This is a genomic window from Salmonella sp. NW38 (assembly GCF_051807745.1).
Classification (GTDB): domain Bacteria; phylum Pseudomonadota; class Gammaproteobacteria; order Enterobacterales; family Enterobacteriaceae; genus Salmonella; species Salmonella enterica.
On record NZ_JAMMTO010000003.1, the window covers coordinates 115,343 to 172,606 of the forward strand.

The window sequence follows — 57,264 nt, forward strand, 5'->3', positions numbered from 1 at the left end:
CTATTTAACGTAGTAAATGAGGTTTCTCAGCGCTACTTTTTATTTTTATTTTTTCGCTGTTCGCTTTTGTCGGCAGCAATTTATACGTCAAAGAGGATTAACTTATGCGTACGTTTAGTGGCAAACGTAGTACGCTGGCTCTGGCTATCGCCGGTATCACAGCAATGTCGGGGTGGATCGTTGTTCCGCAGGCGCAAGCCTCCGGCTTTTTCGACGACTCCACGTTAACGGGCGGCATCTATTATTGGCAGCGTGAACGCGATCGCAAAGATGTGACCGACGGCGACAAATATAAAACTAACCTTTCTCATGCGACCTGGAACGCTAACCTGGATTTTCAGTCTGGTTACGCTGCGGATATGTTCGGTCTGGATATCGCGGCGTTTACCGCGATTGAAATGGCAGAAAACGGCGACAGCGGTCATCCAAACGAAATTGCCTTCTCGAAAAAGAATAAAGGCTACGACGAAGACTATTCCGGCGATAAGAGCGGTATCAGTCTTTATAAAGCCGCCGCGAAATTTAAATATGGCCCGGTCTGGGCGCGTGCCGGTTATATTCAGCCTACCGGTCAGACGCTGTTAGCGCCGCACTGGAGTTTTATGCCGGGTACCTATCAGGGTGCGGAAGCCGGCGCCAGTTTTGACTATGGCGATGCGGGCGCGTTAAGTTTTTCCTACATGTGGACTAACGAATATAAAGCGCCGTGGCATACCGAAATGGATAAGTTTTATCAGGCGGATAAAAAAACCAATGTGGATTATCTCCACTCCATCGGCGCGAAGTACGACTTCAAAAATGATCTGGTGCTGGAAGCGGCGTTTGGTCAGTCCGAAGGCTATGTCGATCAATATTTCGCGAAGGCCAGCTATAAATTTGATTTAGGCGGCAATCCGTTCACCACCAGTTACCAGTTCTACGGCGCGCGCGACAAAGTAGACGATCGCAGCGTGAATGATATTTACGACGGTACGGCCTGGCTGCAGGCGTTGACCTTCGGCTACAAAGTTGCGGAAGTGGTTGACCTGCGTCTGGAAGGCACCTGGGTGAAAGCGGACGGTCAGCAGGGCTATTTTCTGCAACGTATGACGCCAACCTACGCCTCTTCAAACGGTCGTCTGGATATTTGGTGGGATAACCGCTCCGACTTTAACGCTAACGGTGAAAAGGCGGTTTTCTTCGGCGCGATGTATGACCTGAAAAACTGGAATCTGCCGGGCTGGGCTGTGGGCGCGTCTTACGTTTACGCCTGGGATGCCAAACCGGCAACCTGGCAAAGTAACCCGGATGCTTACTACGACAAAAACCGCACTATCGAAGAGTCCTCATACAGTCTGGATGCGGTTTATACCCTGCAGGAGGGGCGTGCCAAAGGCACCATGTTCAAGCTGCACTTCACCGAATATGACAACCACTCCAATATTCCAAGCTGGGGCGGTGGTTACGGCAACATCTTCCAGGATGAGCGTGACGTGAAATTTATTGTTATTGCGCCATTCACTATTTTCTGATGTCAGATGCGGCAGGCTGCCGGTCTGCCGCGCTGTTGAGGAACGACCTATGAAAAAAATTTTACTCATCGCCAGCATGACCGCCGGTTTGACGGCCTGTGCGTCATCACCCGCGCCGGAAGAAGATAGTCGGCTGAAAGAGGCGTACAGCGCCTGTATCAATACCGCACAGGGCTCGCCTGAGAAGATAGAGGCCTGCCAAAGCGTACTGAATGTCCTTAAAAAAGAGCGCAAACATCAGCAATTTGCTAACGAAGAAAGCGTGCGGGTACTGGACTATCAGCAGTGCATTCAGGCGACGCGCACGGGTAACGATCAGGCGGTCAAGGCTGACTGCGATAAAGTCTGGCAGGAAATTCGCAGTCATAATAACGTGCAATAAAACCCTGCCTTGCCACCCACGGGCGAATGTTTTCCGCCCGTGGTTTTTTCAGGCTTTATTTTCTGCCGCGATATAGCCGCGACTCAGACGTACAAACAGCATCGCCGTCGCGGCAAGTCCACATAACGCCGCGCACATCAGCCACCAGCCGGGCGAGCTTTTATCGCCGGTTAACTTTACCAGCGCGGTAGAGATGGCCGGCGTCAGGCCGCCAAAAATCGCCGTCGCCAGGCTAAAGGCCAGCGAGAAACCAACGGTACGCACATAGACTGGCATCACTTCGGTTAACGCCGCGACCATTGCGCCGTTATACATGCCAAAAAAGAAAGAGAACCACAGCAGTACCAGCGTCATGCGGGTAAAGTCGGGCGCGGCGGTCAGCCACTGCATGACGGGCCAGGTGGTGATCAGCGCCAGCAACGTAATGCCCATTAACACGGCGCGACGGCCAATCCGGTCGGAAATCGCGCCGCCAATGGGTAACCAGATAAAATTGGACACCCCCACTAACATGGTGACGATCAAACTGTCCCGCGCGCTGAGATTAAGCACGGTTCTGCCATAGGTCGGCGTATAAACGGTGATAAAATAAAACGTTGTGGTGGTCATCGCCACCAGCAGCGTTCCGGCTGTAATAATGCGCCAGTTTTTGGCGATAGTTGCAAAAATTTCCCTGGTGTCGGGGCGATGCTTGCGTTGTAAAAACGCTTCTGTTTCTTGTAATGAACGACGTAAAACAAAAATCAGCGGAATGATCATACAGCCGATAAAGAACGGAATTCGCCAGCCCCACTCCGATATCGCGTCGTGTCCCAGCGTGATATTCAGGCTATAACCAATCAACGCGGCGACAACGATCGCGACCTGCTGACTGGCAGATTGCCAGCTGGTATAAAACCCTTTATTGCCTGGCGTTGCGATTTCGGACAGATAGACCGAGACGCCGCCTAACTCAACGCCCGCAGAAAATCCTTGTAATAACCGGCCCAACAGCACCAACGCAGGCGCTGCCAGGCCGATCGTTTGGTAGCCGGGGACGAGGGCGATGAGCAACGTACCGCAGCCCATAATCGCCAGTGTCACCATCAGCCCTTTACGGCGTCCGATTCTGTCAATATAGGCGCCAAGCACAATCGCGCCGACGGGGCGCATTAAAAAACCGGAGCCAAAGACGGCAAAGGTCAACATTAATGAGGCAAACTCGCTTTCCGCCGGAAAAAACGTTCTGGCGATATAGGTGGCGTAAAATCCGAACAAGAAAAAATCAAACTGTTCAAGAAAATTGCCGCTTGTCACGCGCAGTATTGCGCCGAACGTGCCGGCGCGCGATGTTGCAGGTGTGTGTTGTGCCATAGGGTTTGCTCTCCACTGTCTTTATTGTTTTATGGGTAAGATGTTGCGGGTCAGTTGCCTGTATCCCCCGCATGTTTTCCGCGTCGCTTCTCAACTGCCCATTTGAGTAAGGCCGCGCAGCGGAAAAATCCGTGGGCGAATTTTCCGTAGGGAAGGGTGAGAAAGAGCGCCATCACCACGCCTAAATGGAGCGCCAGCAGTATGCCCATTCCGCTGGTGTCTCTGCCTGCCAGCAGCGCCAGCCCGGTAAGACTGGTTAAGAACAGCAGCAGAATAAAGCTGCGATCCATGGGTTTCTGGCGCGCATCGCCATGTAACGGCGACCGCCGCAGATTGAGCCACAGTAGCCCGGCCGGGCCGATAAGCAGACCGATACCGCCCAGCGTGCCGAGCATGACCGGCAGGCTAAAGAACGGGTAGGGCGCTTCCCAACCGGCGACGTAGTGATAGCCTGTCGCCACTACCGTGGCGGCAAAACAGAGCATAAAACCGTAGAAGGTAAAGTGATGAAAGCGACGGCGCAGCAGCGTGAACGCATCGTCCGCTTCGTTACAGCCTTTGCCGTGACCGCCGTCGAGATATTTCAGCGTTAACGCATTGTGCGACGCTTCCGCAATCTCCGCCGAACGCGGTACGCCCGGCGAGATCTCACGCCAGAAGCGGATTACGCCCGCCATAAGCAAACCGATTGCCAGCACAAAAACTGAGCCAAACATCCATGCCAGCAGGCTATGCGGAAAAATTTGATAGAAGTCACCGGCCAGCGGTGGATGAATCAGCGACCCTTTCAGCGCCATCGCCAGTAATAAAAAGAGCGTCAGACCGACTATCAGCGCCAGCGCGACGGTGATCCCCGCCCGGCGGTATAACGCGCCAAAAGCGGCGGGCTGGGCATACTGTTGATACGTCTCCAGGCGGGCTTGCGCCATCGCTTTCGGCACGTTAATGGCAAATTCATGGGGTGGCGCGTACTGGCACGCGTGCAGGCAGGCACCGCAGTTATGACATAAATTCGCCAGATAATGAATATCGGCTTTACCGAATTCGAGCCGCTGGGTCATCGCCGGAAATACCGCGCAAAAACCTTCGCAGTAGCGACATGCGTTACACACTTGCATGACGCGTTCGACCTCGGCTTCCGGTTCGGTAAGCACGGTGGCCTCAATGATTAATTTTTCAAGCTGTTTCATGCTGCGCCTCCTTGTGCGCCGCGCGGGCGGCTTCTATTCCCGCAATGCGGCCAAAGGTTGTGCCGATAGACATGCCTACGCCTGCGGTATACCCCTTGCCCAGAACATTTCCTGCCATCATCTCGCCGGCAACAAACAGGTTGCGGCTTGGATGACCGGCAAAATGCACCGCGGCACGTTCGTTAACTTTCAGGCCCAGGTAGGTAAACGTGATGCCGGGTCGCAGCGCATAACCGTAGTAGGGCGGCGCATCAAGCGGGCGCGCCCAGTGGGTTTTCGCCGGCGTCAGGTTTTTGGTGGCGCAGTCATCAAGCAAGGTATGATCAAAATGACCGGGTTGGCAGGCCTGGTTATACTGCGTGACGGTATGGGTAAATTTTTCCGCGTCCAGCCCCAACTGGCAGGCCAGTTCTGCCAGCGTATTGGCCTGCGCGCCAGGAAAAACCGGCGGCATAAAGTGGCCGATGGCTTTGCTGTCAATAATCGAATAGCCAATTTGTCCTGGCTGTTGAGCCACCAGCCGCCCCCAAATGGCGTAACGCTTCGGCCAGAAATCTTCGCCTTCATCATAAAAACGTTCGGCGTCGCGATTCACGACAATACCCAGCGATACGCAATCCACGCGAGTACAAATACCGCCGTCGTACAGCGGCGCCCTGGCATCAATCGCTACGCAGTGCGACTGGGACGGATCGCCAATGATATCCGCGCCGGCATCCATCATAAATTTGAGTAATACGCCCTGGTTAAAACGCGTGCCGCGAATCAGGAAATTATCTGCGGGCCATTCGCCGCGGGCGTTTTCTCCCCAGGCTTCCCGCAGCCATTCACGATTTGATTCGAAACCGCCAGCCGCTAATACGCAGGCTTTGGCGGTAATACGTTCGCTACCCGCCAGCGCTGCCACGAATTCGCCGTCATGAAGTTCAAGCGCGTGAACCGGCGTGTTATAGCGAATCTGTACGCCCAGCCGTTCGGCGCTACGGTAATAGGCATTGACGAGCGCTTTCCCGCCGCCCATAAAAAACGCATTGGTGCGCGCAACGTGGAGCGCCCCAGATAGCGGCGGTTGAAAGTTAACGCCATGTTTGCGCATCCAGTCGCGGCATTGCGAAGAGGTGCGAATGACCAGCCGCGCCAGCGCCTCGTTGGTGTTGCCGTCGGTGACTCGCCACAGATCCTGCCAGAATTCCTCTTCAGGATAGCTTTCTACCAGCACATCCTGCGGCGCATCATGCATACAGCGCAGGTTTCGTGTGTGCTGAGAATTTCCGCCGCGCCATTCCCGCGGGGCAGCCTCCAGCAGCAGAACCGATGCGCCCGCTTCCCGTGCGGTCAGGGCGGCGCATAATGCGGCATTGCCTCCGCCTATCACCAGTACATCAACCATCTTATACTCCCGTACCATTTAACTATTTGTTAAATTTGTAATTGAAATGTATACGGATAAATAAGCGGCGCGCTATCAGGTAGCGCTAAACAGGGGTTTAGTAAGCGTAAAGGGTTGCGCCTGGCCATTCACCGGCGTCGACTAACTGACGCATAACTTTGGTAAGGACTACTCTGGCTGCAAGGCCGGCGGGCGTCAGTTCATCATCCGACAGGCTGACTAAAAAATTGGGGCGGCTGAGTACCGGATTATGGACGCCGATCACGCGTAGCGCGTCGTTATCCAGATGAGAAATCGCCGCGCCGGGCTGCAACGTGGCGCCAAGACCGTCGCGCACGGCGCGCATCAACAACGCCAGGCCGTCAATTTCCGCGACGATTTCAACGTTAAGCGCATGTTCCTGGCAGACAGCGTCCAGCCTGCCGCGCAGCCCGTGTCCCTGGCTTGGCATAATGAGCGGAATGCCTGTCAGTTGTTCAGGTGTGATCGGGTTATCAGGAAGCGCCGCCAGCAGGGCATGGGAGCCAATCAGAAAAAGCTGTTCTTCAAGGATCGGTCTGGCGCTCCAGCGCAGGATTTTATCTTTTTGAAAGACAACGGCTAAATCAATCTGGCGGGTATTGATCATTCTTTCCAGATTACCGGACAAGCTTTCCACCACATGCAGTCGGACATCGGCATAGTTTTCCTGCATGGCATGGATAAACGGTATACCCAGTATGGAGGCGGTACTGGGGGCCATTCCTACGCTCACATGACCGGAAAGGCGCGCTTCTCTGGCGGCGAGAATCGCATCGTCGGCATGACGCAGGGCGAGTTGCGCCTGCGAATAAAAGGCCAGCCCGGCGTTGGTTGGCGTTACGCCGCGCGAGGTGCGCTGCAGCAGACGGATAGCAAGCTCGTTTTCCAGACGGGACATCTGTTGACTTAATGCTGAAACGCCAATATCAAGATCCTGTGCGGCGCTACCCATACTGCCGGTTTCAATAATACGCACGAAATAGCGTAACTGGCGAAGCTCCATTCCTGCTCTCCTGAGATGCGATAGCGTTTTTTACATTAAATCAACATCAAGCGGCAGGAAAGAGGAGGATATAAAAAAGCCAACCGGGCGGTTGGCTCTTCGAAAGATTTACACTTATTTAGTCGCGTCATCGTGCGCGTGCTCGTCTTCGCGGCAGTCGCCTTCAGCGCAGTGGCCGTAAAGATAGAGGCTGTGATTAGTTAAACGAATACCGTGTTTCGCCGCAATTTCACGCTGGCGCGCTTCAATAGAGTCATCACTAAATTCAATCACTTTTCCGCAGTCAAGGCAGATAAGATGGTCGTGATGATGCTGTTGCGTCAGTTCAAAAACGGATTTACCGCCTTCAAAATTATGGCGGGTCACGATACCGGCATCGTCAAACTGGTTCAGCACACGGTATACGGTTGCCAGACCGATTTCTTCACCCATGTCGATCAGGCGTTTGTATAAATCTTCCGCACTGACGTGATGGTTATCTGGTTCCTGAAGAACTTCCAGAATTTTTAAACGAGGAAGCGTTACTTTCAGGCCAGCCTTCTTTAATGCGGTATTGTTGTCAGTCATGCGGAATCTGTCCTGTTGCTAAACGATTCACTTCATTAGAGAAGTGACAGAAATTGCACTCAAGATAATGCGTATCATTATAGGACTGCCATGCCGAAATGAAAACCGCAAGTCTCTCGCAGATGTTAATAAAACTGTGGTTTTGCCTGCAAATTCTGGCGCCACCTGATTACACCCGGACATTGTACAGGGATGGGTGCGAAAGTTACAAATTTGTAGCAATTATTTTGATTGGTCTTGTCTATTGATGCGGCGCAGATATAACGCTGCGCCGCATAAGATTAGGCGTTGAGGATGTCGTCGAGGTGCAATTCAGCTGAAACTTGCTTAACCCATTTTTCAACACGCTCGGCGGTCAGTTCAGGCTGACGGTCTTCGTCAATCGCCAGGCCGACAAAATGATCGTCGTCAGCCAGACCTTTAGAGGCTTCAAAATGATAGCCTGCAGTTGGCCAGTGACCCACAATCGTGGCGCCGCGCGGCTCAATAATGTCGCGAATCGTGCCCAGCGCATCACAGAAGTATTCCGCGTAGTCTTCCTGATCGCCACAGCCAAACAGCGCCACCAGCTTACCGTTAAAGTCAATCTCTTCGAGAGTCGGGAAGAAGTCATCCCAGTCACATTGCGCTTCGCCATAGTACCAGGTTGGGATGCCCAGCAGCAGAATGTCGTACCCTTCCAGGTCTTCTTTACTGCTTTTTGCAATGTCATGCACATCGGCAACGTCTTTACCAAGCTGTTTTTGAATCATTTTTGCGATATTTTCGGTATTACCGGTGTCGCTGCCGAAAAAGATGCCAGTGATTGCCATGAGTAAAATAACCTCTTGAAACTTATTGAAATGGTGGTGGCGAATTGCCCACGGATAAGGGCAATCATAGCAGAACAGGCAGATATGCGGAAACAGCAATCACGCGGGACTGCACGCTCTGCTACACGAAATATGAAACAAAACTTATTTTCAGACTAAACCCTGGCCGCGCAGCGCCATAAGCTGCTTCATTAATATTTCTTCAATGAGCTCGCTGCGGCTAATGTTGCGCGCTTCGGCCAGCTCATTCAGCGCGTCAACCGCTTGTGCGTTGAGTTTTAATTCGACACGCTTGAGGCCACGAACTTTGTCGCGTTTTAACTGGTTGCGCTTGTTGATGCGTAACTGTTCATCGCGCGAAAGCGGATTCGTTTTAGGTCGTCCCGGGCGACGCTCGTGCGCGAACAGATCTAATGTCGTACGGTCCGTTTGTTCTTTGGCCATGATTTTGGTGACTTCGGGGGAAACAATCAGCCAGGCTTATGCCCGGATGGATAGCGCGCCATCATACATCAGCGAGGAAGCGACGCCAACGCCCGCGCGCGTAATCGCGCACAGGCGATGAGTTTTTAATCAGTTAGCGTTTATCGTGCAGATAACGGCGGATGGCGCGCAGAACCGCCTCTGGTTTTTCGGCATGTACCCAGTGGCCCGCGCCGGCGATCACATGTGCGCGCGCCAAAGGGAATTGCGCCAGCAGCGCGTCGCGGTACGCTTCGGTCACGTAGGGCGAGTTACCGCCTGGAATAAACAGCGCCGGATGTTCCCAGGGCGGAATGGTTTCCCAGCCGACGATATGCGGATACTGCTCCCATAATACCGGAACATTAAAACGCCATTCGCCTTCAGCCCAGGATTTTAACAGAAACTGGATCACGCCTTCTTCGTTGAGGTGCTGGCGCATAATCCCTGCCGCCTGTTGGCGGGATGTCGCATCGGATTCGCTGACGGCGTTAATGGCCGCGAAAATGCGATCGTGGCGGCGAACGTGATAATCCACGGGGGCGATATCAATCGCGACCAGACGATCGATGCGATCGGGCGCCAGCGCCGTCAGCGCCATTACCGCTTTTCCGCCCATGGAATGACCAATAAACGTCGCTTTTTCAATCTGCTGCGCGTCAAGCGTATCCAGAAGATCCTGGGCCATTGCCGGATAATCCATGACCGGATCGCGCGGCGATAAACCATGATTGCGCATATCGACCTGAATAATGTCGTGATCGGTCACCAGATCGCGCGCCAGTACGCCGAGGTTGTCCAGGCTGCCAAACAGACCATGAACGAGAACGATGGGGGAATTATTGTGCAGGTTTTGTGCAGATTGCGCTCGGATGTTTAATTTCATGGCAAAGTTCTTTTTTTCGCTCTGTCGGGTTAGGGTATTATGTTGACCATTCTGCCACTGGGCTGCAACCTCTAAGGTTTACTCCGAGTTTTTTTGTCAGCCGGGCTTAACGCTATCCGCTGTTGGGATTTGTTCCTATAATCCCAATGACTTGTATTCAGCAAAGACATCGCACTGGATTAAGATGAAAACGATTGAAGTTGATGATGAACTCTATAGCTATATTGCCAGCCACACCAAGCATATCGGCGAGAGCGCATCCGACATTTTACGGCGTATGTTGAAGTTTTCCGCCACGACACAGCCAACGGCTTCAGCGGTGAAGGGGACGCCTGCGGCGCAACCCGTTGCCGAAGCGAAACCGGTCAACCCGGTAAAAGACAAAGTTCGCGCGATGCGTGAGCTGCTGTTGTCTGACGAATATGCCGAGCAGAAAAAAGCGGTCAACCGCTTTATGCTGATTCTGACTACACTCTATTCACTGGATCACCACGCGTTTGCGGAGGCGACGGAGTCGTTGCATGGCCGCACGCGCGTCTATTTTGCGGCGGATGAACAAACGCTGCTGAAAAATGGGAATCAAACTAAACCTAAGCACGTTCCCGGCACGCCGTACTGGGTGATCACCAACACCAACACCGGCCGTAAATGCAGCATGATCGAACACATCATGCAGTCAATGCAATTCCCGGCGGAATTGATTGAAAAGGTTTGCGGAACAATTTAATCCTTGCATTAGAAGGACCAGGCAATGGCAATCCACAACCGCGCAGGACAACCCGCGCAACAGAGTGATTTGATTAACGTCGCCCAACTGACGGCGCAGTATTATGTACTGAAACCGGAGGCAGGGAATGCAGAACATGCCGTGAAATTTGGCACTTCCGGCCATCGCGGTAGCGCAGGTCGTCACAGTTTCAACGAACCGCATATTCTGGCGATCGCCCAGGCGATTGCTGAAGAGCGGGCGAAGAATGGCATTACCGGCCCCTGCTATGTGGGGAAAGACACCCATGCGCTCTCGGAACCGGCCTTCATTTCCGTGCTGGAAGTGCTGGCGGCAAACGGCGTAGACGTTATCGTGCAGGAAAATAATGGCTTCACGCCAACGCCTGCCGTGTCAAATGCTATCCTGGTCCATAACAAAAAAGGCGGCCCGCTGGCTGATGGTATTGTCATTACGCCGTCGCACAACCCGCCGGAAGATGGCGGTATTAAATATAATCCGCCCAATGGCGGCCCGGCGGACACCAACGTCACTAAAGTGGTAGAAGATCGCGCCAATGCGCTGCTGGCGGATGGCCTGCAAGGCGTTAAGCGCATCTCTCTGGATGCGGCAATGGCCTCGGGCCACGTTAAAGCGGTAGATCTGGTACAGCCGTTTGTCGAAGGGCTGGCGGATATCGTTGATATGGCGGCGATTCAGAAAGCCGGTCTGACGCTGGGCGTTGATCCGCTGGGCGGCTCCGGTATTGAATACTGGAAACGTATCGCAGAGCATTACAAGCTTAACCTGACGTTAGTCAACGATCAGGTTGATCAAACCTTCCGCTTTATGCATCTGGATAAAGACGGCGCGATCCGCATGGATTGCTCCTCCGAATGCGCGATGGCGGGTTTGCTGGCGCTGCGTGACAAGTTTGACCTGGCCTTCGCCAACGACCCGGACTACGACCGTCATGGCATTGTGACGCCTGCAGGGCTGATGAACCCGAACCATTATCTGGCGGTCGCCATTAACTATCTGTTCCAGCATCGTCCGCTGTGGGGCAAAGACGTGGCTGTCGGTAAAACGCTGGTCTCTTCCGCGATGATTGACCGCGTGGTGAATGATTTGGGACGCAAGCTGGTAGAAGTGCCGGTTGGCTTCAAATGGTTTGTTGACGGTTTGTTCGACGGCAGCTTTGGTTTCGGCGGGGAAGAGAGCGCGGGCGCTTCGTTCCTGCGTTTCGACGGTACGCCGTGGTCTACTGATAAAGACGGTATCATCATGTGCCTGCTGGCGGCAGAAATCACCGCCGTTACCGGGAAAAACCCGCAAGAGCATTACAATGAACTGGCAGCGCGTTTTGGCGCGCCGAGCTATAACCGTCTGCAGGCGGCAGCGACCTCGGCCCAGAAAGCGGCATTGTCTAAACTGTCTCCGGAAATGGTGAGCGCCAGCACGCTGGCAGGCGACCCGATCACCGCGCGTCTTACCGCAGCGCCGGGTAATGGCGCATCGATTGGCGGCCTGAAGGTAATGACCGATAACGGCTGGTTCGCCGCGCGTCCATCCGGTACGGAAGACGCTTACAAGATCTATTGCGAAAGCTTCCTGGGGGAAGAACATCGCAAGCAGATTGAGAAAGAAGCCGTTGAAATCGTTAGCGAAGTATTGAAAAACGCCTGATGGGCGATATGGAAGAAAAAGGAGCCTTACGGCTCCTTTTTTATATTAACGGCGCTGTGCTTATCAGGCCTGTAAACCGCCTCCAGGCCGGATAAGGCGCTTGTGATATCTGACTTATTCGCTCTGAGTCGCCAGATGTCGGCGGCAGGTGAGGGCGTCGCATTCGATACGCACCACGCAAACCGCTTTCATCATATCTTCCCGATAACTGAAGGTTTTTCCCGGATCGGTCTGGCGCATAATGACGTCCAGGCCGTAGCGCATCTCCTCGCGTGTTTGCAATATCGATGCCAGTCCGGTGGCGAAAACGCTGGTGTAGGCGTAGCTATAATCACAGGGATCATCGGCACGTAGTAATGCATGGTCGCCGTCCATTTCAATGCATACTGCCGGGTTCTTACGTAACAGACGCATCTTTTTCCCGGTGCGTGCGCCGTGAAAATAAAATATCCAGCGTCCGTTCTGATACTCGTAGCCAAAATTTACGGGGACAACATACGGGCAGAGATTGTCGTTAAACCCTATCCGACACACTTCGTGTTTACTGAGAATAGCCAGTATTTCTGCTATATCAGTGACTTCCCGTTCTGGATTACTCATTTCTATTATCTTATTCAAAGAGTGAAAATGCCCGGACTACCGTTACCGCAGCCCGGGCGCGCCATCAGCCGTGTTTATTTTTCAATTCAAAACGCGGTGAGACCAGGCCGTATAACGTCCAGCCGAGGAAGGTCACAATTGAGCCGTACAGCATGGCTTCTTCACCGGAGGAATATAGCGCGTAGAAGCTATACATGGCACCAACGAAGGCCACGAAGTTAGCGACTTTCGCTTTTGATGACGGCACATTCGCCATTTTCTGAATGATAACCAACGCGGCCATCGACAGAATATACGGAATAATGTTCGTCACCACCGCCAGGTTAACCAGGACGTTAAACTGACTATTCAGCGACGGGCTAATGGTCATCAGCGACAGGCCAGTCTGAATAATCACAATAATCAGCATCCCCTGTACCGGTGCGTCGACTTTCGTTACACGAGAGAAGACTTTCGGGAAATAGCCTTCGTCAGCGGAGGATTTAAAGACCTGGGCGATAGTGAACTGCCAGCCCAGCAGTGAGCCGCAGCAGGACATTACCATCAGCGCCATGATCACTTTACCTACCGCAGGCGTGAACATCTGTGCAAACGCCAGACCAAACGGCGCCGTGGAGTTCGCCAGATCCATGTTCGGCACAATCCCGGCAATCACGTTAGTCGAAACGATATAGATGACCGCCGCGCCCAGCGTACCGCCCAGTACCGCAATGGGGACGTTCTTTTCCGGATTCTCGACCACGTCTGCGTTGGCGCAGGCGGATTCCAGTCCAAGAAATGCCCACAACGTCATGGCGATGGAAGAACCGACCGCGCTAAAGAACGGAACATGGTGCGGGTTCCATGACGCTACGTACATGCTGGGGCTAAACCAGAACCAGCCAATAATGCACAGGCCGACAACCGGAATGATGACGCCCCAAACGGTAACGCTACTGATCTGTCCGGTAATACGCGCGCCGCCAAAGTTTGCGATGGTACAAACCCACAATACGGCGATAGTCGCCAGACCGATCTGGAGCGGCGTCAGCGCGGCGCCGAACAGCTCGGTGCCATAGCCGACAGCGGAAATGGCGATAGCCACGTTGGCGATCAGCAGCGAGACGCCGTAGGTATAGTTCGCCATAAAGTTGCCGGATTTACCGAAGGCATATTCGGCGTAACCGCCCATGCCGCCGGATTTACGGCTAAACATACCGCATTTCGCAAACGCCCAGGCCAGCGCCATCGAGCCGACGGCGGTGACCAGCCAGGAGATAATGGATATCGTGCCGACTTCAGACAGTTTGGTCGGTAGCATGATGATCCCGGAGCCCATCATGTTGACCATAGTCAGAATTGTGAGCTGCACGACACCCATTTTATTGGATTTAGGTTTACTCATAATTTTTCCTCCTTCAGCAGGGAGCGCTGCGCGTCACGAGGTTTAATGACGTAGCACCAGACCTGCTTACGGCCGTCGTGTTCTTCGATATAAACGCCCTGCAGTTCAGGCGCAAAGCCCGGCAGCAGGTTGATCCCTTCTTCCAGGGCGCTGAAGTAACGCAGGACAGAACCGCCCCAGATTTCACCCGGAACTACACACAGCACTCCCGGCGGGTAAGGCAGAGCGCCTTCAGCCGCGATACGACCTTCCGCTTCCGGCAGGCGAACCAGTTCGACCTCGCCGCGCAGATAGGCATAGTTGGCCTCTTGCGGATTCATACTGACTTTCGGGAAATGCGATTTACGGAACATCTCTTTTTGCAGCTGTTTCACGTTGTGCCGCGCATAGAGATCGTGCATCTCCTGGCAAAGCTGACGCAGGGTATAGCCGGCATAACGCGCTTCATGCTGTTTGTAGATGGACGGTAATACTTCCGCTAACGGCGCATCAGCTTCCAGCAGTTTTTCGAAACGAGCCAGCAGGGCGACAAGCTGTTGTAACTTCGCCATGTCTTCTGCCGGCGTCAGCAGGAACAGAATGGAGTTGAGGTCGCATTTTTCCGGCACAACGCCGTTCTCGCGCAGGAAGTTGGCGAGGATCGTGGCAGGAACGCCAAAGTCTTCATATTCGCCGCTCGCTGCATTAATGCCCGGTGTGGTGAGCAGCAGTTTGCAAGGGTCGACAAAGTACTGATGTTCGGCATAGCCTTCAAACGCATGCCAGTGTTCTCCCGGAACGAAGTGGAAGAAGCGCAGATCGCTGGCGATCTCTGACGTCGGGTATGACTGCCACGGCTTACCATCAATCAGTTCCGGTACGAACGGACGGATGTGATGACAATTTTCGAGGATCAATTTACGGGCATCGATGCCGTTAACCACGCAATCCATCCACATATTACGACCGCTGACGCCTTCGTGCATTTTGGCGTTAACGTCCAGCGCGGCGAACAGCGGATAGAACGGGCTGGTGGAGGCGTGCATCATAAAGGCGTTGTTCATGCGCTTATGCGGAACGTAGCGCGATTGCCCTTTGATATGGCTATCTTTTTTATGGATCTGCGAGGTCTGGGAGAAACCGGCTTGTTGTTTGTGAACGGACTGCGTCACCAGAATACCCGGATCGTTTTCGTTCAGTTCCAGCAGCAGCGGCGAACAATCGGCCATCATCGGAATAAATTGTTCATAGCCGACCCAGGCGGAGTCAAACAGGATGTAGTCGCACAGATGACCAATTTTATCGACGACCTGACGGGCGTTATAAATGGTACCGTCGTAGGTGCCTAACTGGATGACGGCCAGACGGAATGGACGTGCTTCGCGGGCACGCTGCGGCGCGACTTCGCTAATCAGCTCGCGCAGGTAATCTTCTTCGAAGCAGTGAGCGTCGATCCCGCCGATAAAACCATACGGGTTACGCGCGGTTTCCAGATAAACTGGCGTTGCGCCCGCCTGCAATAATGCGCCGTGGTGGTTAGATTTGTGGTTGTTACGGTCAAACAGTACCAGATCGCCCGGCGTTAACAGCGCGTTGAGTACGACTTTGTTAGAGGAGGAGGTCCCGTTCAGCACAAAGTAGGTCTTATCGGCGTTAAAGACTTTCGCCGCATGTTGCTGCGCAATGCAAGGCGCGCCTTCGTGAATCAGCAGATCGCCCATCGCCACGTCCGCGTTGCATAGGTCGGAGCGGAAGAGCGTTTCGCCAAAGTATTCCACGAACTGATTACCGGCAGGATGACGGCGGAAGAATTCGCCGCCCTGATGCCCCGGGCAGTCAAATGCGCTGTTGCCCTGGTTGACATAATCCACCAGCGCGCGGAAAAACGGCGGACGTAACTGCGTTTCGTAGTGGCTTGCTGCGGTTTCCAACTGGCGACCATAGAAGGCAGTACGGGATTCATTATATTCGAATACACCAGAGATACGCGGCAAATACTCAGGCGGTACGCGCCCTTCGTCATGAGTCGCGACAAACACGGGAATACCGTAACCCGTTGCGTCGATTTCATCGAGTTTTCCGTGTTCAATGTCGTCGATGGATAACACGATGGCAGCCACGTCGATGAAACGACTCTCATCAACATTTACAATATTACGGTGTGTAGAAAAACAATCCGGGCAATGACGGCTAACGGCAATTTTTAATTCTGACATTTTTTCATCTCTTTATTTCAGGTAATAGCAGGCCCTCAATTTCTCGCATGAGAAACTGATTCTTCCGGAAAAAATCAAAGCTATCCCGCTGATAAAAAAATCAGTAAATTAGCTTTATTTTAGATGTAATAAATCCCAACCCGTCCGGTTGCAGGAAATTCAGGATTTAAGGAGTTGAGTACTACGATATACAGGCAGAAACCGTGATAACTAAAATTGCGCTGAGTCGGAATTTCTTCTATCAAACCAGATGGTTAGCTGGCTTGGTGTAAAGGAATTACCGTGCTGTCGCTTTTAACAATTCGAGTTATTTAGGCAATAGACCTGAATGACATAAGGGTCGGAAAGACCTGTATGCTGAAGTACCCGTAGCAGAAAAACTACCGGGCATTAAAGAAATGAAAATCGAAACTATTACGGTGGGCAAACATCATAATATGCGTTGTCCGCCTTATATGGGGCATAAAACGATTATTATTTTCCATTTTGAGGTCCTTTCATTGATTTATTGAAAGCATGGATATTTTATCCAGGGAGCGCCAGCGATCTGTGAACCAGATCAACAAAAAACGATCATTTGAAAAATAATTAGTCGGCGATTATGCATATCGTGCTGTGAAATAACGGATTGTTTCTTAAATGTTAATTATATGTTTTTTATATCCTTCATAAAATATAATATCGCCGCGAAAATAATTATTCGCGACGCCGAAAATAAATGACATAAAAATTAGAAGTTATTTAAAAATAATGAATGGCTATTCACGGCATAAAGCGATAGCCAATTCCGGTTTCGGTAATAAAATGGCGTGGGCGGGTGGGATCTTGTTCCAGTTTCTGGCGTAAATGTCCCATATAGATGCGCAAATAGTGGCTATGCTCCACGGCGTTAGGGCCCCAGACCTGGTTTAATAACTGCCGTTGGGTTAATACCTTGCCGGCATTATTGAGTAATACCGCCAGCAGGCGGAACTCAATCGGCGTCAGATGGATTTCTTCGTCGCCACGGTGGATCAACCGTGCGGCGAGATCGACCGTCACGCCGGAAAAGCGGACGATCGGATCGGCGCAAGGGCTGGCGGCGTGCCGTCGCAGCGCGACACGCAAACGCGCCTGCAACTCGCCAATGCCGAATGGCTTGCTCAGGTAATCATCAGCTCCGGCGTCAAGCGCGGCAATCTTATCGCTTTCTTCGCTGCGGGCGGAAAGGACAATCACCGGTATTGCGCTCCACTGACGCAGGTCGCGAATAAAATCGATTCCGTCGCCGTCCGGCAGGCCGAGATCGAGAATAATCAGATCGGGCTTTCGCGTGGCGGCTTCCAGTAAACCACGTTGTAATGTTTCAGCTTCATACACGCGCAGGCCGTCGCCTTCCAGCGCGGCGCGCAGAAAGCGGCGGATGGCCTGTTCATCTTCAACAATCAGAACGTTTGTCACATATCCTCATGAAAATCATCAAGTTCAGGTGGCTTTCCTTGCGGCAGCGTCACACGGAAACAGGCGCCGCCCTGCGGTCGATTATAGGCGGTAAGCGTGCCGCCGTGTACCTCTACGATAGCATGGCAAATCGCCAGCCCCAGCCCCACGCCGGGGACGGAGGACTCTTTGTTGCCGCGGGCGAACTTATCGAAAATCTTCTGTTCTTGCCCCGCAGGAATACCCGGCCCGTTATCCCAGACATCCAGTTGTAAACGATCGTCCTTAACCGCAGCATCAATGCCGATACTGGCCTGCGGCCCGGCGTACTTAACGGCGTTTTCCAGCAAGTTGATCAGGACACGCTCAAATAAGGGGCCATCGACATGGATAAGCGTTAACTGTTGCGGCAGCGACAATGTAATCGGATGCAATAAACCCGGCTCTAACATCTGTAACGCGCTCCCGACGACCTCTTCCAGCGTCAGCCACTCTTTTTTAAGATTAAACCCGCCGGACTGAATACGCGCCATATCCAGCAAATTATTCACTAGCCGGGTGGTGTTGAGAATATGCTGGCGGATTTCACTGGCCTGACGCGCGTGGGGCGATCCTGCGCTGGCTAAATCCAGCGTCAAAATTTCCGCCTGGCCGAACAATACCGTCAGCGGCGTGCGTAAATCATGCGACAGCGCCGCCAGCAGAGCGTTGCGAATACTTTCGCGCTCGCTGGCGAGACGCGCCTGTTCTTCGCTGGCGGTTAGCGTCAGTCGTTCCAGCGCGTTGGCGACAAGCAGAGTAAATGTTTCCAGCAGGCGTTGCTGCTCCGGCACCATTAACTGACGCAAATTACCCGGTTCGACGATAGCCAGACCGTATGTTTTATCGGCGCTTTTCAGCGGCAGGATTTGATAAGGCACGCCTGGGAGGGTATCGGTGCCTGCGCCGGCAGGCTGGCCTTTATCAAAACTCCAGCGCGCAATTGCGTCGTCCCACGGCGTCATGCCTTGCTGGTGGGTGAGAGGCCGCAACTTACCGTTAGCATCAGGTAATAAAATTTGGCTGCGCGCCTGAAACGTCGAGGCGATAAACCGCTCGCTGGTCGCGGCGATATCATGTTCGCTACGCCCGACGGCCAGCGCTTTAGACATTTCATATAAATGGCGGGTACGCTGTTCCCGATAACGGGCGACGCGCGCCTGATAGCGCACCCCGGCAGTAAGATTGCCAATCACCAGACCAACCGTCAGCATCACGGCAAAGGTCAGCAAATACTGCACGTCCGAAACGGCGAGCGTACCGCGTGGCGCGATAAAAAAGAGATCGAAACTCGCCACGTTAATCACCGTCGCCACCACCGACGGCCAGCGTCCGTAAAGCAGCGCAATCACCACTACGCCCAGCAAATAGAGCATCACCAGATTGGCGGCGTCGAAGGTGACAAGCCACTGCATAGCGATAAGCGTGGTGATGGCGCAAAGCGCCACGGCGACCAGACAGCCCTGAATCTGCCCACGCCATTTCTCTTTAAAAGGTCGGTTATCAGGCGTTTGCGCCAACGCGAGGGCAGGCGGTTCTTCCAGCGCGACGATCACCTGATCGAGATCCGGCGCGCGCCTGGCAAGACGGTCGGCGAAAGCGTCACGTCGCCACCAGCGTCGCGACGCCGGGCGGCCCATGACGATTTTCCCCAGATTATGTTCGCGGGCATAGCGCACGACCGCTTTCTCTTCGGCGGGATCGGACAGGGTGGCGGTTTCCGCGCCAAGCTCCTGCGCCAGGCGCAGCGCGCTTAAAATAGCCCGCCGTTGTTTTTCCGGTAAGCGGTGTAACGTTGGCGTTTCGACATAGACGGCGTGCCAGACGCTGCCGAGCCGGGAGGCCAGACGCGCCGCGGTACGCACCAGTTTTTCGCTGCCGGTGTTATGCCCGATACACAGTAAAATCGCATCGCGGGTATGCCATACTTTTTCTTCGCCCGGATGCGCGCGCCAGGCGCGCATCTGATCGTCCACGCGATCGGCTGTCCGGCGTAGCGCCAGCTCGCGGAGGGCGATCAGATTGCCCTTGCGGAAAAAATGTTCAATAGCGCGTTCCGCCTGGCCGGCGATATACACTTTACCTTCGTTGAGCCGTTGGCGCAGATCGTCGGGCGGCAGATCGACCAGTACGACTTCATCAGCGGCATCAAAAAAGGGATCGGGGACGGTTTCGCGCACCTGAATCCCCGTGACGCCGCTCACCACATCATTCAGACTTTCCAGATGTTGTACGTTCACGGTGGTGAAAACGTCGATTCCCGCTTCCAGCAGCTCTTCAATATCCTGCCAGCGCTTAGGATGGCGTGAGCCAGGCGCGTTACTGTGCGCCAGCTCATCCATTAAAATCAGCGCCGGACGCCGGGCGAGGGCGGCATCCAGGTCAAATTCGCGAATTTGCCGCCCCCGGTGCGAGTGACGTTTTGGCGGCAGAATGGTCAGCCCGTCAAGTAGCGCGGCGGTCTCTTTACGACCGTGCGTCTCTACCACGCCGATCACCACATCCAGCCCCTGCGCTCGCAGCCGCTGCGCTTGCGCCAGCATCGCCCAGGTTTTTCCGACGCCTGCGCAGGCGCCGAAGAAAATTTTCAACTTCCCCCGGTGGGGCGGGGGCGTTTGTTCCAACAAGCGATCCGGATCAGGACGCAAGGGTTCGTCGTTCATTTCGCTCTGTGTCCCTGTAGCGCATCCAGCGCCAGATTAAGCTCAACAATATTCACCACCGGTTGCCCAAGAAAGCGCGCCAGCGGCCTGTGCGTATATTCTGCAACCAGTTGCGCGACCTGTTCAACGGGAAGCTGGCGAGCCGCCGCCACGCGGGGGATTTGCCATGCCGCGGCGCCGGGTGTCAGATTATTATCCAGCCCGCTTGCCGACGCCGTCGCCAGCTCAACCGGAACCGCGGAACTCGCCTGGGGGTTAGCGGCGCGTAGCGCGGCGACACGGGCCTGTATTTGCGCATCCAGTTCGGGATTGCTGGCGGCCAGGTTGCTTCCGCCCGACGCCAGTGGATTATAAGGCGTATCGGCGGTGGCGGAGGGCCGGCCATGAAAATAACCCGCGGCGGTAAACGATTGTCCGATAAGCGCTGAGCCGCGTATCACATTGTCTTTATGAATCAGCGAGCCATTAGCCTGCCAGGGAAACCACCACTGCCCCAACGCCGTGGTCAGAAGCGGATACACGCCACCGGTCAATAACAGCAGAAATAACATTGTCGAAAAAGCAGGACGTAAACCGATCATCATACACCTCACGCCAGACCCAGCAGGGTCAGCAGCACATCAATCACTTTGATGCCAATAAACGGCACCACCAGACCACCCAGACCATAGATCCATAAATTACGGCGCAGCATGGCCGATGCGGAAAGCGGCTTATAACTCACGCCTTTTAATGCCAGCGGGATCAGAAAAATAATAATCAGGGCGTTAAAGATCACCGCGCTCAGAATGGCGGAGTTCGGCGAATGCAGCCCCATCACGTTGAGCGCGTTTAGCTGCGGATAGGTAGCGGCAAACGCGGCGGGAATAATGGCGAAATATTTCGCTACATCATTCGCGATACTGAAGGTGGTGAGCGAGCCGCGCGTCATCAGCATCTGCTTACCGATATGCACCACTTCAATCAATTTGGTCGGGTTAGAGTCCAGATCCACCATATTACCGGCTTCTTTTGCCGCCTGGGTGCCGGAGTTCATCGCCACCGCGACGTCAGCCTGCGCCAGCGCCGGGGCATCGTTAGTGCCGTCGCCGGTCATGGCGACCAGCCGTCCTTCCGCCTGATATTGACGGATCAGCGCCAGCTTGGCTTCCGGCGTGGCTTCGGCAAGAAAATCGTCCACACCGGCTTCGGCGGCAATTGCTGCCGCCGTCAGGCGGTTATCGCCAGTGATCATCACCGTTTTAATGCCCATCTTTCGTAGCTGGGCGAAACGTTCTTTAATGCCGCCTTTAACGATATCCTTGAGGGCGATAACACCCAGTACGCGCGCGCCTTCCACGACCACCAGCGGCGTCGCGCCCAGACGCGCCACGTTCTCGACGTTTTGCTCGACATCGGCGGGAAAATGGCCGCCATTGCTCTCGACATGACGCCGAATCGCGTCCACCGAGCCTTTACGGATCATCCGGTTATCGATATTAATCCCGCTCATGCGGCTTTGCGCGGTAAACGGAACAAAGGTGGCATGAAGCGACTGCACATCGCGTTCACGCAGGTTAAAGCGCTGTTTGGCGAGGATCACAATGCTGCGGCCTTCCGGCGTTTCGTCGGCCAGCGAAGCGAGCTGCGCGGCGTCAGCCAGCGTGCGTTCGTCCACCCCTCGGGCGGGAATAAAATCGGACGCCTGGCGATTGCCGAGCGTGATAGTGCCGGTTTTATCCAGCAGTAACACGTCGACATCGCCCGCGGCTTCTACGGCGCGGCCGCTGGTGGCGATGACGTTCGCGCCCAACATTCGGCTCATTCCGGCTACGCCAATGGCGGAGAGTAGCCCGCCGATGGTAGTGGGGATCAGGCACACCAGCAACGCCACCAACACGGTGACGCTGACCGCGTTACCGCCCCAGGCGGAGAAGGGCCACAGAGTGGCGGTCGCCAGTAAAAAGACAATGGTCAGGGCAATGAGCAAAATCGTCAGGGCAATCTCGTTAGGTGTTTTCCGCCGCTGCGCGCCTTCCACCATCGCGATCATCCGGTCAAGAAAGGTTTCGCCAGGATTGACGCTACAGGCAATCACCAGCCAGTCGGAAAGAATTCGCGTGCCGCCGGTGACAGAGGCGAAATCGCCGCCGGACTCGCGGATCACGGGCGCGGATTCGCCGGTAATCGCACTTTCATCCACCGAGGCGCCGCCTTCGATGACCTCGCCATCGCAGGGAATAATATCGCCCGCTTTGACCAGGACAATGTCGCCTTTCCGCAGTTCAGCGGCGGGCACGTTATCGGCCTGCGCATCATGGCGCGGGGCGCGCAGGCGGCGAGCGAACGCGGTCTTTTTCACCCCTTTCAGACTGTTTGCCTGGGCTTTGCTGCGGCCTTCCGCCAGCGCTTCGGCAAAATTGGCGAACAGTACGGTGAACCATAACCACAGACTGATCACCCCTGTAAACAAGGCGCTTCCCGCTATTTGTCCTGTTACCATAGCGAGCGTTAACAGAGTGGTTAGCACGCTGCCGGCCCAGACCACAAACATCACCGGGTTACGCCATTGGGCGCGTGGGCTTAATTTTTTTACGGCATCCGTTAGCGCCTGTACGAGTAAAACAGGTTCAAACAGCGCCAGTTGCTTGCGACTCATATCAATGTACTCCACATCGCTCAAGGTAAAGAGAAATGTTCCGCTACCGGGCCAAGTGCCAGGGCAGGAATAAACGTCAGCGCGCCGACCAGCAGTACCGTGCCGATGAGCAGTCCAATAAATAGCGCGCCGTGGGTCGCCAGCGTTCCCTGACTGGCCGGCTGTACTTTTTTACTGACCAGCGATCCGGCGATGGCCATGACAGGAATAATCACGCCGAAACGTCCGACGAACATGCAGAACGCTAGCAAACAGTTCCAGAAAGGCGAGTTAGCGCTCAGACCCGCAAAGGCGCTACCGTTGTTGTTGGCGGCAGAGGAGACGGCATATAGCACTTCGCTAAAACCGTGCGGGCCAGGGTTTAGCATTGCGCTGCGTCCGGCATCCGTCATCATCGCCAGCGCCGAACCCAACAAGACCAGCATCGGCGTGACCAGAATCGCCAGCGCGGTCATTTTCATTTCGCGCACGTCGATTTTTTTCCCCAGATATTCCGGTGTGCGACCGATCATCAGCCCCGCGATAAACACCGCCAGCAGGACAAACAGCAACATGCCATACAGGCCTGAACCGACGCCGCCAAAGACCACTTCGCCAATTTGCATCAGCCACATCGGCACCATACCGCCCAGAGCGGTAAACGAGTCGTGCATGGCATTTACCGCCCCGCAGGACGCCGCGGTCGTGACGACGGCAAACAGGCTGCTGGCCAGCACGCCAAAGCGTGTTTCTTTACCCTCCATGTTGACGCTACTGTCCGCGCCTGCCGCCAACAGATGTGGATTTCCCTGAACTTCCGCCCACATCACTACCGCTACGCAGACCACAAAAATGAATGACATTGCCCACAGTAGCGCGCGTCCCTGACGGCGATCGCCCGCCGCTTCGCCAAAGGCGAAACAGAGCGCGGCTGGAATCAAAAATATCGCCAGCATCTGCGCCAGATTAGTGAGCGCGGTGGGGTTTTCGAACGGATGCGAAGAGTTGGCGTTAAAGAAACCGCCGCCGTTGGTGCCAAGCATTTTGATCGCCTCCTGCGAAGCAACCGGACCCATCGGCAAGAGTTGTTTAGCGCCTTCAAGAGTGGTGATGGGCTGATAAGCCGACAGGTTTTGCGGTACGCCTTGTTGGATAAAAAACAGCGCGATAATTAACGCGACAGGAAATAATATCCATAGCGTAATGCGTACCAGATCTTGCCAGGCATTACCCAGCGTGTGCACATTCTGGCGCGTAAAGGCGCGGATAAGTGCAAAAACCACCGCAATCCCGGTCGCCGCCGACAGGAAATTTTGCACCGTCAGCCCCGCCATCTGGCTAAAGTAGCTCAGCGTGCTTTCGCCGCTGTAGGCTTGCCAGTTGGTATTGGTGACAAAGCTGACGGCGGTATTCAGCGCCAGATCCCAGGACAGACCCGGTAGCCGCTGCGGATTTAAGGGCAGCCACTCCTGCCAGAACAGCAGGCAAAACAGGATGCCCAGTCCCAGCAGATTGAGCGTCAGTAGCGCCAGTAAATACTGACGCCAGTTCATTTCGTGGTCGGTAATGCCAAGAGTTCGCCAGAGGATACGCTCAATGCCAGCCACGCCCGGCAACGGAACGGCGGCGATGAGCCTTGCCAGGCCCGAACCCAACGGTTTCGCCAGTACCAATAAAATCAGTAAAAAACTGGCGATCAGTAAAAATCCTTGCGCGGCCATCAGAACGCCTCCGCATTAATCAGGGCATAGACCAGATAACCTAAAAGTAAGAAAACCAGCACGATGCCGGTTATCACGCCTGCACTCACAGAGCACCTCCAGTGGCATTGTTTTACTCCTGAGAAAGGTAATTTTTTGGCTGCAAAGATTTCGCAAAAATTGGCGGGCGGAGTGTAAAAAAAGTATAAAAATGGCAAAGACCATTATTTAACTAATGATTAGTATTAATTTAACCTTTTTGTAACTAATTTACGCTTTGAATGTAAATCTGCTGGAAAAGCGTGAAAATAAGTGGTCGGATGAGTAGTAAAATTACACCGAAAGCGGTACTATTTTAATCAGGTAACGAGGTTCAATTTTTCGGTGCTATTCACCGATTCAATCTATACCGGGGCGGGTAGCGTCGGTATAAAGGGGGGAAACGTATGGAACACTATAAAGACTATCCGGCGCATGTCATTTTTGTCCGTCGTGCTTTCGCGGTGATCGCAGGCGTGCTGGCGCTGCCGGTGATGCTCTTCTGGAAAGACCGCGCGCGTTTTTATAGTTATCTGCACCGTGTCTGGTCGAAAACCAGTGATAAACCGGTATGGATGGCGCAGGCTGAAAAAGCCACCTGCGACTTTTATTAATCGCGACCAGCCTGAAAAACCGTCAGCCGCCACGCTGGCGGTTTTTTTATGCGCCAGGGTCTACACTGTTTAACGCTATTCGCCATGACGTTTCATCTTTCAGGAGTTGTATGCCCACCCATTTAGTCTGGTTCAGGCGCGATCTGCGTTTACAGGATAACCTTGCGCTGGCCGCCGCCTGCCGCGATGCATCCGCGCGGGTGCTGGCGCTTTATATTTCCACCCCCGCGCAGTGGCAGGCCCATGATATGGCGCCGCGGCAGGCGGCATTCATCAGCGCGCAGCTCAATGCGCTACAGACGGCCCTTGCAGAGAAAGGGATTCCGCTGCTGTTTCATGAAGTGGCGGATTTTAGCGCCAGTATTGAAACGGTCAAAAACGTTTGCCGACAGCATGACGTCAGCCATCTGTTTTATAACTATCAGTATGAGTTTAACGAGCGTCAGCGTGATGCGGCGGTGGAAAAAACGCTGCCATCTGTCATCTGCGAAGGCTTTGACGATAGCGTGATTCTGGCGCCCGGCGCGGTGATGACCGGCAATCATGAAATGTATAAAGTTTTTACGCCGTTTAAAAACGCCTGGTTGAAACGGCTAAAAGAGGATATTCCGCCATGCGTTCCGGCCCCGAAGATCCGGGTGAGCGGCGCGCTTTCTACACCCTTAACGCCAGTCTCGCTTAACTACCCGCAACAGGCGTTTGACGCCGCGCTTTTCCCGGTGGAAGAAAACGCGGTCATCGCGCAGCTACGTCAGTTTTGCGCGCAGGGCGCAGACGAGTATGAGTCACGGCGGGATTTCCCTGCGGTCGACGGCACCAGTCGGCTTTCCGCCAGCCTGGCGACGGGTGGCCTGTCGCCGCGACAGTGCCTGCACCGATTACTGGCGGAGCAGCCGCAGGCGCTGGACGGCGGGCCGGGAAGCGTCTGGTTGAATGAACTCATCTGGCGGGAATTTTACCGTCATTTAATGATCTGGTATCCGGCATTATGCAAACACCAGCCGTTTATCCGCTGGACAAAACGCGTCGCGTGGCAGGAGAACTCACACGATTTTCAGGCATGGCAGAAAGGCGAAACCGGTTATCCCATTGTCGATGCGGCGATGCGCCAGCTTAACGCGACGGGCTGGATGCATAACCGTTTACGCATGATTACCGCCAGCTTTCTGGTAAAAGATCTGCTAATTGACTGGCGGTTAGGGGAGCGCTATTTCATGTCGCAGCTTATTGACGGCGATCTTGCCGCCAATAATGGCGGCTGGCAGTGGGCCGCTTCAACCGGTACTGATGCCGCGCCTTATTTTCGTATTTTTAATCCCACGACTCAGGGAGAGAGGTTCGATCGCGACGGCGAATTTATCCGCCAGTGGCTACCGGCATTACGCGATATCCCTGGAAAAGCGATTCACGAGCCGTGGCGGTGGGCGGAAAAAGCGGGAGTCGTGCTTGATTATCCTCGGCCTATTGTGGAGCACAAACAGGCGAGAATCGCGACGCTTTCCGCCTATGAGGCGGCGAGAAAAGGGGCGTGATACAGGCCCGGTAGCGCAAACTACCGGGCCTTCTGCTATCAGGATTCGACGGCCAGCGCGCGGCTTTTGAATTTGAAGGACTGATACAGCCAAATCAGCAGGACAACCCCTACGCAGGCTAACGCGCCCCAGGTGATCTGTTCAAAAACATCCACATAGGCGTTGATGGCGTAATTAACCGCGCCGCTGGCGTCGAAGGCGCTTTGCGAAGTCTGGTCAGCGATGACGCCTGCCAGATAGTTAGCTATCGCGCCGGACAGCAGCATATAAATTCCGGTTAATACGCCGGTGACGCCGGGGATGTCAATGCGCGTAATTTGCGACATGGCGACCGGGTCGATAAACAGCTCGGCAAAGCCCATCACCGCCAGTCCCAGCACCATTAGCGGCATTGAAGAGTGCCCGTAAGCGGCGGACCAGCGTGCGCTCAGGGTCAGAATACAGAATCCGGCGCTCATCAGACCGAGACCCAGCGCGAATTTGCCCCAGATACGCACGGTGCGATTACCGCTTACGCTCTCTTTAACCAGCCAGGCCAGGACGACCCCACACAGCATCACGGCAAAGGCGTTCACCGACTGGAACATGGCGGTAGGAACGGAATAGCCCAGAATATCGCGGTTCACAAAGCGGTCGATATACAGGCTGATAGAGCTGCCGCCCTGCTGGGCAAACGCCCAGAACAGCATACTGAACAGGGTCAGGGTGACAATCATCCCCAGTTCTTTGCGCTGTTTGGCCGTTTGCGCCTGGCGATAAATTTTTGCCAGCACGACCAGGCCGATCGCGGTCGCCACGATTAAGGCATAGACAGACCATTCTTTCCAGAACAGAACGGTAATCAGCAACGGCGCCGCTACCAGCAGAATTAACAGCCAGCCCCAGTTCGGCAGCAGGTAGTTTCTGGCGCACAACACGGCTTTATTAACGCCGGTGGTGTGGGTGAAATGACGATTTCCACACAGGAAGATCACTAACCCCGCCAGCATACCAATGGCGGCGAGCGCAAAGCCCATCGCCCAACTGTACTCCTCTTGCACATAGCCGCAGGCGATAGGCGCCACGATCGAACCAATATTACCCGCTGCGTAAAGCAGCGAGAACCCGCCGTCGCGGCGCGGATCTTCAGGCTGGTACAGTTCGCCCAGCAGGCAGCTAATATTCGATTTAAACAGGCCGTAGCCGCAGACAATGATCGCCAGCGACAGATAAAGGAATGTCGGCGCGATCTCACTGGCGCCCAGCACTAAATGACCGATCGCCATTAAAAATGCGCCCAGCATGACTGCCATTCGGTTGCCAAGCACCTTATCCGCCAGATAGCCGCCAAGAATCGGCGTTACGTAGACCAGCGAACAATAAGCGCTGAATAACTCATAGGCGTGGTTATCGTCGTATTTTAGCTGATTGGTGAGATAAAGAATCAGTAGGGCGCGCATACCATAAAAGCTGAAGTACTCCCAAATTTGCAGGGCGACAACGTAGTAAATAGCGCGGGGTTGAGATGCTTGTTTATTCATCGTATTTCCGGGATAGAGGCGCTGCGGCAAGAAAGCGGCATTCTCAGATAATGCCTTTCTTTGTGGGCTTATTAAGCCTGCCGTATCGCCGTGTTTCCTTAAAGTTACCAACATGATACAGAACTGATTTTTTCTGCAATATGCGTTCTGATTGCATAAATATACATGAAACCGATCGTGTTTTGCTAAGTAATTTGCGCCAAACCCGGGGGTGATTGTTTCTTGATGTGTCAAACAAATGTTTATCGACGAACGGCTAACGGGAGGCTATGTTAACGGAGACTGAACCCGTAACGGGAAAGTAGAACGTGGGTTAAAGGGAGCGATGATGAAAAACACCGAGCTGGAACAACTGATTAACGACAAGCTGAACAGTGCGGCAATAAGCGATTATGCGCCGAATGGTTTACAGGTCGAAGGAAAAGAGACGGTACAGAAAATCGTTACCGGCGTGACCGCAAGTCAGGCGCTGCTCGATGAGGCGGTGCGTTTGCAGGCCGATGCGGTCATTGTTCATCATGGTTACTTCTGGAAAGGCGAGTCTCCGGTTATTCGCGGTATGAAACGCCGTCGCTTAAAAACGTTACTGGCAAATGATATTAACCTTTACGGTTGGCATCTGCCGCTGGATGCGCACCCTGAGCTGGGCAACAATGCGCAGTTGGCGGCGCTATTGGGCATTACCGTGAAAGGAGAAATTGAGCCGCTGGTGCCGTGGGGAGAGCTCTCAATGCCGGTGCCGGGGCTGGAACTGGCCTCATGGATTGAAGCGCGTCTGGGGCGTAAACCGCTATGGTGCGGCGATACCGGGCCAGAGAATGTTCAGCGTGTCGCCTGGTGTACCGGCGGCGGGCAAAGTTTTATTGATAGCGCCGCCCGCTTCGGCGTGGATGCTTTTATTACCGGCGAGGTGTCTGAACAGACCATTCATTCCGCGCGCGAACAGGGGCTGCATTTTTATGCCGCCGGGCACCATGCCACTGAACGCGGCGGTATTCGCGCCCTGAGCGAATGGTTGAACGAAAACACGGCGTTGGATGTGACGTTTATTGATATCCCTAACCCGGCATAACTGAGAGGTAATAAAGTGCAGCGAGCGCGTTGTTATCTGTTAGGCGAAACAGCGGTCGTCCTGGAACTTGAACCGCCGATTACGCTGGCGAGCCAGAAACGCATCTGGCGTCTGACGCAGCGTCTGGTCGATATGCCGAACGTGGTGGAAGCCATTCCCGGGATGAACAATATCACCGTGATCTTGCGGGAACCGCAAACTCTGGCGCTGGATGCGATTGAGCGTCTGCAGCGCTGGTGGGAAGAGAGCGAGGCGCTGGAACCGGACTCGCGTTCGGTTGAGATCCCGGTGATCTATGGCGGCGCAGGCGGGCCGGATCTGGCGGCGGTGGCACGGCACAGCGGTTTGAGTGAAAAGCAGGTCGTGGAGCTACATGCCTCCGTTGAGTATGTCGTCTGGTTTTTAGGCTTTCAGCCCGGCTTTCCCTATCTTGGGAATTTACCAGAACCGCTCCATATGCCCAGACGCGCAGAGCCGCGCCTGCAGGTTCCGGCCGGTTCTGTCGGCATCGGCGGCGCGCAGACGGGGATTTATCCATTATCCACGCCGGGCGGCTGGCAGCTGATCGGCCTCACGCCGTTGAAGTTATTCGATCCGATGCGGGAGCCTCCGGTTCTGCTACGCCCTGGCGATAGCGTACGCTTTGTGCCGCAAAAGGAGGGAATATGCTGAATATTATTCGCGCGGGGATTTACACCTCCGTGCAGGATAGCGGACGTCACGGCTTTCGTCAGTCGGGGCTGAGTCACTGCGGTGCGCTGGATAAACCCGCCTTTCAGACCGCTAATCTCCTGGTCGGGAACGATGCGAATGCCCCGGCGCTGGAAATCACTCTCGGTCAACTGGTTGTCGAATTTGAAAATGAGACCTGGTTCGCTCTTACCGGCGCAGGCTGCGAGGCGCAGTTGGATGATCAACCGGTCTGGACAGGCTGGCGATTGCCGGTAAAAGCGGGTCAGCGCCTCACGTTGCATCGACCGCTTCACGGGATGCGTAGCTATCTGGCGGTAGCGGGCGGTATTGCTGTGCCGGAGGTGATGGGATCGTGTAGTACCGATCTGAAGTCCGGTATCGGTGGGCTGGAAGGACGGCTGCTAAAAGATGGCGATCGGCTGGCGACGGGTAAACCATCGCGACAGTTTAGCGGGCCGCAGGGCGTGAAGCAGTTACTGTGGGGGAATCGCATCCGTGCGCTGCCGGGGCCGGAATACCGTGAATTCGATCGCGCCTCGCAAGAAGCGTTCTGGCGTTCGCCATGGCAGCTCAGTCCGCAAAGTAATCGCATGGGCTATCGTTTGCAGGGGCAATCGTTAACGCGGACAACGGATCGCGAACTGCTGTCGCACGGTTTGCTGCCCGGTGTCGTGCAGGTGCCTTACAACGGCCAACCTATTGTGTTAATGAATGATGCCCAGACAACTGGCGGCTATCCGCGCATTGCCTGCATCATCGAGGCAGATATGTACCATCTGGCGCAGATCCCGCTAGGGCAACCGATCCATTTTGTGCAATGTTCGCTGGAAGAGGCGCTCAACGCGCGCCGCGAGCGTCAGCGCTATCTGGAACAGCTTACCTGGCGACTTCAGCATGAACATTGATTTAAATGCGGATTTGGGCGAAGGTTGCGCCAGCGACAGCGAATTATTAACGCTGGTCTCCTCCGCCAATATCGCCTGTGGTTTTCACGCCGGTGATGCGCAAACCATGCTGACCTGTGTGCGCGAGGCGCTGAAAAACGGCGTGGCGATCGGCGCGCATCCCAGCTTTCCGGATCGGGATAATTTTGGGCGGACGGCGATGGTTTTGCCGCCGGAAACGGTATACGCCCAGACGCTGTACCAAATCGGCGCGCTGGGGGCGATTGTCCAGGCGCAAGGCGGCGTGATGCGCCATGTCAAACCGCACGGTATGCTCTATAACCAGGCGGCGAAAGATCCTCATCTGGCACAGGCGATTGCGAAAGCGGTACACGACTATGATCCGTCACTGATACTGGTTGGACTGGCGGGAAGCGAGCTGATCCGGGCCGGTGAACGCCATCGCCTGGTGACGCGGCAGGAGGTGTTTGCCGATCGCGGCTATCAGGCCGACGGTAGCCTGGTGCCGCGCACGCAACCTGGCGCGCTGATTCACGACGAAGAGCAGGCGCTGGCGCAAACGCTGGATATGGTGCAAGCCGGGAGAGTGAAAAGCGTTACTGGTGTGTGGACGACTGTCACGGCGCAAACGGTGTGCATTCATGGCGACGGCGAGTATGCGCTTGCATTCGCACGCAGGCTACGCGCCGCGTTCAATGCGCGTAATATACACGTTATTGCCTGAGAGCCGGACGATTGAAGCTATTATATTACGGCTGTGGATGTTCATTATGGCGTTCGATGTGCATTCCAGATAGTCAGAGGCGGTGTAGTCCATTAATCAACTGTTAACAAAGGATATTATCATGCCTGAAGGCCCGGAAATTCGTCGTGCGGCGGATAATCTGGAGGCGGCAATCAAAGGCAAACCCTTAACCGATGTCTGGTTTGCCTTTGCACAGTTAAAACCGTATGAATCGCAGCTTACCGGTCAAATTGTTACCCGGATAGAGACGCGGGGAAAAGCGTTATTGACCCACTTTTCAAATGGCCTGACGCTCTACAGCCACAACCAACTCTATGGCGTATGGCGGGTGATCGACACTGGTGAAATACCGCAGACCACGCGTATATTGCGCGTCAGGCTACAAACGGCGGATAAAACTATACTGCTTTATAGCGCGTCTGATATCGAAATGCTGACAGCAGAGCAGCTCACGACGCACCCCTTTTTACAGCGAGTCGGTCCGGATGTGCTGGACGCGCGTCTCACTCCGGAAGAGGTTAAAGCTCGATTGCTGTCGCCGCGTTTTCGCAACCGACAATTTTCCGGACTGTTGCTGGATCAGGCCTTTCTGGCGGGATTGGGGAATTATCTGCGCGTTGAAATCCTCTGGCAGGTAGGGTTAACCGGACAGCATAAAGCGAAAGATCTCAACGAGGCGCAACTGAATGCGCTTTCTCACGCGCTGTTGGATATTCCGCGCCTGTCCTACACGACTCGCGGTCAGGCGGATGAAAACAAGCATCATGGCGCACTGTTTCGCTTTAAGGTTTTCCACCGTGACGGCGAAGCGTGCGAGCGGTGTGGCGGCATTATTGAAAAGACAACACTGTCCTCACGCCCGTTTTACTGGTGCCCGCATTGCCAGAAATAGCCGGAACCGCCATCGGCGAGCGGCTATTGCCTGATGGCGCGACGCTTATCAGTCCTACAAAGGTTGTCTGGGCGCATAGGTTGATATAAAACGGGCCACTGCTGGCCCAGTTAACAGAATGCTGAACAGCCGTAGGGTTTGCATTGCCATGATGAGCGCCATATCGGCACTGCTTCCTGCCGCGATCGCGGCAACCGTATCCAGACCCCCGGGACTGGTGGCGAGATAAGCCGTCATAAAATCAATCTGCATGTAGTAAGCCATTCCCCACGCCATCGCGGCGCAAATCGCCATCAGCGCGAAAATTGACAATAAGATTTGCGGCAATGGCCGCAGCGCCATAAAAAACACCTGTCTGTCAAAACCCAGCCCAATACGCCAGCCTATCGCCATATACGCCACGGCCAGCAGCCATTCGGGTAATTCAATCTCAATGATGCCTTGCGAATGGAGAAGCGCGCCTGCCAACATGGGGAGCAGCATCGTGCCGGAAGGGATACGCATCAGGCGACCGGCAATGCCCGCCACGATCGCTAATAGCAGCGTCGTCAATAAATTACCGCTAAGCGGCGGAAACCAGATCACCTGTTGGCTGACCGCTGCCGCGCTGTCGCCGAGTATCAGGCGTGTCACCAGCACCGCCGCGCCAGCCACAAACAGTACCCGTAGATACTGCATAAACGCCACCAGGCGGATATCCGCCCCGTAATCTTGCGCCATCGCTACCATTGCCGCTGCGCCGCCCGGCGATGACCCCCATGCGCCGGTGTTGCCGGGCAGCGAGCTGTAGCGTACCAGCAGCCAGCCGACTATCGCGCTGGAAAGCAGCGTCACCAGCAACACTAAAAGCACGACCGGCCAGTAGAGGGCGAGGGTGGTCAATATCGAACCGGTTAGATTTTGGGCGATCATACAGCCGAGAATCGCCTGTGCGGCGAGAAAAATACCGCGCGGAAGTTGTAGCGTACTACCTCGCAAACTCAACACGATACCCGCAATCATTGGACCGAGCAGCATCGCCGCCGGAAGGTGCAGATAGAGAAAAATAAGGGAAATGAGCAGCGATAACAGGAACAACAAAAACCACTGCAGAATCGGCATTCCATGCTCCCTGAATGATATTTAGCGAAACCTTAATTAATCATAGAGAGTAACGGGGTAAGAATAAAATAATGAGGATAAGAAAAAAGGGAAAATGTAACGGATGGCGAGGGTTGCGTCGCCATCCGGTTGTCAATTAACGCTTCAGCGCCGATTTAAAGTCGCGTTTATCGTAGCCGGTATACAGCTGACGAGGACGGGCGATTTTCATGCCATCAGTGTGCATTTCATTCCAGTGTGCAATCCAGCCAACGGTACGCGCCATGGCGAAGATCACGGTGAACATGGAGGACGGAATGCCCATCGCTTTCAGAATGATGCCGGAGTAGAAGTCTACGTTCGGGTACAGTTTCTTCTCGATGAAGTACGGGTCGTTCAGCGCAATGTGCTCAAGCTCCATCGCCACTTCCAGCAGATCATCTTTGGTGCCCAGCTCTTTCAGCACTTCGTGGCAGGTTTCACGCATCACGGTGGCGCGCGGATCGTAGTTTTTGTAAACACGGTGACCGAAGCCCATCAGGCGGAAAGAATCATTCTTGTCTTTCGCACGACGAACAAATTCCGGAATGTGTTTAACAGAGCTGATTTCTTCCAGCATTTTCAGCGCGGCTTCGTTTGCGCCGCCGTGCGCGGGTCCCCACAGGGAGGCGATCCCGGCGGCAATGCAGGCGAACGGGTTGGCGCCGCTTGAACCTGCGGTACGTACCGTTGACGTAGAGGCGTTCTGCTCATGGTCAGCGTGCAGGATCAGAATACGATCCATCGCGCGCTCCAGTACCGGATTCACTTCATAGGTTTCACACGGCGTGGAGAACATCATGTTCAGGAAGTTACCGGCGTAGGAAAGGTCGTTGCGCGGATAAACAAACGGCTGACCGATGGAATATTTGTAACACATCGCCGCCATGGTCGGCATTTTGGACAGCAGGCGGAACGCCGCGATTTCACGGTGGCGCGGATTGTTCACATCCAGCGAGTCGTGGTAGAACGCCGCCAGCGCGCCAGTGATCCCGCACATTACCGCCATCGGATGTGAGTCGCGACGGAAAGCATGGAACAGGCGAGTGATTTGCTCATGGATCATCGTATGGCGGGTGACTGTCGTTCTGAACTCGTCATACTCTTCCTGCGTCGGTTTTTCGCCGTACAGCAGGATGTAACAGACTTCCAGATAGTTGGAATCGGTAGCAAGCTGGTCAATCGGGAAACCGCGATGCAACAAAATGCCTTCGTCGCCGTCGATGAAGGTGATTTTAGATTCGCAGGATGCGGTAGAGGTGAAACCAGGGTCAAAAGTAAAAACTCCTTTTGAACCGAGACTACGAATATCAATAACATCTTGACCGAGTGTACCTTTTAGCACATCCAGTTCAATAGCAGTGTCACCAGTAAGGGTGATTTTTGCCTTTGTATCAGCCATTTACGGTCTCCTTAGCGCCTTATTGCTTAAGACTGCCGGAACTCAGACTTGCCTTCTCCACGTCACCTTCCCTGTCGTTAGCGCAGGGAAGATTCTGTGTATGCATCAATCAACCGTTACCAGTTTGTTATTTGGCTCGCCGCTCTGTGAAAGAGGGGATGACCTGGGTACAGAGCAATGGGCGCTTGCAGGTAACGGATTGATTAATTTCGAATTAGCAGCAAATCAGGAACGTAGCAATCCGAGTAATGTAACCTGTCTATCACTAATAACTGTCCTGAAAGAATGGGTCAATATCATTGTACTGTTGCATAACTTATTAACAGGTGAAAGAGTGACCCCATAACTTTTACGCATTATATGCTTTTTCTGGTGTTGTTTGTAACAATTTTGTTTAATGTTTGTCAAATCAGATGATTGAAAATTAAAAAAATGTTGTTATCGTGACCTGTGTCACTGTTCAGGATAAAACCTGACAAACTATATGTAGGTTAATTGTAATGATTTTGTGAACGTCCTATACTGCCGCCAGGTCTCCGGAATACCCTGCAATCCCGAGCCACCCAGCGTTGTAACGTGTCGTTTTAGCTACTGGAAGCAGTGTTTTACATGACGCGCAGTTATAGAAAGGACGCTGTCTGACCCGCACGCAGACCGGAGGAAGGAAATCCCGTCGTCTTTCTGGCTACAGGTAGATTCACCTCTGTAACCGAAGTCTTAAGGGAATAATAAGAACAGCATGTGGGCGTTATTCATGATAAGAAATGTGAAAAAACAAAGACCTGTCAATCTGGATCTACAAACGATTCGGTTCCCCATCACAGCGATAGCGTCCATTCTCCATCGCGTATCCGGTGTGATTACTTTCATCGCCGTCGGCATACTACTGTGGCTACTGGGCACCAGCCTCTCTTCTCCGGAAGGATTCCAGCAGGCCGCCGACATTATGGACGGCTTCATCGTTAAATTTATCATGTGGGGCATCCTTACCGCGCTGGCGTATCACGTCATCGTGGGAATTCGTCACATGTTAATGGATTTTGGCTATCTGGAAGAAACATTCGAAGCGGGTCAACGCTCTGCCAAAATCTCTTTTGTTATCACTGTCGTGCTTTCACTTCTCGCAGGAGTCCTCGTATGGTAAGCAACGCCTCCGCATTAGGACGCAATGGCGTACATGACTTCATCCTGGTCCGTGCTACCGCTATCGTTCTGACGTTATACATCATCTACATGGTGGGTTTTTTCGCCACGAGCGGCGAACTGACCTTTGAAGCCTGGACCGGTTTCTTCTCATCGGCCTTCACCAAAGTCTTCACCCTGCTGGCGCTTTTTTCCATCTTGATTCATGCCTGGATCGGCATGTGGCAGGTGTTAACCGACTACGTTAAACCACTAGCAGTGCGTCTGATACTGCAACTCGTTATTGTTGTTGCGCTGGTGGTTTACGTCATCTATGGATTTGTTGTGGTGTGGGGTGTGTAATGAAACTGCCAGTCAGAGAATTTGATGCTGTTGTGATTGGTGCCGGTGGCGCAGGTATGCGCGCGGCGCTGCAAATTTCCCAAAGCGGCCAAACCTGTGCGCTGCTCTCGAAAGTCTTCCCGACCCGTTCCCATACCGTTTCCGCGCAGGGCGGTATCACCGTGGCGCTCGGCAATACCCATGAAGATAACTGGGAATGGCACATGTACGACACCGTTAAGGGGTCGGACTACATTGGTGACCAGGATGCCATCGAATATATGTGTAAGACCGGACCGGAAGCGATTCTGGAACTGGAGCACATGGGGCTACCGTTCTCCCGTCTTGATGATGGACGTATCTATCAGCGCCCGTTCGGCGGCCAGTCGAAAAACTTTGGCGGCGAGCAGGCGGCACGTACCGCGGCAGCGGCTGACCGTACCGGTCACGCCTTGCTACATACGCTGTATCAACAGAATTTGAAAAACCACACCACGATTTTCTCCGAATGGTATGCGCTGGATCTGGTGAAAAACCAGGATGGCGCGGTGGTGGGGTGTACCGCACTGTGCATCGAAACCGGTGAAGTGGTGTACTTCAAAGCCCGCGCGACGGTGCTGGCGACCGGCGGCGCAGGCCGTATCTACCAGTCCACCACCAACGCTCATATCAATACCGGTGACGGTGTCGGTATGGCGCTGCGTGCCGGTGTCCCGGTGCAGGACATGGAAATGTGGCAGTTCCACCCGACCGGTATCGCCGGGGCGGGCGTGCTGGTGACAGAAGGCTGCCGCGGCGAAGGCGGTTACCTGCTGAACAAACACGGCGAGCGCTTTATGGAGCGTTATGCGCCGAACGCCAAAGACCTGGCGGGTCGTGACGTGGTGGCGCGTTCCATCATGATCGAAATCCGTGAAGGTCGCGGCTGTGATGGTCCGTGGGGGCCGCACGCTAAACTGAAACTGGATCACTTGGGTAAAGAGGTGCTGGAATCTCGCCTGCCGGGTATCCTGGAGCTGTCCCGCACATTCGCCCACGTTGACCCGGTGAAAGAGCCGATTCCGGTTATCCCGACCTGCCACTACATGATGGGCGGTATTCCGACTAAAGTGACCGGTCAGGCGCTGACCGTGAACGAGCAGGGCGAAGATGTGGTGATTCCGGGGCTGTTTGCGGTAGGCGAAATCGCCTGTGTATCGGTTCACGGCGCCAACCGTCTGGGCGGTAACTCACTGCTGGATCTGGTGGTCTTTGGCCGTGCGGCGGGGCTGCATTTACAGGAATCCATCGCCGAGCAGGGCGTGCTGCGCGACGCCAGCGAGTCTGACGTTGAAGGTTCTCTGGAGCGCCTGAATCGCTGGAACAATAACCGCAATGGCGAAGATCCGGTGGCTATCCGCAAAGCGTTGCAGGAGTGTATGCAGCATAACTTCTCCGTATTCCGTGAAGGCGACGCGATGGCGAAAGGGCTTGAGCAGTTGAAAGTGATCCGCGAGCGTCTGAAAAACGCCCGTCTGGATGACACGTCCAGCGAGTTTAATACCCAGCGTGTTGAGTGTCTGGAGCTGGATAACCTGATGGAAACCGCCTACGCCACTGCCGTATCAGCCAACTTCCGGACGGAAAGCCGCGGCGCGCATAGCCGCTTCGATTTCCCGGAGCGTGATGATGCCAACTGGTTGTGTCATACCCTGTATCAACCGCAAACGGAATCCATGACGCGCCGAAGCGTCAATATGGAACCGAAACTGCGTCCGGCGTTCCCGCCGAAGATTCGTACTTATTAATTGCGGAGACAGGATGATGAAACTCGAATTTTCGATTTATCGTTATAACCCGGATGTCGATAACGCTCCGCGTATGCAGGACTACACCCTGGAAGGCGAAGAAGGGCGTGACATGATGCTGCTGGATGCGTTAATCCAGCTTAAAGAAAAAGATCCAAGCCTTTCTTTCCGCCGTTCCTGCCGCGAAGGCGTGTGTGGTTCTGATGGTTTGAATATGAACGGTAAGAATGGTCTGGCCTGTATTACCCCTATTTCGGCGCTGACTCAGCCGGGTAAGAAGATTGTGATTCGCCCGCTACCCGGTTTGCCGGTGATCCGCGATTTGGTGGTAGACATGGGGCAATTCTACGCACAATATGAGAAGATTAAGCCTTACTTATTGAATAATGGGCAAAATCCACCGGCTCGTGAGCATCTGCAGATGCCGGAGCAGCGTGAAAAACTCGATGGGCTGTATGAATGTATTCTTTGCGCCTGTTGCTCAACATCCTGCCCGTCATTCTGGTGGAACCCGGATAAGTTTATCGGTCCGGCGGGGCTGCTCGCGGCGTATCGATTCCTGATCGATAGTCGTGATACCGAGACCGACAGTCGTCTGGAAGGGATGAGCGATGCATTCAGCGTATTCCGCTGTCACAGCATTATGAACTGCGTCAGTGTATGTCCTAAGGGACTGAACCCGACGCGCGCTATCGGCCATATTAAGTCGATGCTGTTGCAGCGTAGTGCGTAAGTAGTTGTAGTGGTTGCCGGATGGCGACGTACCGTCTTATCCGGCCTACAGGCGCAATCCCGTAGGCCTGATAAGCGCAGCGCCATCAGGCAACAAAATGCAGGAAATCTCTAAAAACTGCCCCGTTGTCAGACAGTTTTTAAAGGTTCCTTAGCGGACGCAGATGACACGACAGTCCGCAACAAGTGAACCCCGGCACGCATACAGCGTATGCGTGGTTAGTATCCACGGCGAAATACTCGTCATAGATCACGTTGCATGTGCGTTGGCTGCACTTGCTCACCCCGGTCACTTACTGGATGTAAGCTCCCAGGGATTCGCAAGCTTGCCGCCTTCCTGAAACGTGACCTATTTAGAGTATTAAATAAGCAGAAAAGATGCTTAAGGGATCACGATGCAGAACAGCGCTTTGAAAGCCTGGTTGGACTCTTCTTACCTCTCTGGTTCGAATCAGAGCTGGATAGAACAGCTCTATGAAGACTTCTTAACCGATCCTGACTCGGTAGACGCTAACTGGCGTTTGACGTTCCAGCAGTTACCTGGTACCGGAGTCAAACCGGATCAACTCCATTCAAAAACACGTGAATATTTCCGGCGGCAGGCGTTGGCTGGCTCACGTCACTCTTCTACGATTTCCGACCCTGACACCAATGTGAAGCAGGTTAAAGTCCTGCAGCTTATCAACGCTTATCGTTTCCGTGGCCATCAGCATGCAAACCTCGATCCGCTGGGACTGTGGAAACAAGAACGCGTGGCGGATCTGGATCCTTCTTTCCATGATTTGACCGAGGCCGATTTCCAGGAAACCTTCAATGTCGGCTCCTTTGCCAGCGGCAAAGAGACGATGAAGCTGGGCGAGCTGCTCGACGCGCTCAAACAGACCTACTGCGGCCCGATTGGCGCTGAGTATATGCACATCACCAGCACCGAAGAGAAACGCTGGATCCAACAGCGCATCGAATCCGGTCGCGCGGCCTTTAGCGCTGACGAGAAAAAACGCTTCCTGAACGAGCTGACCGCCGCTGAAGGGCTGGAACGTTATCTGGGTGCCAAATTCCCGGGTGCGAAACGTTTCTCGCTCGAGGGGGGAGATGCGCTGATACCCATGCTGAAAGAGATGGTTCGCCATGCGGGTAACAGCGGCACTCGCGAAGTGGTGCTGGGGATGGCGCACCGCGGTCGCCTGAACGTGCTGATCAACGTACTGGGTAAAAAACCGCAGGATCTGTTCGACGAATTTGCCGGTAAGCATAAAGAACATCTGGGTACCGGCGACGTGAAGTATCACATGGGCTTCTCGTCAGATATCGAAACCGAAGGCGGTCTGGTTCACCTGGCGCTGGCGTTTAATCCATCGCATCTGGAAATTGTGAGCCCGGTGGTGATGGGCTCCGTGCGCGCCCGTCTGGACAGACTGGACGAACCGAGCAGCAACAAAGTGTTGCCGATCACTATTCACGGCGACGCCGCGGTGACCGGCCAGGGCGTGGTTCAGGAAACCCTGAACATGTCGAAAGCGCGCGGTTACGAAGTGGGCGGTACGGTACGTATCGTTATCAACAACCAGGTGGGTTTCACCACCTCTAACCCACTGGATGCGCGTTCAACGCCTTACTGCACCGATATCGGTAAAATGGTCCAGGCGCCGATTTTCCACGTCAATGCGGACGATCCGGAAGCCGTCGCTTTTGTGACCCGTCTGGCGCTGGACTTCCGTAATACCTTTAAACGCGATGTGTTCATCGATCTGGTGTGCTACCGCCGTCACGGCCACAACGAAGCCGACGAGCCAAGCGCAACCCAGCCGCTGATGTACCAGAAAATCAAAAAGCATCCGACGCCGCGTAAAATCTACGCCGACAAACTGGAAGCTGATAAGGTCGCAACGCTGGAAGATGCCACCGAAATGGTCAACCTCTATCGCGATGCGCTGGATGCAGGCGAATGCGTGGTGAAAGAGTGGCGTCCGATGAATATGCACTCGTTCACCTGGTCGCCGTATCTAAACCACGAATGGGATGAAGCATACCCGAACAAGGTAGAAATGAAGCGCCTGCAGGAGCTGGCAAAACGTATCAGCACCGTGCCGGAAGCCATTGAAATGCAGTCTCGCGTGGCGAAAATTTATGGCGACCGTCAGGCAATGGCGGCAGGCGAGAAATTGTTTGACTGGGGCGGCGCGGAAAATCTGGCTTACGCCACGCTGGTCGATGAAGGCATTCCGGTGCGCCTGTCCGGGGAAGACTCCGGTCGCGGCACCTTCTTCCATCGTCATGCGGTGATCCACAACCAGACGAACGGCTCAACGTATACGCCGTTGCAGCATATTCACAGCGGTCAGGGACAGTTTAAAGTCTGGGACTCCGTGCTGTCTGAAGAAGCGGTACTGGCTTTTGAATACGGTTATGCCACGGCGGAACCACGTACCCTGACTATCTGGGAAGCGCAGTTTGGCGATTTTGCCAACGGCGCGCAGGTAGTGATTGACCAGTTCATCTCCTCCGGCGAGCAGAAATGGGGCCGGATGTGCGGTCTGGTGATGCTGTTGCCGCACGGCTATGAAGGGCAGGGCCCGGAGCACTCCTCCGCGCGTCTGGAACGTTATCTGCAACTTTGCGCCGAGCAGAATATGCAGGTTTGCGTGCCGTCGACCCCGGCGCAGGTCTACCATATGCTGCGCCGTCAGGCGCTGCGCGGGATGCGTCGTCCGTTGGTGGTGATGTCGCCGAAATCGCTGCTGCGTCACCCGCTGGCGGTTTCCACGCTTGATGAACTGGCGAACGGTTCCTTCCTGCCGGCCATTGGCGAAATTGACGAGCTGGACCCTAAAGCCGTAAAACGCGTGGTAATGTGTTCTGGTAAGGTTTATTACGACCTGCTGGAACAACGGCGTAAAAACTCACAGAAAGATGTCGCTATCGTGCGCATCGAACAGCTCTATCCGTTCCCGCATAAAGCGGTGCAGGAAGCGCTGCAACCATACGCTCACGTCCATGATTTTGTCTGGTGCCAGGAAGAGCCGCTCAACCAGGGCGCATGGTACTGCAGTCAGCATCATTTCCGTGAAGTGATTCCGTTTGGGGCCGCTCTGCGTTATGCAGGTCGCCCGGCCTCCGCCTCTCCGGCGGTAGGGTATATGTCCGTTCACCAGAAACAGCAACAAGATCTGGTTAATGACGCGCTGAACGTCGATTAAATAAAGGATAAATAATGAGTAGCGTAGATATTCTTGTTCCCGACCTGCCTGAGTCCGTAGCGGACGCGACCGTCGCCACCTGGCATAAAAAACCGGGCGATGCGGTTGTTCGTGACGAAGTGCTGGTAGAAATCGAAACTGACAAAGTGGTACTGGAAGTACCGGCATCAGCGGACGGCATTCTGGATGCGGTTCTGGAAGAGGAGGGGACGACTGTCACCTCTCGCCAGATCCTGGGTCGCCTGCGTGAAGGTAACAGCGCGGGTAAAGAGACCAGCGCGAAATCTGAAGAGAAAGCGTCTACGCCGGCACAGCGCCAGCAGGCGTCGCTGGAAGAACAAAACAACGATGCGCTCAGCCCGGCGATCCGTCGCCTGCTGGCTGAACACAATCTGGAAGCCAGCGCCATTAAAGGCACTGGTGTGGGTGGGCGTCTGACCCGTGAAGATGTGGAAAAACATCTGGCGAAAGGCGAGTCTAAAGCACCCGCTGTTGAACCTGCAGCACAACCCGCTCTGGGCGCGCGCGGCGAAAAACGCGTGCCAATGACCCGCCTGCGCAAGCGCGTGGCCGAGCGTCTGCTGGAAGCGAAAAATTCTACCGCCATGCTGACGACCTTCAATGAAGTCAACATGAAGCCGATTATGGATCTGCGTAAGCAGTATGGTGAAGTGTTTGAAAAACGTCATGGTATCCGCCTGGGCTTTATGTCCTTCTACGTGAAAGCGGTAGTAGAAGCGCTGAAGCGTTATCCGGAAGTGAACGCCTCTATCGACGGCGATGACGTGGTGTATCACAACTACTTTGATGTGAGCATGGCGGTGTCTACGCCGCGTGGCCTGGTCACGCCGGTCCTGCGTGACGTGGATACGCTGGGCATGGCTGACATTGAGAAAAAAATTAAAGAACTGGCTGTCAAAGGCCGCGACGGCAAGCTGACCGTAGAGGACCTGACCGGCGGTAACTTTACCATTACCAACGGCGGCGTATTCGGTTCGCTGATGTCTACCCCGATCATCAACCCGCCGCAGAGCGCGATTCTGGGAATGCATGCTATTAAAGACAGGCCGATGGCGGTGGATGGCAAGGTAGAAATCCTGCCGATGATGTACCTGGCGCTCTCTTACGATCATCGCCTGATCGATGGTCGTGAATCCGTGGGCTTCCTGGTCACCATCAAAGAGTTGCTGGAAGATCCGACCCGTCTGCTGTTGGACGTGTAGTCAGCAAGAGCATCACCTGCTACCTGTAGGCCGGATAAGGCGTTCACGCCGCCATCCGGCGATGGTGTAATGCCTGATGGCGCGCAGCTTTCAGGCCTACAGGTCTAAAGATAACGATTACCTGAAGGATGGACAGAACACATGAACTTACATGAATATCAGGCAAAACAACTTTTTGCCCGCTATGGCTTACCGGCGCCGGTGGGTTATGCCTGTACTACTCCGCGTGAAGCCGAAGAAGCCGCGTCTAAAATCGGTGCCGGCCCGTGGGTAGTGAAATGTCAGGTTCACGCTGGCGGCCGCGGCAAAGCGGGCGGTGTGAAGGTAGTAAAAAGCAAAGAAGAGATTCGCGCCTTCGCGGAAAACTGGCTGGGCAAACGTCTGGTGACCTATCAAACAGACGCTAATGGCCAACCGGTAAACCAGATTCTGGTTGAAGCGGCGACCGACATCGGCAAAGAACTGTACCTCGGCGCGGTAGTTGACCGTAGTTCTCGTCGCGTGGTCTTTATGGCGTCTACCGAAGGCGGCGTAGAGATCGAAAAAGTCGCGGAGGAAACCCCGCATCTGATCCATAAAGTCGCGCTCGATCCGCTGACCGGCCCGATGCCGTATCAGGGGCGTGAACTGGCGTTCAAACTGGGTCTGGAAGGTAAACTGGTGCAGCAGTTCACCAAAATCTTTATGGGCCTGGCAACCATTTTCCTTGAGCGCGACCTGGCGCTAATCGAAATTAATCCGCTGGTGATCACTAAGCAGGGCGATCTGATTTGCCTCGACGGCAAGCTGGGCGCTGACGGCAACGCGCTGTTCCGCCAGCCGGATCTGCGCGAAATGCGCGACCAGTCTCAGGAAGACCCGCGTGAAGCGCAGGCGGCACAGTGGGAACTGAACTACGTCGCGCTGGACGGCAACATCGGTTGCATGGTGAACGGCGCGGGCCTGGCGATGGGCACTATGGACATCGTTAAGCTGCATGGCGGCGAACCGGCTAACTTCCTTGACGTAGGCGGCGGCGCAACCAAAGAGCGCGTCACCGAAGCGTTTAAAATCATCCTCTCGGATGACAACGTGAAAGCGGTTCTGGTTAACATCTTCGGCGGTATCGTCCGTTGTGACCTGATTGCCGACGGTATCATCGGCGCGGTGGAAGAAGTGGGCGTTAACGTTCCGGTGGTGGTGCGTCTGGAAGGCAACAACGCCGAACTCGGCGCGAAGAAACTGGCTGACAGTGGCCTGAATATTATTGCAGCGAAAAGTCTGACGGATGCAGCTCAGCAGGTTGTTGCCGCAGTGGAGGGGAAATAATGTCCGTTTTAATTAATAAAGATACCAAGGTTATCTGCCAGGGCTTCACCGGTAGCCAGGGGACTTTCCACTCCGAACAGGCGATTGCTTACGGTACGCAGATGGTCGGCGGCGTAACGCCGGGCAAAGGCGGCACCACGCATCTGGGTCTGCCGGTGTTTAACACCGTGCGCGAAGCGGTAGAAGCTACCGGTGCGACCGCATCCGTTATCTACGTCCCGGCGCCGTTCTGCAAAGACTCCATTCTGGAAGCGATCGACGCAGGCATCAAACTGATTATCACCATCACCGAAGGTATTCCGACGCTGGATATGCTGACCGTGAAAGTGAAGCTGGACGAAGCGGGCGTACGCATGATCGGCCCGAACTGCCCAGGTGTGATCACCCCGGGCGAATGCAAAATCGGCATCATGCCGGGTCACATTCATAAGCCGGGTAAAGTGGGTATCGTTTCCCGTTCCGGCACGCTGACCTATGAAGCGGTTAAGCAGACCACCGACTACGGTTTCGGCCAGTCCACCTGTGTGGGTATCGGCGGCGACCCGATTCCGGGCTCTAACTTCATCGATATCCTGAAGCTGTTCCAGGAAGATCCGCAGACTGAAGCGATCGTGATGATCGGCGAGATCGGCGGCAGCGCGGAAGAAGAAGCGGCGGCTTATATTAAAGACCACGTGACCAAGCCGGTTGTTGGCTATATCGCGGGCGTTACCGCGCCGAAAGGCAAACGTATGGGCCACGCTGGCGCCATCATTGCCGGTGGTAAAGGTACCGCTGATGAGAAATTCGCTGCTCTGGAAGCGGCTGGCGTGAAGACGGTTCGCAGCCTGGCCGATATCGGCGAAGCGCTGAAAGCAATTATAAAATAAAAACTCGCTGTTCCTGCGGGAACAGATAAATGTCCGTTTTCGACATGGTTGGCCACCTTTACGGTGGCCTTTTTTATGGCTTTATTGTTTGTGGCAGAGTACGGGTGAAGCATCCGGGATATAAAATTATTGGCTTTGTAAATATTGAGCTATAGGAAAATGATGCCTCAGTAAAAAAACATGGTGGAGTCTAAAAATAATTGATAATAACCGTCTGGCAGCGGCAGTAAATTTACTCAGTTTGCCGGTTAACTCTTTTTCAGCAAATACAGATGCTGTCTTAGTGAAAGACCTGCCGACCTCACTGGAGACGGATTATGCGCTTTTCTCCATGAAAAAAACGCATTGCAGCATTACACTATGTTGACGCTAACCTCTATAGTAAATTGACGCTTGACTCTGTGGCCGCGCATGTTTGCCTGAGTGCGAACTACATGCCTCCTCAGATGTATCGCGCTTACACAGGCTGCTTGTTTAATGGCAGAATAAAACAGCTATTTTAATCATAAGAGTACCGGCATTATTTCCCTGAAGTATTAAAGATATCGTTTAATAAATTATATGAACTTTTGCTGGTTAAAAGAGGTTAACTTCAAAAATTATTAAGAACTTATTGACACTATTCGTTCGTGATTAATCATGTTTAAAGGGTATTTATGGCTGCGAATAAACAGAATTATCACTATGAGTGACGTAGAAATTGAGGGTGAATCTGTGAAGGTGATAACAGAATCTTCGCTATAATAATTATAGAGAGGTAAATACGGTGTTATTGAAATAAAGAAAAATTAGCGAATAAAATGTTTGTTTCTGGCTATCTGGAAAGCTTATTAGCGATAATTAAGGCGATAACCTGGCAAGATGATCCTGGCCGTTAGTCGTCGGGAAAGGGAAGTTGGGGCAGGGTAATCCCGGTGGGATGATGGCGCGTGTGCAATGAGATAGTTTCTTTGCGGTGTTAATTATAAGTAAAATAAAAATAGATTAAATGTATAAAATAATAAGTGTTGATAACCTACAGAAAAAATCTGTGAGCTATTTAGCAATAATTGAACATCAATGTGCAATGTTTTTTACGGGATGCGGGGCAGTAAAAAACGCACAAAATGTTTAGCCTTACCGAATAAGCCTCTTTTTACAGGGAGTTTGAAATTACTCTTTGCAAAAACAAAAAGTTAACAAAAAATTCACCATGCATTCAATGAATAAACATTATTAACATTAACTTCAAAAATTGATTTTAATCAATATTTAAATGTTGGAAAAGAGCATCAAAACTGGTTAAATTGTCCGTGATCAAATTCCCTGAAAAGCGATAGATTAGCCATAAATTGATCGCTGTCGAAAAAAGCAAATCTGACCCACTAAAAACCTGTTTATTGTAAGGGTTTTACGGCGTAATATATTTGCGGGATCAATTTGGGTTTTTTATTAACATGTTTGTAACCTTTCATCATTACTGTTTCCTTCCCGAGGGGATAGTACGATGAGAGGCCGCAAATAAATTTGTATTGGGGCATGCGTGTGACCCTTTCTAACGGGGTTCACTCTCGGAGTCTTCATGCGATGAGCAAGGAGTCATGATGTTAGATATAGTCGAACTGTCGCGCTTACAGTTTGCCTTGACCGCGATGTACCACTTCCTGTTTGTGCCGCTAACGCTCGGTATGGCGTTCCTGCTGGCCATTATGGAAACGGTATACGTCCTTTCCGGCAAACAGATTTATAAAGATATGACCAAGTTCTGGGGCAAGTTGTTTGGTATCAACTTTGCTCTGGGTGTGGCTACCGGTTTGACCATGGAGTTCCAGTTCGGGACAAACTGGTCGTACTACTCCCACTATGTTGGGGACATCTTCGGTGCGCCGCTGGCCATCGAAGGTTTGATGGCCTTCTTCCTCGAATCCACCTTTGTAGGTCTGTTCTTCTTCGGCTGGGATCGTCTGAGTAAAGTTCAGCATATGTGCGTCACCTGGCTGGTGGCTCTGGGGTCCAACCTCTCCGCGTTGTGGATTCTGGTAGCGAACGGCTGGATGCAAAACCCAATCGCTGCGGATTTCAATTTCGAAACCATGCGTATGGAAATGGTGAGCTTCTCTGAACTGGTGCTGAACCCGGTAGCACAGGTGAAATTTGTTCACACTGTGGCGTCCGGCTATGTCACCGGCGCGATGTTCATCCTCGGTATCAGCGCTTACTACATGCTGAAAGGTCGTGACTTCGCCTTTGCTAAACGCTCCTTTGCTATTGCCGCCAGCTTCGGTATGGCTGCCGTACTGTCCGTTATCGTACTCGGCGACGAATCCGGTTACGAAATGGGCGACGTGCAGAAAACCAAGCTCGCTGCGATTGAAGCTGAATGGGAAACGCAACCTGCTCCGGCCTCCTTTACCTTGTTCGGTATTCCTGACCAGGACAAACAGGAAAACCATCTGGCGATTCAGATCCCTTATGCGCTCGGTATTATCGCTACGCGTTCCGTGGACACGCCGGTTATTGGCCTGAAAGATCTCATGGTTCAGCATGAAGAGCGTATCCGTAACGGGATGAAAGCCTATGAACTGCTGGAACAGCTGCGCGCCGGTTCTACCGACCAGGCCGTTCGCGACCAGTTCAACAGCATGAAGAAAGATCTCGGTTACGGCCTGCTGCTGAAACGCTATACGCCTAATGTGACTGACGCGACCGAAGCGCAGATCCAGCAAGCGACGAAAGATTCCATTCCTCGCGTTGCGCCGCTGTACTTCGCTTTCCGTATCATGGTGGCGTGCGGCTTCCTGCTGCTGGCGATCATCGCACTTTCCTTCTGGAGCGTGATTCGTAACCGCATCGGTGAGAAAAAATGGCTGTTGCGCGCGGCGCTGTACGGTATTCCACTGCCGTGGATTGCGGTTGAAGCAGGTTGGTTCGTCGCCGAGTATGGTCGTCAGCCGTGGGCGATCGGCGAAGTGTTGCCGACAGCCGTGGCGAACTCATCGCTGACCGTGGGCGATCTGCTGTTCTCCATGTTCCTGATTTGCGGCCTCTATACCCTGTTCCTGGTGGCAGAATTGTTCCTGATGTTCAAATTTGCACGCCTTGGCCCAAGCAGCCTGAAAACCGGTCGCTATCACTTTGAGCAGTCCACCGTGACTTCTCAGCCGGCACGCTAAGACAGGAGTCGTCAAATGATCGATTATGAAGTACTACGTTTTATCTGGTGGCTGCTGGTTGGCATTTTGCTAATTGGTTTCGCTGTCACCGATGGGTTCGACATGGGGGTGGGGATGCTCACCCGTTTCCTCGGTCGTAACGACACCGAACGTCGAATTATGATTAACTCTATCGCCCCGCACTGGGACGGTAACCAGGTGTGGTTGATCACCGCGGGCGGCGCGTTGTTTGCTGCCTGGCCGATGGTTTACGCTGCGGCGTTCTCCGGTTTCTATGTGGCGATGATCCTGGTGCTGGCGTCTTTGTTCTTCCGTCCGGTCGGTTTTGATTACCGTTCCAAGATTGAAGACCCGCGCTGGCGCAACATGTGGGACTGGGGCGTGTTCATCGGTAGCTTTGTGCCGCCGCTGGTGATTGGCGTGGCCTTTGGCAACCTGTTGCAGGGCGTACCGTTCCATGTGGATGAGTATCTGCGTCTGTACTACACCGGTAACTTCTTCCAGTTGCTGAACCCGTTTGGTCTGCTGGCGGGTATCGTAAGCGTAGGGATGATCATCACGCAGGGGGCGACTTACCTGCAAATGCGTACCGTTGGCGAACTGCACCTGCGCGCGCGCGCCACCTCGCAGATTGCGGCGCTGGTGACATTAGTGTGCTTTGCGCTGGCGGGCGTTTGGGTAATGTATGGTATTGATGGTTATGTCGTGACATCCGCGATTGATCATCATGCCGCCTCTAACCCGCTGACTAAAGAAGTGGCGCGTGAAGCTGGCGCCTGGCTGGTGAACTTTAATAATGCTCCGATCCTGTGGTTGGTTCCGGCTCTGGGCGTGGTTCTGCCGCTGCTGACTATCCTGACTTCCCGTATGGAGAAAGGCGCGTGGGCATTCCTGTTCTCTTCGCTGACCCTGGCCTGCATTATTCTGACGGCGGGTATCGCTATGTTCCCGTTTGTGATGCCGTCCAGCACGATGATGAATGCCAGTCTGACCATGTGGGATGCGACATCCAGCCAGATGACGCTGAACCTGATGACCTGGGTTGCGGCGGTGTTCGTACCGATCATTCTGATCTACACCAGCTGGTGTTACTGGAAAATGTTCGGTCGTATCACTAGAGAACATATTGAAAGCAACACCCACTCTCTGTACTAAGTAAGGAGCTTAAAATGTGGTATTTCGCATGGATTCTGGGAACGCTTCTTGCCTGTGCATTCGGGATCATTACCGCCCTGGCGCTTGAGCACGTTGAAGCGGGTAAAACCGGTCAAGAAGAAAGCTAATGACCCATATTATCGCAAAACTGTATGCGGTAATGGACAAGCGCCCGTTAAGGGCGCTTTCCTTCGTGATGGCGATAGTGCTGGCAGGATGTATGTTCTGGGACCCGTCACGGTTTGCCGCCAGGACCAGCACGCTTGAAATCTGGCACGGATTACTGCTGATGTGGGCGGTTTGCGCAGGCATAATCCACGGCGTGGGTTTTCGCCCTGAATCCGTACACTGGCAAGGGATTTTTTGTCCGCTCCTTGCGGATATTGTCCTTATCGTCGGCCTGATTTTCTTCTTCTTGTGAATAAGAAACCTCCTTAAAAATATAGGGGCTTGCATAAGCCCATATATTTTTACTCTCCCTTAACTTCCCCCCATTCCCAAGCCTCATTCCCGCGCGTATAGTAGCAACGTTTAAAAGCTCTACTTTTGTTGCATTACCGGGATGTAAAGTGAATACAAGGCGATATACAACGGCATTCTTGAGGCATTACGGCGGCAAGCGGATGACGCCAACAAAGAGGCTGCAGGGATGAATAAGTATATGTTTCGATGGCCAATTCGAGTTTATTACGAAGACACGGACGCCGGCGGTGTGGTTTATCACGCCAGCTATGTCGCTTTTTATGAAAGAGCGCGCACGGAGATGCTGCGTCACCATCACTTCAGCCAACAGGTGCTGCTGGCGGAGCGGGTCGCCTTTGTGGTGCGCAAGATGACGCTGGAATACTATGCGCCTGCGCGGCTCGACGATATGCTTGAAGTTCAAACAGAAATTACGTCAATGCGTGGCACCGCTTTGGTTTTCACGCAACGCATTGTCAACGCAGAGAACACGCTGCTAAATGAAGCAGAGGTTCTGATTGTTTGCGTTGATCCACTCAAAATGAAGCCTCGTGCGCTTCCTAAGTCTATTGTCGCGGAGTTTAAGCAGTGACTGACATGAATATCCTTGATTTGTTCCTGAAGGCAAGCCTTCTGGTTAAACTTATCATGTTGATTTTGATTGGTTTTTCAATAGCATCCTGGGCCATCATTATCCAGCGAACGCGTATCCTGAACGCCGCTGCGCGTGAGGCGGAAGCGTTTGAAGATAAATTCTGGTCCGGAATCGAACTATCGCGTCTGTACCAGGAAAGCCAGGGGAGACGCGATAGTCTGTCGGGCTCGGAACAAATCTTTTATAGCGGGTTCAAAGAGTTTGTCCGGCTCCATCGCGCCAACAGCCATGCACCGGAGGCCGTGGTAGAGGGGGCGTCGCGTGCGATGCGCATCTCCATGAACCGAGAGCTGGAAACGCTGGAAACGCATATCCCGTTTCTTGGCACGGTAGGCTCTATCAGTCCTTATATCGGTCTGTTTGGCACCGTATGGGGGATTATGCATGCGTTTATCGCCCTGGGCGCGGTGAAACAGGCTACTCTGCAAATGGTTGCGCCGGGTATTGCCGAAGCATTGATTGCCACGGCGATTGGTTTGTTTGCCGCCATCCCTGCGGTTATGGCTTACAACCGACTGAATCAGCGCGTGAACAAGCTGGAACTGAATTACGACAACTTTATGGAAGAGTTCACCGCGATTCTGCACCGCCAGGCGTTTACCGTAAGCGAAAGCAACAAGGGGTAAGCCATGGCCAGAACGCGTGGACGAGGTCGTCGCGAACTTAAGTCCGAAATCAATATTGTACCGCTGCTCGACGTACTGTTGGTGCTGCTGCTGATCTTTATGGCAACCGCGCCGATCATTACCCAGAGCGTGGAGGTCGACTTGCCGGAGGCGAATCAGTCGCAAGCGGTCAGTAGTAACGACGATCCACCGGTCATTATTGAGGTTTCCGGAGTAGGGCAATACAGCGTAGTGGTTGATAAAGATCGAATGGATCAACTGCCGTCTGAACAGGTGATCGCAGAAGTAAAGCGTCATCTGCAGGCTAATCCGAAAACAGTCTTTTTAATCGGCGGCGCGAAAGAGGTGCCGTACGATGAAATAATTAAAGCGCTGAACTTGTTACACAGCGCGGGCGTAAAATCGGTTGGCTTAATGACGCAGCCAATCTGAAGTCTGCGTCCCGTTGGCTTGAAAGACGGCGAGTAACAGGCGAACAGTTTTTTGGGAACCGAGAGTGTCAAAGGCAACCGAACAAAACGACAAGCTCAAACGGGCGATAATTATTTCAGCCGTGCTGCATATCATCTTATTTGCAGTGCTGATCTGGAGTTCGTTTGATGAGCATATAGAGGCTTCTGCCGGCGGCGGCGGTGGTTCCGCTATCGACGCGGTGATGGTCGATCCTGGCGCCGTTGTGCAGCAGTACAACCGTCAGCAGGATCAACAGGCCAGCGCCAGACGCGCGGAAGAAGAGCGTAAAAAGCTGCAACAGCAGCAAGCAGAGGAGCTGCAGCAGAAGCAGGCTGCCGAACAGGAGCGGTTGAAACAACTTGAGAAAGAACGTTTAGCGGCTCAGGAGCAGCAAAAGCAGGCTGAAGAAGCGGCAAAACTGGCACAACAGCAACAGCAACAGGCCGAAGAAGCGGCGAAAGTGGCGGCGGACGCGAAGAAAAAAGCGGAGGCCGAGGCGGCGAAAGCGGCGGCGGACGCGAAGAAGAAAACAGAGGCCGAAGCGGCGAAAGCGGCGGCGGATGCGAAGAAGAAAGCAGAGGCCGAAGCGGCGAAAGCGGCGGCGGATGCGAAGAAGAAAGCAGAGGCCGAAGCGGCGAAAGCAGCGGCGGAGGCGAAGAAGAAAGCGGAAGCCGAGGCGGCGAAAGCGGCGGCGGAGGCGAAGAAGAAAGCAGAGGCCGAGGCGGCGAAAGCGGAGGCGAAGAAGAAAGCGGATGCCGAGGCGGCGAAAGCAGCGGCGGACGCTAAGAAGAAAGCGGCTGCCGAAAAAGCGGCCGCCGCAGAAGGCGTCGACGATCTGCTTGGCGATCTCAGCTCGGGTAAGAATGCGCCGAAAACCGGCGGCGGCGCGAAAGGGAATGGTCAGCCATCGAAAGATAGCGGTACATCGGGCGCTAACGGTGGGGCGACAGGCGCTGATATCAGCGCCTACGCGAAACAGATTCAGGTTGCCATTCAGAGCCGTCTGTATGATGCGAGCCTGTACCAGGGCAAACAATGTGTCTTGCATATTAGCCTGGCGCCGGATGGCTCATTAAAAAGCATTACGTCTGAGGGCGGCGATCCGGCGCTTTGTCAGGCGGCGTTAATGGCGGCAAAAACCGCGAAAATTCCTAAACCGCCAAGCCAGGCTGTTTATGAGAAAATAAAGGATGCCAAACTAGACTTTAAACTGTAGATACTTTTCTTTATGGAAGTTGGAGCAGTTGAGTTGTTACTGGTCCTGGTGGTTTTGTGTATTTGAGTTTGTTAACATTCTGCTAAATTATCGTGGGTCGCAGGCCCAGGTATGGGAGATATGATGAAGCAGGCATTACGAGTAGCATTTGGTTTTCTGATGCTGTGGGCGGCGGTGCTGCACGCAGAAGTCCGTATCGAGATCACCCAGGGGGTGGACTCGGCGCGACCGATTGGCGTTGTGCCTTTTAAATGGGCCGGGCCGGGCGCTGCGCCTGAAGATATCGGCGGCATCGTGGCGGCAGATTTACGCAATAGCGGTAAATTTAATCCGTTAGACCGGTCCCGACTGCCGCAGCAGCCAGCCACCGCTCAGGAAGTTCAGCCTACCGCATGGTCTGCGCTGGGTATTGATGCCGTCGTCGTTGGGCAGGTCACGCCGAATCCGGACGGTTCCTACAATGTTGCTTATCAGCTGGTTGACACTGGCGGCGCGCCGGGGACTGTACTGGCGCAAAACTCTTATAAAGTGAACAAGCAGTGGCTGCGTTATGCAGGCCACACTGCCAGTGACGAAGTCTTTGAAAAACTGACGGGCATTAAGGGCGCGTTCCGTACTCGTATCGCCTATGTGGTACAGACTAACGGCGGTCAGTTCCCGTATGAACTGCGTGTGTCGGATTACGATGGCTACAATCAGTTCGTAGTGCACCGTTCTCCGCAGCCGTTGATGTCTCCGGCGTGGTCTCCGGACGGCTCAAAACTGGCTTACGTGACATTTGAAAGCGGTCGCTCCGCTCTGGTTATCCAGACGCTGGCAAACGGCGCAGTGCGTCAGGTTGCGTCCTTCCCGCGTCACAACGGCGCGCCGGCCTTCTCGCCGGATGGGACGAAACTGGCGTTCGCGTTATCGAAAACCGGAAGTCTGAACCTGTACGTTATGGATCTTGCTTCCGGCCAGATTCGTCAGATAACGGACGGGCGTAGCAACAATACGGAGCCGACCTGGTTCCCGGACAGCCAGACTCTGGCCTTTACCTCTGACCAGGCTGGACGTCCGCAAGTGTATAAAATGAACATTAACGGCGGTGCGGCGCAGCGTATTACCTGGGAAGGTTCGCAAAACCAGGATGCGGATGTCAGCAGCGACGGTAAATTTATGGTAATGGTAAGCTCAAATAACGGGCAGCAGCACATTGCCAAACAAGATCTGGTGACGGGTGGCGTACAGGTTCTGTCGTCAACGTTCCTGGATGAAACGCCAAGTCTGGCACCTAACGGCACGATGGTAATCTACAGCTCTTCTCAGGGGATGGGATCTGTGCTGAATTTGGTTTCTACAGATGGGCGTTTCAAAGCGCGTCTTCCGGCAACTGATGGTCAGGTGAAATCGCCTGCCTGGTCGCCGTATCTGTGATAATAATTAATTGATTACTAAAGGAATTAAAGAAATGCAACTGAACAAAGTGCTGAAGGGCCTGATGATTGCCCTGCCTGTTATGGCAATCGCGGCATGTTCTTCCAACAAGAACGCCAGCAATGACGGTAGCGAAGGCGGCATGCTGAACGGCGCCGGCACTGGTATGGACGCTAACGGCAACGGCAACATGTCATCTGAAGAGCAAGCGCGTCTGCAGATGCAGCAGCTGCAGCAGAACAACATCGTTTACTTCGATCTCGACAAGTACGATATCCGTTCTGACTTCGCGGCAATGCTGGATGCGCACGCTAACTTCCTGCGTAGCAACCCGTCTTACAAAGTCACCGTAGAAGGTCACGCGGACGAACGTGGTACGCCTGAATACAACATCTCCCTGGGCGAACGTCGTGCTAACGCCGTTAAAATGTACCTGCAGGGTAAAGGTGTTTCCGCTGACCAGATCTCCATCGTTTCTTACGGTAAAGAAAAACCTGCCGTACTGGGCCACGACGAAGCGGCTTACGCTAAGAACCGTCGCGCTGTACTGGTTTACTAAGAGAATTGCATGAGCAGTAACTTCAGACATCACCTGTTGAGTCTGTCGTTACTGGTTGGCATAGCGGCCCCCTGGGCCGCTTTTGCTCAGGCGCCAATCAGTAGTGTCGGCTCAGGCTCGGTCGAAGACCGCGTCACTCAACTTGAGCGTATCTCTAACGCTCACAGCCAGCTTTTAACCCAACTTCAGCAGCAGCTCTCCGATAATCAGTCCGATATCGATTCTTTGCGCGGCCAAATCCAGGAAAATCAGTATCAACTGAATCAGGTGATGGAACGCCAGAAGCAAATTATGCTGCAGCTGGGGAGCTTAAATAATGGCGGCGCAGCGCAGCCAGCAGCTGGTGACCAGAGTGGGGCGGCAACCGCTGCGACCTCCGCTCCGGATGCCGGTACGGCAACCTCAGGGGCGCCGGTACAAAGTGGCGATGCGAATACCGATTACAATGCGGCAATTGCGCTGGTGCAGGATAAGTCTCGCCAGGATGATGCGATTGTGGCGTTTCAGAACTTCATCAAGAAATACCCTGATTCTACTTATCAGCCGAACGCCAATTATTGGCTGGGCCAGTTGAATTACAACAAGGGTAAAAAAGATGATGCCGCCTATTATTTCGCCTCGGTAGTAAAAAACTATCCTAAGTCGCCGAAGGCTGCGGACGCGATGTACAAAGTTGGCGTTATCATGCAGGACAAAGGTGATACGGCAAAAGCGAAAGCGGTTTATCAGCAGGTGATTAACAAATATCCTGGCACTGATGGCGCGAAACAGGCGCAGAAGCGTCTTAACGCGATGTAATGCGTACCATGCGACCAGAAAACGCCTTTTTTCTGGTCGCGTCGTGCGATTCCTAAGCAGTTGAGCCCTCTGCGTCGAAATTTTTGTTGCGCTCAAATCTGAAATCAGTAATATATGCCGCCGTTGCCACGGGATATTAAACAACTCGAAAGCAACGTAAAAGTGGGTCGTTAGCTCAGTTGGTAGAGCAGTTGACTTTTAATCAATTGGTCGCAGGTTCGAATCCTGCACGACCCACCAATCGTTCGGTGGAAACGAGAATAAAGCGTGAAGGATAACGTTGCATCAGCAACGGTGCCGTAGGGCGAGGCAAAGCCGAGTCATCCTGCACAACCCACCACTAACTTCGGTTAGTCAGTAATATCCAGCGTAGTATCGGGTGATTAGCTCAGCTGGGAGAGCACCTCCCTTACAAGGAGGGGGTCGGCGGTTCGATCCCGTCATCACCCACCACTCGGGTCGTTAGCTCAGTTGGTAGAGCAGTTGACTTTTAATCAATTGGTCGCAGGTTCGAATCCTGCACGACCCACCAATTTAACATCAAACTCAGATGTTGAACGTGAAGGATAACGTTGCGTCAGCAACGGCCCGTAGGGCGAGGCGAAGCCGAGTCATCCTGCACGACCCACCATCTTTAGATGGTCCGAGTAAAATCTTTCAGGCAGTACCCGTATGGGTCGTTAGCTCAGTTGGTAGAGCAGTTGACTTTTAATCAATTGGTCGCAGGTTCGAATCCTGCACGACCCACCATCCTGAATGATTGAAGCAGTAACCCTTATCAAGGGGTCGTTAGCTCAGTTGGTAGAGCAGTTGACTTTTAATCAATTGGTCGCAGGTTCGAATCCTGCACGACCCACCAATGTAAAAAAGCGCCCTAAAGGCGCTTTTTTACTATCTGCAATATGGAAGATTCGAACCTGCCGCAGGTTTGGGTCTCACGCAGTGAGACAACGGAGCCGCTTGCGGCGACGGCCCGAAGGGCGAGCGAAGCGAGTCATCCTGCACGACCCACCAATGTAAAAAAGCGCCCTAAAGGCGCTTTTTTACTATCTGCAATATGGAAGATTCGAACC

The 57,264-nt window shown here is 53.8% G+C and carries 52 protein-coding genes, 5 tRNA genes, 1 other RNA gene and 1 pseudogene; 36 read left to right on the plus strand and 23 right to left on the minus strand.

The features are described from left to right. Positions 1–104: 104 nt before the first annotated feature. A complete protein-coding gene (gene chiP / locus NA624_RS06800; protein WP_001258803.1) occupies positions 105–1,511 on the plus strand; it encodes a chitoporin ChiP in 1,407 nt (468 codons plus the stop codon). Positions 1,512–1,560: 49 nt separating this feature from the next. Then, positions 1,561–1,893, plus strand: coding sequence for a ChiQ/YbfN family lipoprotein (gene chiQ / locus NA624_RS06805; protein ID WP_000722260.1), 333 nt, complete (start codon positions 1,561–1,563; stop codon positions 1,891–1,893). A gap of 48 nt (positions 1,894–1,941) precedes the next feature. Here the strand turns inward: chiQ and tcuC are convergent, their stop codons facing one another. The 9 genes and pseudogenes from tcuC to ybfF form a co-directional block, all read right to left on the minus strand. After that, positions 1,942–3,246, minus strand: a complete 1,305-nt coding sequence (gene tcuC, locus NA624_RS06810; RefSeq protein WP_000057014.1) for a tricarballylate/proton symporter TcuC — start codon at positions 3,244–3,246, stop codon at positions 1,942–1,944. A 50-nt stretch (positions 3,247–3,296) separates the two neighbouring features. Further along, positions 3,297–4,436: a tricarballylate utilization protein TcuB gene (gene tcuB, locus NA624_RS06815; RefSeq protein ID WP_000811137.1), complete on the minus strand. Its 1,140-nt coding sequence runs from the start codon at positions 4,434–4,436 to the stop codon at positions 3,297–3,299. Beyond that, positions 4,423–5,826 (minus strand): FAD-dependent tricarballylate dehydrogenase TcuA, encoded by a 1,404-nt coding sequence (gene tcuA, locus NA624_RS06820; protein ID WP_000228705.1) that lies wholly within the window; start codon positions 5,824–5,826, stop codon positions 4,423–4,425. Before tcuA ends, tcuB begins: the two co-directional genes overlap by 14 nt. A gap of 97 nt (positions 5,827–5,923) precedes the next feature. Then, on the minus strand, positions 5,924–6,850 hold the full coding sequence (gene tcuR / locus NA624_RS06825; protein ID WP_000423376.1) for a tricarballylate utilization LysR family transcriptional regulator TcuR: 927 nt from the start codon (positions 6,848–6,850) through the stop codon (positions 5,924–5,926). Between the two features lie 114 nt (positions 6,851–6,964). After that, a complete protein-coding gene (fur, locus tag NA624_RS06830) occupies positions 6,965–7,417 on the minus strand; it encodes a ferric iron uptake transcriptional regulator (RefSeq protein ID WP_000131699.1) in 453 nt (150 codons plus the stop codon). Then, positions 7,410–7,495, minus strand: a pseudogene (locus tag NA624_RS06835) (fur leader peptide). The gene fur and the pseudogene NA624_RS06835 overlap by 8 nt, the downstream one beginning before the upstream one ends. Before the next feature lie 203 nt (positions 7,496–7,698). Further along, entirely contained in the window at positions 7,699–8,229 is a 531-nt protein-coding gene (fldA, locus tag NA624_RS06840) for a flavodoxin FldA (RefSeq protein ID WP_001018621.1), read from the minus strand. A gap of 150 nt (positions 8,230–8,379) precedes the next feature. Further along, a complete protein-coding gene (gene ybfE, locus NA624_RS06845; RefSeq protein WP_001040939.1) occupies positions 8,380–8,673 on the minus strand; it encodes a LexA regulated protein in 294 nt (97 codons plus the stop codon). 133 nt (positions 8,674–8,806) lie between these two features. Next, positions 8,807–9,577, minus strand: coding sequence for an esterase (gene ybfF / locus NA624_RS06850; RefSeq protein WP_000773245.1), 771 nt, complete (start codon positions 9,575–9,577; stop codon positions 8,807–8,809). Positions 9,578–9,761: 184 nt separating this feature from the next. Between ybfF and seqA the strand changes: the two genes are divergently transcribed. Together seqA and pgm are read left to right on the plus strand one after the other, a co-directional pair. Further along, complete coding sequence (gene seqA / locus NA624_RS06855; RefSeq protein WP_000848395.1) at positions 9,762–10,304, plus strand: replication initiation negative regulator SeqA; 543 nt, start codon at positions 9,762–9,764, stop codon at positions 10,302–10,304. 24 nt (positions 10,305–10,328) lie between these two features. Next, complete coding sequence (gene pgm / locus NA624_RS06860; RefSeq protein ID WP_000974372.1) at positions 10,329–11,969, plus strand: phosphoglucomutase (alpha-D-glucose-1,6-bisphosphate-dependent); 1,641 nt, start codon at positions 10,329–10,331, stop codon at positions 11,967–11,969. A gap of 114 nt (positions 11,970–12,083) precedes the next feature. Here pgm and NA624_RS06865 read toward each other — a convergent pair whose 3' ends face one another. From NA624_RS06865 to kdpF, 10 genes are all read right to left on the minus strand, one after another. Next, positions 12,084–12,569, minus strand: coding sequence for a pyridoxamine 5'-phosphate oxidase family protein (locus NA624_RS06865; RefSeq protein WP_000070056.1), 486 nt, complete (start codon positions 12,567–12,569; stop codon positions 12,084–12,086). Between the two features lie 64 nt (positions 12,570–12,633). After that, on the minus strand, positions 12,634–13,953 hold the full coding sequence (gene potE, locus NA624_RS06870; RefSeq protein ID WP_000042658.1) for a putrescine-ornithine antiporter: 1,320 nt from the start codon (positions 13,951–13,953) through the stop codon (positions 12,634–12,636). Further along, positions 13,950–16,148 carry an ornithine decarboxylase SpeF gene (gene speF, locus NA624_RS06875; protein WP_001292402.1) on the minus strand — a complete coding sequence of 733 codons (2,199 nt, stop codon included), beginning with the start codon at positions 16,146–16,148 and terminating at the stop codon, positions 13,950–13,952. Before speF ends, potE begins: the two co-directional genes overlap by 4 nt. A 380-nt stretch (positions 16,149–16,528) precedes the next feature. Then, a complete protein-coding gene (gene speFL / locus NA624_RS06880) occupies positions 16,529–16,633 on the minus strand; it encodes a leader peptide SpeFL (RefSeq protein WP_015632840.1) in 105 nt (34 codons plus the stop codon). Positions 16,634–16,910: 277 nt separating this feature from the next. Beyond that, positions 16,911–17,588, minus strand: a complete 678-nt coding sequence (gene kdpE, locus NA624_RS06885) for a two-component system response regulator KdpE (RefSeq protein ID WP_000186053.1) — start codon at positions 17,586–17,588, stop codon at positions 16,911–16,913. Further along, entirely contained in the window at positions 17,585–20,269 is a 2,685-nt protein-coding gene (kdpD, locus tag NA624_RS06890) for a two-component system sensor histidine kinase KdpD (RefSeq protein ID WP_000997479.1), read from the minus strand. The genes kdpE and kdpD overlap by 4 nt, the downstream gene beginning before the upstream one ends. Continuing rightward, positions 20,266–20,850: a potassium-transporting ATPase subunit KdpC gene (kdpC, locus tag NA624_RS06895; RefSeq protein ID WP_000579804.1), complete on the minus strand. Its 585-nt coding sequence runs from the start codon at positions 20,848–20,850 to the stop codon at positions 20,266–20,268. The genes kdpD and kdpC overlap by 4 nt, the downstream gene beginning before the upstream one ends. Before the next feature lie 8 nt (positions 20,851–20,858). Continuing rightward, positions 20,859–22,907: a potassium-transporting ATPase subunit KdpB gene (kdpB, locus tag NA624_RS06900; RefSeq protein ID WP_000088034.1), complete on the minus strand. Its 2,049-nt coding sequence runs from the start codon at positions 22,905–22,907 to the stop codon at positions 20,859–20,861. A gap of 20 nt (positions 22,908–22,927) precedes the next feature. After that, positions 22,928–24,607, minus strand: coding sequence for a potassium-transporting ATPase subunit KdpA (kdpA, locus tag NA624_RS06905; protein ID WP_000730068.1), 1,680 nt, complete (start codon positions 24,605–24,607; stop codon positions 22,928–22,930). Continuing rightward, the gene (gene kdpF / locus NA624_RS06910; protein WP_001670793.1) at positions 24,607–24,696 is read right to left on the minus strand and encodes a K(+)-transporting ATPase subunit F; all 90 of its coding nucleotides are present in this window, start codon (positions 24,694–24,696) and stop codon (positions 24,607–24,609) included. The genes kdpA and kdpF overlap by 1 nt, the downstream gene beginning before the upstream one ends. Before the next feature lie 336 nt (positions 24,697–25,032). On the opposite strand from kdpF, the gene NA624_RS06915 reads away from it, so the two are divergent. Both NA624_RS06915 and phrB read left to right on the plus strand, forming a co-directional pair. Beyond that, positions 25,033–25,239, plus strand: a complete 207-nt coding sequence (locus NA624_RS06915) for a YbfA family protein (protein ID WP_000401437.1) — start codon at positions 25,033–25,035, stop codon at positions 25,237–25,239. 110 nt (positions 25,240–25,349) lie between these two features. Then, positions 25,350–26,771 (plus strand): deoxyribodipyrimidine photo-lyase, encoded by a 1,422-nt coding sequence (gene phrB, locus NA624_RS06920; protein ID WP_001142032.1) that lies wholly within the window; start codon positions 25,350–25,352, stop codon positions 26,769–26,771. A 38-nt stretch (positions 26,772–26,809) separates the two neighbouring features. On the opposite strand, the gene NA624_RS06925 is transcribed toward phrB, so the two are convergent. Further along, positions 26,810–28,291: an MFS transporter gene (locus NA624_RS06925; RefSeq protein WP_001041127.1), complete on the minus strand. Its 1,482-nt coding sequence runs from the start codon at positions 28,289–28,291 to the stop codon at positions 26,810–26,812. Between the two features lie 328 nt (positions 28,292–28,619). On the opposite strand from NA624_RS06925, the gene ybgI reads away from it, so the two are divergent. The 5 genes from ybgI (at position 28,620) to nei (ending at position 32,598) form a co-directional block, all read left to right on the plus strand. After that, positions 28,620–29,363 (plus strand): radiation resistance protein YbgI, encoded by a 744-nt coding sequence (gene ybgI, locus NA624_RS06930; protein WP_000798844.1) that lies wholly within the window; start codon positions 28,620–28,622, stop codon positions 29,361–29,363. 15 nt (positions 29,364–29,378) lie between these two features. Continuing rightward, entirely contained in the window at positions 29,379–30,035 is a 657-nt protein-coding gene (pxpB, locus tag NA624_RS06935; protein WP_001188371.1) for a 5-oxoprolinase subunit PxpB, read from the plus strand. Continuing rightward, positions 30,029–30,961 carry a 5-oxoprolinase subunit PxpC gene (gene pxpC / locus NA624_RS06940; RefSeq protein ID WP_000932044.1) on the plus strand — a complete coding sequence of 311 codons (933 nt, stop codon included), beginning with the start codon at positions 30,029–30,031 and terminating at the stop codon, positions 30,959–30,961. Before pxpB ends, pxpC begins: the two co-directional genes overlap by 7 nt. Continuing rightward, a complete protein-coding gene (pxpA, locus tag NA624_RS06945) occupies positions 30,951–31,685 on the plus strand; it encodes a 5-oxoprolinase subunit PxpA (protein ID WP_001017911.1) in 735 nt (244 codons plus the stop codon). The genes pxpC and pxpA overlap by 11 nt, the downstream gene beginning before the upstream one ends. 121 nt (positions 31,686–31,806) lie before the next feature. Continuing rightward, entirely contained in the window at positions 31,807–32,598 is a 792-nt protein-coding gene (gene nei / locus NA624_RS06950; RefSeq protein ID WP_001113962.1) for an endonuclease VIII, read from the plus strand. 54 nt (positions 32,599–32,652) lie between these two features. Here the strand turns inward: nei and NA624_RS06955 are convergent, their stop codons facing one another. From NA624_RS06955 to NA624_RS06965, 3 genes are all read right to left on the minus strand, one after another. Further along, positions 32,653–33,699, minus strand: a complete 1,047-nt coding sequence (locus tag NA624_RS06955) for an AbrB family transcriptional regulator (protein ID WP_001122054.1) — start codon at positions 33,697–33,699, stop codon at positions 32,653–32,655. 136 nt (positions 33,700–33,835) lie between these two features. Next, entirely contained in the window at positions 33,836–35,119 is a 1,284-nt protein-coding gene (locus NA624_RS06960) for a citrate synthase (RefSeq protein WP_000785811.1), read from the minus strand. Positions 35,120–35,344: 225 nt separating this feature from the next. Then, the gene (locus tag NA624_RS06965) at positions 35,345–35,476 is read right to left on the minus strand and encodes a hypothetical protein (RefSeq protein WP_418142699.1); all 132 of its coding nucleotides are present in this window, start codon (positions 35,474–35,476) and stop codon (positions 35,345–35,347) included. A 382-nt stretch (positions 35,477–35,858) separates the two neighbouring features. Here NA624_RS06965 and sdhC point away from each other — a divergent pair, with 382 nt between their 5' ends. The 25 genes from sdhC to NA624_RS07090 all read left to right on the plus strand — a co-directional run bounded on the left by sdhC (position 35,859) and on the right by NA624_RS07090 (position 57,205). Next, positions 35,859–36,263 carry a succinate dehydrogenase cytochrome b556 subunit gene (sdhC, locus tag NA624_RS06970; protein WP_000263340.1) on the plus strand — a complete coding sequence of 135 codons (405 nt, stop codon included), beginning with the start codon at positions 35,859–35,861 and terminating at the stop codon, positions 36,261–36,263. Beyond that, a complete protein-coding gene (gene sdhD, locus NA624_RS06975; RefSeq protein ID WP_000254356.1) occupies positions 36,257–36,604 on the plus strand; it encodes a succinate dehydrogenase membrane anchor subunit in 348 nt (115 codons plus the stop codon). The genes sdhC and sdhD overlap by 7 nt, the downstream gene beginning before the upstream one ends. Beyond that, positions 36,604–38,370, plus strand: coding sequence for a succinate dehydrogenase flavoprotein subunit (gene sdhA, locus NA624_RS06980; protein ID WP_000775561.1), 1,767 nt, complete (start codon positions 36,604–36,606; stop codon positions 38,368–38,370). Before sdhD ends, sdhA begins: the two co-directional genes overlap by 1 nt. 16 nt (positions 38,371–38,386) lie before the next feature. After that, the gene (gene sdhB / locus NA624_RS06985; RefSeq protein ID WP_001537859.1) at positions 38,387–39,103 is read left to right on the plus strand and encodes a succinate dehydrogenase iron-sulfur subunit SdhB; all 717 of its coding nucleotides are present in this window, start codon (positions 38,387–38,389) and stop codon (positions 39,101–39,103) included. Positions 39,104–39,497: 394 nt separating this feature from the next. Next, entirely contained in the window at positions 39,498–42,299 is a 2,802-nt protein-coding gene (sucA, locus tag NA624_RS06990) for a 2-oxoglutarate dehydrogenase E1 component (protein ID WP_001181496.1), read from the plus strand. Between the two features lie 14 nt (positions 42,300–42,313). Further along, positions 42,314–43,522: a 2-oxoglutarate dehydrogenase complex dihydrolipoyllysine-residue succinyltransferase gene (gene odhB / locus NA624_RS06995; protein ID WP_000099858.1), complete on the plus strand. Its 1,209-nt coding sequence runs from the start codon at positions 42,314–42,316 to the stop codon at positions 43,520–43,522. A gap of 141 nt (positions 43,523–43,663) precedes the next feature. Next, on the plus strand, positions 43,664–44,830 hold the full coding sequence (gene sucC, locus NA624_RS07000; protein ID WP_001048590.1) for an ADP-forming succinate--CoA ligase subunit beta: 1,167 nt from the start codon (positions 43,664–43,666) through the stop codon (positions 44,828–44,830). Further along, positions 44,830–45,699, plus strand: coding sequence for a succinate--CoA ligase subunit alpha (gene sucD / locus NA624_RS07005; RefSeq protein WP_000114631.1), 870 nt, complete (start codon positions 44,830–44,832; stop codon positions 45,697–45,699). Before sucC ends, sucD begins: the two co-directional genes overlap by 1 nt. A 1,583-nt stretch (positions 45,700–47,282) precedes the next feature. Beyond that, a complete protein-coding gene (gene cydA, locus NA624_RS07010) occupies positions 47,283–48,851 on the plus strand; it encodes a cytochrome ubiquinol oxidase subunit I (protein WP_000884369.1) in 1,569 nt (522 codons plus the stop codon). A 15-nt stretch (positions 48,852–48,866) separates the two neighbouring features. Beyond that, positions 48,867–50,006, plus strand: coding sequence for a cytochrome d ubiquinol oxidase subunit II (gene cydB, locus NA624_RS07015; RefSeq protein ID WP_000568259.1), 1,140 nt, complete (start codon positions 48,867–48,869; stop codon positions 50,004–50,006). Positions 50,007–50,020: 14 nt separating this feature from the next. Further along, the gene (gene cydX, locus NA624_RS07020) at positions 50,021–50,134 is read left to right on the plus strand and encodes a cytochrome bd-I oxidase subunit CydX (RefSeq protein ID WP_000270278.1); all 114 of its coding nucleotides are present in this window, start codon (positions 50,021–50,023) and stop codon (positions 50,132–50,134) included. Further along, positions 50,134–50,427, plus strand: coding sequence for a cyd operon protein YbgE (ybgE, locus tag NA624_RS07025; protein WP_000148790.1), 294 nt, complete (start codon positions 50,134–50,136; stop codon positions 50,425–50,427). Before cydX ends, ybgE begins: the two co-directional genes overlap by 1 nt. A 228-nt stretch (positions 50,428–50,655) precedes the next feature. Further along, the gene (gene ybgC, locus NA624_RS07030) at positions 50,656–51,060 is read left to right on the plus strand and encodes a tol-pal system-associated acyl-CoA thioesterase (protein ID WP_001046240.1); all 405 of its coding nucleotides are present in this window, start codon (positions 50,656–50,658) and stop codon (positions 51,058–51,060) included. After that, positions 51,057–51,749, plus strand: a complete 693-nt coding sequence (gene tolQ / locus NA624_RS07035; protein WP_000131318.1) for a Tol-Pal system protein TolQ — start codon at positions 51,057–51,059, stop codon at positions 51,747–51,749. The genes ybgC and tolQ overlap by 4 nt, the downstream gene beginning before the upstream one ends. A gap of 3 nt (positions 51,750–51,752) precedes the next feature. Further along, positions 51,753–52,181, plus strand: coding sequence for a colicin uptake protein TolR (tolR, locus tag NA624_RS07040; RefSeq protein ID WP_000124676.1), 429 nt, complete (start codon positions 51,753–51,755; stop codon positions 52,179–52,181). A gap of 64 nt (positions 52,182–52,245) precedes the next feature. After that, positions 52,246–53,418 (plus strand): cell envelope integrity protein TolA, encoded by a 1,173-nt coding sequence (gene tolA, locus NA624_RS07045; RefSeq protein WP_108468096.1) that lies wholly within the window; start codon positions 52,246–52,248, stop codon positions 53,416–53,418. A 123-nt stretch (positions 53,419–53,541) separates the two neighbouring features. Then, a complete protein-coding gene (gene tolB, locus NA624_RS07050; protein ID WP_001562341.1) occupies positions 53,542–54,834 on the plus strand; it encodes a Tol-Pal system beta propeller repeat protein TolB in 1,293 nt (430 codons plus the stop codon). A 34-nt stretch (positions 54,835–54,868) separates the two neighbouring features. Continuing rightward, complete coding sequence (gene pal / locus NA624_RS07055) at positions 54,869–55,393, plus strand: peptidoglycan-associated lipoprotein Pal (protein WP_001176621.1); 525 nt, start codon at positions 54,869–54,871, stop codon at positions 55,391–55,393. Between the two features lie 9 nt (positions 55,394–55,402). Then, complete coding sequence (cpoB, locus tag NA624_RS07060) at positions 55,403–56,191, plus strand: cell division protein CpoB (protein WP_000097551.1); 789 nt, start codon at positions 55,403–55,405, stop codon at positions 56,189–56,191. Between the two features lie 164 nt (positions 56,192–56,355). Further along, positions 56,356–56,431 (plus strand) — tRNA-Lys (locus tag NA624_RS07065). 137 nt (positions 56,432–56,568) lie between these two features. Continuing rightward, positions 56,569–56,644: transfer RNA gene (locus NA624_RS07070), tRNA-Val, on the plus strand. A gap of 3 nt (positions 56,645–56,647) precedes the next feature. Further along, a tRNA-Lys gene (locus NA624_RS07075) sits at positions 56,648–56,723 on the plus strand. A gap of 142 nt (positions 56,724–56,865) precedes the next feature. Beyond that, positions 56,866–56,941, plus strand: a tRNA-Lys gene (locus tag NA624_RS07080). A gap of 33 nt (positions 56,942–56,974) precedes the next feature. Further along, positions 56,975–57,050: transfer RNA gene (locus NA624_RS07085), tRNA-Lys, on the plus strand. 29 nt (positions 57,051–57,079) lie between these two features. Beyond that, positions 57,080–57,205, plus strand: a non-coding RNA gene (locus NA624_RS07090) — RtT sRNA. The last annotated feature ends 59 nt before the right edge of the window (positions 57,206–57,264 follow it).

What these genes read in the sequence shown, in the direction of transcription:
- sucC (WP_001048590.1), top strand. Translation starts at nt 43,664, where the DNA reads ATGAACTTACATGAATATCAGGCAAAACAACTTTTTGCCCGCTATGGC.
- pxpA (WP_001017911.1), top strand. Translation starts at nt 30,951, where the DNA reads ATGAACATTGATTTAAATGCGGATTTGGGCGAAGGTTGCGCCAGCGAC.
- phrB (WP_001142032.1), top strand. Translation starts at nt 25,350, where the DNA reads ATGCCCACCCATTTAGTCTGGTTCAGGCGCGATCTGCGTTTACAGGAT.
- tcuR (WP_000423376.1), bottom strand. Translation starts at nt 6,850, where the DNA reads ATGGAGCTTCGCCAGTTACGCTATTTCGTGCGTATTATTGAAACCGGC.
- sucA (WP_001181496.1), top strand. Translation starts at nt 39,498, where the DNA reads ATGCAGAACAGCGCTTTGAAAGCCTGGTTGGACTCTTCTTACCTCTCT.
- ybfE (WP_001040939.1), bottom strand. Translation starts at nt 8,673, where the DNA reads ATGGCCAAAGAACAAACGGACCGTACGACATTAGATCTGTTCGCGCAC.
- kdpB (WP_000088034.1), bottom strand. Translation starts at nt 22,907, where the DNA reads ATGAGTCGCAAGCAACTGGCGCTGTTTGAACCTGTTTTACTCGTACAG.
- tcuA (WP_000228705.1), bottom strand. Translation starts at nt 5,826, where the DNA reads ATGGTTGATGTACTGGTGATAGGCGGAGGCAATGCCGCATTATGCGCC.
- tcuC (WP_000057014.1), bottom strand. Translation starts at nt 3,246, where the DNA reads ATGGCACAACACACACCTGCAACATCGCGCGCCGGCACGTTCGGCGCA.
- sdhA (WP_000775561.1), top strand. Translation starts at nt 36,604, where the DNA reads ATGAAACTGCCAGTCAGAGAATTTGATGCTGTTGTGATTGGTGCCGGT.
- tolB (WP_001562341.1), top strand. Translation starts at nt 53,542, where the DNA reads ATGAAGCAGGCATTACGAGTAGCATTTGGTTTTCTGATGCTGTGGGCG.
- kdpC (WP_000579804.1), bottom strand. Translation starts at nt 20,850, where the DNA reads ATGATCGGTTTACGTCCTGCTTTTTCGACAATGTTATTTCTGCTGTTA.
- tcuB (WP_000811137.1), bottom strand. Translation starts at nt 4,436, where the DNA reads ATGAAACAGCTTGAAAAATTAATCATTGAGGCCACCGTGCTTACCGAA.
- NA624_RS06915 (WP_000401437.1), top strand. Translation starts at nt 25,033, where the DNA reads ATGGAACACTATAAAGACTATCCGGCGCATGTCATTTTTGTCCGTCGT.
- NA624_RS06960 (WP_000785811.1), bottom strand. Translation starts at nt 35,119, where the DNA reads ATGGCTGATACAAAGGCAAAAATCACCCTTACTGGTGACACTGCTATT.
- fldA (WP_001018621.1), bottom strand. Translation starts at nt 8,229, where the DNA reads ATGGCAATCACTGGCATCTTTTTCGGCAGCGACACCGGTAATACCGAA.
- ybgC (WP_001046240.1), top strand. Translation starts at nt 50,656, where the DNA reads ATGAATAAGTATATGTTTCGATGGCCAATTCGAGTTTATTACGAAGAC.
- potE (WP_000042658.1), bottom strand. Translation starts at nt 13,953, where the DNA reads ATGAGTAAACCTAAATCCAATAAAATGGGTGTCGTGCAGCTCACAATT.
- sdhD (WP_000254356.1), top strand. Translation starts at nt 36,257, where the DNA reads ATGGTAAGCAACGCCTCCGCATTAGGACGCAATGGCGTACATGACTTC.
- NA624_RS06965 (WP_418142699.1), bottom strand. Translation starts at nt 35,476, where the DNA reads ATGCGTAAAAGTTATGGGGTCACTCTTTCACCTGTTAATAAGTTATGC.
- speFL (WP_015632840.1), bottom strand. Translation starts at nt 16,633, where the DNA reads ATGGAAAATAATAATCGTTTTATGCCCCATATAAGGCGGACAACGCAT.
- tolR (WP_000124676.1), top strand. Translation starts at nt 51,753, where the DNA reads ATGGCCAGAACGCGTGGACGAGGTCGTCGCGAACTTAAGTCCGAAATC.
- nei (WP_001113962.1), top strand. Translation starts at nt 31,807, where the DNA reads ATGCCTGAAGGCCCGGAAATTCGTCGTGCGGCGGATAATCTGGAGGCG.
- ybgI (WP_000798844.1), top strand. Translation starts at nt 28,620, where the DNA reads ATGAAAAACACCGAGCTGGAACAACTGATTAACGACAAGCTGAACAGT.
- NA624_RS06925 (WP_001041127.1), bottom strand. Translation starts at nt 28,291, where the DNA reads ATGAATAAACAAGCATCTCAACCCCGCGCTATTTACTACGTTGTCGCC.
- pxpC (WP_000932044.1), top strand. Translation starts at nt 30,029, where the DNA reads ATGCTGAATATTATTCGCGCGGGGATTTACACCTCCGTGCAGGATAGC.
- sucD (WP_000114631.1), top strand. Translation starts at nt 44,830, where the DNA reads ATGTCCGTTTTAATTAATAAAGATACCAAGGTTATCTGCCAGGGCTTC.
- cydB (WP_000568259.1), top strand. Translation starts at nt 48,867, where the DNA reads ATGATCGATTATGAAGTACTACGTTTTATCTGGTGGCTGCTGGTTGGC.
- chiP (WP_001258803.1), top strand. Translation starts at nt 105, where the DNA reads ATGCGTACGTTTAGTGGCAAACGTAGTACGCTGGCTCTGGCTATCGCC.
- seqA (WP_000848395.1), top strand. Translation starts at nt 9,762, where the DNA reads ATGAAAACGATTGAAGTTGATGATGAACTCTATAGCTATATTGCCAGC.
- cpoB (WP_000097551.1), top strand. Translation starts at nt 55,403, where the DNA reads ATGAGCAGTAACTTCAGACATCACCTGTTGAGTCTGTCGTTACTGGTT.
- speF (WP_001292402.1), bottom strand. Translation starts at nt 16,148, where the DNA reads ATGTCAGAATTAAAAATTGCCGTTAGCCGTCATTGCCCGGATTGTTTT.
- kdpA (WP_000730068.1), bottom strand. Translation starts at nt 24,607, where the DNA reads ATGGCCGCGCAAGGATTTTTACTGATCGCCAGTTTTTTACTGATTTTA.
- kdpD (WP_000997479.1), bottom strand. Translation starts at nt 20,269, where the DNA reads ATGAACGACGAACCCTTGCGTCCTGATCCGGATCGCTTGTTGGAACAA.
- pal (WP_001176621.1), top strand. Translation starts at nt 54,869, where the DNA reads ATGCAACTGAACAAAGTGCTGAAGGGCCTGATGATTGCCCTGCCTGTT.
- ybgE (WP_000148790.1), top strand. Translation starts at nt 50,134, where the DNA reads ATGACCCATATTATCGCAAAACTGTATGCGGTAATGGACAAGCGCCCG.
- cydA (WP_000884369.1), top strand. Translation starts at nt 47,283, where the DNA reads ATGTTAGATATAGTCGAACTGTCGCGCTTACAGTTTGCCTTGACCGCG.
- NA624_RS06865 (WP_000070056.1), bottom strand. Translation starts at nt 12,569, where the DNA reads ATGAGTAATCCAGAACGGGAAGTCACTGATATAGCAGAAATACTGGCT.
- fur (WP_000131699.1), bottom strand. Translation starts at nt 7,417, where the DNA reads ATGACTGACAACAATACCGCATTAAAGAAGGCTGGCCTGAAAGTAACG.
- pgm (WP_000974372.1), top strand. Translation starts at nt 10,329, where the DNA reads ATGGCAATCCACAACCGCGCAGGACAACCCGCGCAACAGAGTGATTTG.
- cydX (WP_000270278.1), top strand. Translation starts at nt 50,021, where the DNA reads ATGTGGTATTTCGCATGGATTCTGGGAACGCTTCTTGCCTGTGCATTC.
- odhB (WP_000099858.1), top strand. Translation starts at nt 42,314, where the DNA reads ATGAGTAGCGTAGATATTCTTGTTCCCGACCTGCCTGAGTCCGTAGCG.
- chiQ (WP_000722260.1), top strand. Translation starts at nt 1,561, where the DNA reads ATGAAAAAAATTTTACTCATCGCCAGCATGACCGCCGGTTTGACGGCC.
- ybfF (WP_000773245.1), bottom strand. Translation starts at nt 9,577, where the DNA reads ATGAAATTAAACATCCGAGCGCAATCTGCACAAAACCTGCACAATAAT.
- sdhC (WP_000263340.1), top strand. Translation starts at nt 35,859, where the DNA reads ATGTGGGCGTTATTCATGATAAGAAATGTGAAAAAACAAAGACCTGTC.
- NA624_RS06955 (WP_001122054.1), bottom strand. Translation starts at nt 33,699, where the DNA reads ATGCCGATTCTGCAGTGGTTTTTGTTGTTCCTGTTATCGCTGCTCATT.
- sdhB (WP_001537859.1), top strand. Translation starts at nt 38,387, where the DNA reads ATGAAACTCGAATTTTCGATTTATCGTTATAACCCGGATGTCGATAAC.